At 64.2% G+C, this 57,045-nt stretch carries 52 protein-coding genes (1 of these 52 only partly in view); 21 read left to right on the top strand and 31 right to left on the bottom strand.

Annotation, left to right across the window (positions count from 1 at the left end; all coding sequences use genetic code 11):
• From ACLBKT_RS15590 to ACLBKT_RS15570, 5 genes are all read left to right on the top strand, one after another.
• Nucleotides 1-151, top strand: partial view of a division plane positioning ATPase MipZ gene (locus ACLBKT_RS15590; protein WP_410183904.1) — the end only. 716 nt of this gene lie to the left of the window's left edge; 151 of the gene's 867 nt are visible here — the last part of the coding sequence; its start codon lies beyond the left edge, outside the window; it ends in the stop codon at nt 149-151.
• Nucleotides 148-462, top strand: a complete 315-nt coding sequence (locus ACLBKT_RS15585; RefSeq protein WP_410183903.1) for a J domain-containing protein — start codon at nt 148-150, stop codon at nt 460-462. Before ACLBKT_RS15590 ends, ACLBKT_RS15585 begins: the two co-directional genes overlap by 4 nt.
• A 219-nt stretch (nt 463-681) precedes the next feature.
• Nucleotides 682-2,097 carry a phosphoglucomutase/phosphomannomutase PgmG gene (pgmG, locus tag ACLBKT_RS15580; protein WP_410183902.1) on the top strand — a complete coding sequence of 472 codons (1,416 nt, stop codon included), beginning with the start codon at nt 682-684 and terminating at the stop codon, nt 2,095-2,097.
• A 120-nt stretch (nt 2,098-2,217) separates the two neighbouring features.
• Nucleotides 2,218-3,084: a hypothetical protein gene (locus ACLBKT_RS15575; protein WP_410183901.1), complete on the top strand. Its 867-nt coding sequence runs from the start codon at nt 2,218-2,220 to the stop codon at nt 3,082-3,084.
• Nucleotides 3,047-5,566, top strand: coding sequence for a ligase-associated DNA damage response DEXH box helicase (locus ACLBKT_RS15570; RefSeq protein ID WP_410183900.1), 2,520 nt, complete (start codon nt 3,047-3,049; stop codon nt 5,564-5,566). The genes ACLBKT_RS15575 and ACLBKT_RS15570 overlap by 38 nt, the downstream gene beginning before the upstream one ends.
• Nucleotides 5,567-5,585: 19 nt before the next feature.
• Here ACLBKT_RS15570 and ACLBKT_RS15565 read toward each other — a convergent pair whose 3' ends face one another.
• The 5 genes from ACLBKT_RS15565 to ACLBKT_RS15545 all read right to left on the bottom strand — a co-directional run bounded on the left by ACLBKT_RS15565 (nt 5,586) and on the right by ACLBKT_RS15545 (nt 8,991).
• Nucleotides 5,586-6,017: an ExbD/TolR family protein gene (locus tag ACLBKT_RS15565; RefSeq protein ID WP_410183899.1), complete on the bottom strand. Its 432-nt coding sequence runs from the start codon at nt 6,015-6,017 to the stop codon at nt 5,586-5,588.
• A gap of 295 nt (nt 6,018-6,312) precedes the next feature.
• Nucleotides 6,313-6,744 (bottom strand): ExbD/TolR family protein, encoded by a 432-nt coding sequence (locus ACLBKT_RS15560; protein WP_410183898.1) that lies wholly within the window; start codon nt 6,742-6,744, stop codon nt 6,313-6,315.
• A 29-nt stretch (nt 6,745-6,773) separates the two neighbouring features.
• A complete protein-coding gene (locus tag ACLBKT_RS15555; RefSeq protein WP_410183897.1) occupies nt 6,774-7,304 on the bottom strand; it encodes an ExbD/TolR family protein in 531 nt (176 codons plus the stop codon).
• A gap of 130 nt (nt 7,305-7,434) precedes the next feature.
• Nucleotides 7,435-8,208: a MotA/TolQ/ExbB proton channel family protein gene (locus tag ACLBKT_RS15550; protein ID WP_410183896.1), complete on the bottom strand. Its 774-nt coding sequence runs from the start codon at nt 8,206-8,208 to the stop codon at nt 7,435-7,437.
• A gap of 66 nt (nt 8,209-8,274) precedes the next feature.
• Nucleotides 8,275-8,991, bottom strand: coding sequence for a TonB family protein (locus tag ACLBKT_RS15545; RefSeq protein ID WP_410183895.1), 717 nt, complete (start codon nt 8,989-8,991; stop codon nt 8,275-8,277).
• A gap of 362 nt (nt 8,992-9,353) precedes the next feature.
• On the opposite strand from ACLBKT_RS15545, the gene ACLBKT_RS15540 reads away from it, so the two are divergent.
• On the top strand, nt 9,354-10,220 hold the full coding sequence (locus ACLBKT_RS15540) for a hypothetical protein (protein WP_410183894.1): 867 nt from the start codon (nt 9,354-9,356) through the stop codon (nt 10,218-10,220).
• Between the two features lie 72 nt (nt 10,221-10,292).
• On the top strand, nt 10,293-11,639 hold the full coding sequence (locus ACLBKT_RS15535; RefSeq protein ID WP_410183893.1) for a homoserine dehydrogenase: 1,347 nt from the start codon (nt 10,293-10,295) through the stop codon (nt 11,637-11,639).
• Nucleotides 11,640-11,675: 36 nt separating this feature from the next.
• Here the strand turns inward: ACLBKT_RS15535 and ACLBKT_RS15530 are convergent, their stop codons facing one another.
• Both ACLBKT_RS15530 and ACLBKT_RS15525 read right to left on the bottom strand, forming a co-directional pair.
• Nucleotides 11,676-12,359, bottom strand: a complete 684-nt coding sequence (locus tag ACLBKT_RS15530; protein ID WP_410183892.1) for a hypothetical protein — start codon at nt 12,357-12,359, stop codon at nt 11,676-11,678.
• A gap of 11 nt (nt 12,360-12,370) precedes the next feature.
• Nucleotides 12,371-13,015 carry a hypothetical protein gene (locus ACLBKT_RS15525; protein ID WP_410183891.1) on the bottom strand — a complete coding sequence of 215 codons (645 nt, stop codon included), beginning with the start codon at nt 13,013-13,015 and terminating at the stop codon, nt 12,371-12,373.
• Nucleotides 13,016-13,091: 76 nt separating this feature from the next.
• Between ACLBKT_RS15525 and glpX the strand changes: the two genes are divergently transcribed.
• Nucleotides 13,092-14,108, top strand: coding sequence for a class II fructose-bisphosphatase (gene glpX / locus ACLBKT_RS15520; RefSeq protein WP_410183890.1), 1,017 nt, complete (start codon nt 13,092-13,094; stop codon nt 14,106-14,108).
• 7 nt (nt 14,109-14,115) lie between these two features.
• Here glpX and ACLBKT_RS15515 read toward each other — a convergent pair whose 3' ends face one another.
• The 3 genes from ACLBKT_RS15515 to groES all read right to left on the bottom strand — a co-directional run bounded on the left by ACLBKT_RS15515 (nt 14,116) and on the right by groES (nt 17,576).
• On the bottom strand, nt 14,116-15,201 hold the full coding sequence (locus ACLBKT_RS15515; RefSeq protein WP_410183889.1) for a phytanoyl-CoA dioxygenase family protein: 1,086 nt from the start codon (nt 15,199-15,201) through the stop codon (nt 14,116-14,118).
• A 324-nt stretch (nt 15,202-15,525) separates the two neighbouring features.
• Nucleotides 15,526-17,157, bottom strand: a complete 1,632-nt coding sequence (groL, locus tag ACLBKT_RS15510; protein ID WP_410183888.1) for a chaperonin GroEL — start codon at nt 17,155-17,157, stop codon at nt 15,526-15,528.
• A gap of 131 nt (nt 17,158-17,288) precedes the next feature.
• Nucleotides 17,289-17,576, bottom strand: coding sequence for a co-chaperone GroES (groES, locus tag ACLBKT_RS15505; RefSeq protein ID WP_410183887.1), 288 nt, complete (start codon nt 17,574-17,576; stop codon nt 17,289-17,291).
• Between the two features lie 245 nt (nt 17,577-17,821).
• Between groES and ACLBKT_RS15500 the strand changes: the two genes are divergently transcribed.
• The gene (locus tag ACLBKT_RS15500; protein WP_410183886.1) at nt 17,822-18,754 is read left to right on the top strand and encodes a mechanosensitive ion channel family protein; all 933 of its coding nucleotides are present in this window, start codon (nt 17,822-17,824) and stop codon (nt 18,752-18,754) included.
• On the opposite strand, the gene ACLBKT_RS15495 is transcribed toward ACLBKT_RS15500, so the two are convergent.
• The 6 genes from ACLBKT_RS15495 to ACLBKT_RS15470 all read right to left on the bottom strand — a co-directional run bounded on the left by ACLBKT_RS15495 (nt 18,693) and on the right by ACLBKT_RS15470 (nt 22,611).
• Nucleotides 18,693-20,090: an MATE family efflux transporter gene (locus tag ACLBKT_RS15495; protein ID WP_410183885.1), complete on the bottom strand. Its 1,398-nt coding sequence runs from the start codon at nt 20,088-20,090 to the stop codon at nt 18,693-18,695. The two genes, ACLBKT_RS15500 and ACLBKT_RS15495, sit on opposite strands and share 62 nt — an antisense overlap.
• Nucleotides 20,091-20,299: 209 nt before the next feature.
• On the bottom strand, nt 20,300-20,671 hold the full coding sequence (gene rplL / locus ACLBKT_RS15490) for a 50S ribosomal protein L7/L12 (protein ID WP_410183884.1): 372 nt from the start codon (nt 20,669-20,671) through the stop codon (nt 20,300-20,302).
• A gap of 83 nt (nt 20,672-20,754) precedes the next feature.
• Complete coding sequence (gene rplJ, locus ACLBKT_RS15485) at nt 20,755-21,267, bottom strand: 50S ribosomal protein L10 (RefSeq protein ID WP_410183883.1); 513 nt, start codon at nt 21,265-21,267, stop codon at nt 20,755-20,757.
• Nucleotides 21,268-21,669: 402 nt separating this feature from the next.
• Entirely contained in the window at nt 21,670-21,906 is a 237-nt protein-coding gene (locus tag ACLBKT_RS15480; protein ID WP_410183882.1) for a helix-turn-helix domain-containing protein, read from the bottom strand.
• The gene (locus ACLBKT_RS15475; RefSeq protein WP_410183881.1) at nt 21,906-22,451 is read right to left on the bottom strand and encodes a DUF2975 domain-containing protein; all 546 of its coding nucleotides are present in this window, start codon (nt 22,449-22,451) and stop codon (nt 21,906-21,908) included. Before ACLBKT_RS15475 ends, ACLBKT_RS15480 begins: the two co-directional genes overlap by 1 nt.
• Nucleotides 22,452-22,473: 22 nt before the next feature.
• Nucleotides 22,474-22,611 carry a hypothetical protein gene (locus ACLBKT_RS15470; RefSeq protein WP_410183880.1) on the bottom strand — a complete coding sequence of 46 codons (138 nt, stop codon included), beginning with the start codon at nt 22,609-22,611 and terminating at the stop codon, nt 22,474-22,476.
• 425 nt (nt 22,612-23,036) lie between these two features.
• Here ACLBKT_RS15470 and rpoB point away from each other — a divergent pair, with 425 nt between their 5' ends.
• The 10 genes from rpoB (at nt 23,037) to ACLBKT_RS15420 (ending at nt 42,489) form a co-directional block, all read left to right on the top strand.
• The gene (gene rpoB, locus ACLBKT_RS15465) at nt 23,037-27,236 is read left to right on the top strand and encodes a DNA-directed RNA polymerase subunit beta (RefSeq protein ID WP_410183879.1); all 4,200 of its coding nucleotides are present in this window, start codon (nt 23,037-23,039) and stop codon (nt 27,234-27,236) included.
• 74 nt (nt 27,237-27,310) lie between these two features.
• Nucleotides 27,311-31,615 carry a DNA-directed RNA polymerase subunit beta' gene (rpoC, locus tag ACLBKT_RS15460; RefSeq protein ID WP_410183878.1) on the top strand — a complete coding sequence of 1,435 codons (4,305 nt, stop codon included), beginning with the start codon at nt 27,311-27,313 and terminating at the stop codon, nt 31,613-31,615.
• 164 nt (nt 31,616-31,779) lie between these two features.
• Complete coding sequence (locus tag ACLBKT_RS15455) at nt 31,780-32,220, top strand: DNA-directed RNA polymerase subunit beta' (protein WP_410183877.1); 441 nt, start codon at nt 31,780-31,782, stop codon at nt 32,218-32,220.
• Between the two features lie 40 nt (nt 32,221-32,260).
• Nucleotides 32,261-33,619, top strand: coding sequence for a glutamate--tRNA ligase (gene gltX, locus ACLBKT_RS15450; protein ID WP_410183876.1), 1,359 nt, complete (start codon nt 32,261-32,263; stop codon nt 33,617-33,619).
• 269 nt (nt 33,620-33,888) lie between these two features.
• Nucleotides 33,889-37,458, top strand: coding sequence for a hydantoinase B/oxoprolinase family protein (locus ACLBKT_RS15445; protein ID WP_410183875.1), 3,570 nt, complete (start codon nt 33,889-33,891; stop codon nt 37,456-37,458).
• The gene (locus ACLBKT_RS15440; RefSeq protein ID WP_410183874.1) at nt 37,455-38,126 is read left to right on the top strand and encodes a DUF969 domain-containing protein; all 672 of its coding nucleotides are present in this window, start codon (nt 37,455-37,457) and stop codon (nt 38,124-38,126) included. The genes ACLBKT_RS15445 and ACLBKT_RS15440 overlap by 4 nt, the downstream gene beginning before the upstream one ends.
• Nucleotides 38,123-39,073: a DUF979 domain-containing protein gene (locus tag ACLBKT_RS15435; RefSeq protein ID WP_410183873.1), complete on the top strand. Its 951-nt coding sequence runs from the start codon at nt 38,123-38,125 to the stop codon at nt 39,071-39,073. The genes ACLBKT_RS15440 and ACLBKT_RS15435 overlap by 4 nt, the downstream gene beginning before the upstream one ends.
• Complete coding sequence (locus ACLBKT_RS15430) at nt 39,064-40,062, top strand: DUF2891 domain-containing protein (RefSeq protein WP_410183872.1); 999 nt, start codon at nt 39,064-39,066, stop codon at nt 40,060-40,062. Before ACLBKT_RS15435 ends, ACLBKT_RS15430 begins: the two co-directional genes overlap by 10 nt.
• A 118-nt stretch (nt 40,063-40,180) precedes the next feature.
• Nucleotides 40,181-41,656 (top strand): WS/DGAT/MGAT family O-acyltransferase, encoded by a 1,476-nt coding sequence (locus ACLBKT_RS15425; RefSeq protein WP_410183871.1) that lies wholly within the window; start codon nt 40,181-40,183, stop codon nt 41,654-41,656.
• A 35-nt stretch (nt 41,657-41,691) separates the two neighbouring features.
• On the top strand, nt 41,692-42,489 hold the full coding sequence (locus ACLBKT_RS15420; RefSeq protein WP_410183870.1) for a lipase family alpha/beta hydrolase: 798 nt from the start codon (nt 41,692-41,694) through the stop codon (nt 42,487-42,489).
• A 74-nt stretch (nt 42,490-42,563) separates the two neighbouring features.
• Here ACLBKT_RS15420 and ACLBKT_RS15415 read toward each other — a convergent pair whose 3' ends face one another.
• The 8 genes from ACLBKT_RS15415 to ACLBKT_RS15380 all read right to left on the bottom strand — a co-directional run bounded on the left by ACLBKT_RS15415 (nt 42,564) and on the right by ACLBKT_RS15380 (nt 49,766).
• Complete coding sequence (locus tag ACLBKT_RS15415) at nt 42,564-42,956, bottom strand: reverse transcriptase-like protein (RefSeq protein ID WP_410183869.1); 393 nt, start codon at nt 42,954-42,956, stop codon at nt 42,564-42,566.
• Between the two features lie 216 nt (nt 42,957-43,172).
• Complete coding sequence (locus ACLBKT_RS15410; protein WP_410183868.1) at nt 43,173-43,547, bottom strand: Rieske (2Fe-2S) protein; 375 nt, start codon at nt 43,545-43,547, stop codon at nt 43,173-43,175.
• Nucleotides 43,540-44,211, bottom strand: coding sequence for a glutathione S-transferase family protein (locus tag ACLBKT_RS15405; RefSeq protein ID WP_410183867.1), 672 nt, complete (start codon nt 44,209-44,211; stop codon nt 43,540-43,542). The genes ACLBKT_RS15410 and ACLBKT_RS15405 overlap by 8 nt, the downstream gene beginning before the upstream one ends.
• A gap of 15 nt (nt 44,212-44,226) precedes the next feature.
• Complete coding sequence (locus tag ACLBKT_RS15400; RefSeq protein WP_410183866.1) at nt 44,227-44,973, bottom strand: SDR family NAD(P)-dependent oxidoreductase; 747 nt, start codon at nt 44,971-44,973, stop codon at nt 44,227-44,229.
• Nucleotides 44,970-45,500, bottom strand: a complete 531-nt coding sequence (locus ACLBKT_RS15395; protein ID WP_410183865.1) for a VOC family protein — start codon at nt 45,498-45,500, stop codon at nt 44,970-44,972. Before ACLBKT_RS15395 ends, ACLBKT_RS15400 begins: the two co-directional genes overlap by 4 nt.
• Nucleotides 45,497-46,288 carry a ThuA domain-containing protein gene (locus tag ACLBKT_RS15390; protein WP_410183864.1) on the bottom strand — a complete coding sequence of 264 codons (792 nt, stop codon included), beginning with the start codon at nt 46,286-46,288 and terminating at the stop codon, nt 45,497-45,499. Before ACLBKT_RS15390 ends, ACLBKT_RS15395 begins: the two co-directional genes overlap by 4 nt.
• Nucleotides 46,289-46,305: 17 nt before the next feature.
• A complete protein-coding gene (locus ACLBKT_RS15385; protein ID WP_410183863.1) occupies nt 46,306-47,676 on the bottom strand; it encodes an aromatic ring-hydroxylating oxygenase subunit alpha in 1,371 nt (456 codons plus the stop codon).
• A gap of 17 nt (nt 47,677-47,693) precedes the next feature.
• Nucleotides 47,694-49,766 carry a TonB-dependent receptor gene (locus tag ACLBKT_RS15380; protein ID WP_410183862.1) on the bottom strand — a complete coding sequence of 691 codons (2,073 nt, stop codon included), beginning with the start codon at nt 49,764-49,766 and terminating at the stop codon, nt 47,694-47,696.
• A 196-nt stretch (nt 49,767-49,962) separates the two neighbouring features.
• On the opposite strand from ACLBKT_RS15380, the gene ACLBKT_RS15375 reads away from it, so the two are divergent.
• Complete coding sequence (locus ACLBKT_RS15375) at nt 49,963-50,736, top strand: TetR/AcrR family transcriptional regulator (RefSeq protein WP_410183861.1); 774 nt, start codon at nt 49,963-49,965, stop codon at nt 50,734-50,736.
• Between the two features lie 860 nt (nt 50,737-51,596).
• Nucleotides 51,597-52,199, top strand: a complete 603-nt coding sequence (locus ACLBKT_RS15370; protein WP_410183860.1) for a hypothetical protein — start codon at nt 51,597-51,599, stop codon at nt 52,197-52,199.
• Nucleotides 52,200-52,573: 374 nt separating this feature from the next.
• Here the strand turns inward: ACLBKT_RS15370 and copC are convergent, their stop codons facing one another.
• The 7 genes from copC to ACLBKT_RS15335 form a co-directional block, all read right to left on the bottom strand.
• Nucleotides 52,574-52,954: a copper homeostasis periplasmic binding protein CopC gene (gene copC, locus ACLBKT_RS15365; protein WP_410183859.1), complete on the bottom strand. Its 381-nt coding sequence runs from the start codon at nt 52,952-52,954 to the stop codon at nt 52,574-52,576.
• A 24-nt stretch (nt 52,955-52,978) separates the two neighbouring features.
• Nucleotides 52,979-53,836, bottom strand: a complete 858-nt coding sequence (locus ACLBKT_RS15360; protein WP_410183858.1) for a copper resistance protein B — start codon at nt 53,834-53,836, stop codon at nt 52,979-52,981.
• A complete protein-coding gene (locus ACLBKT_RS15355; protein ID WP_410183857.1) occupies nt 53,833-55,557 on the bottom strand; it encodes a copper resistance system multicopper oxidase in 1,725 nt (574 codons plus the stop codon). The genes ACLBKT_RS15360 and ACLBKT_RS15355 overlap by 4 nt, the downstream gene beginning before the upstream one ends.
• A gap of 5 nt (nt 55,558-55,562) precedes the next feature.
• On the bottom strand, nt 55,563-56,135 hold the full coding sequence (locus tag ACLBKT_RS15350) for an RNA polymerase sigma factor (RefSeq protein WP_410183856.1): 573 nt from the start codon (nt 56,133-56,135) through the stop codon (nt 55,563-55,565).
• The gene (locus tag ACLBKT_RS15345; protein ID WP_410183855.1) at nt 56,132-56,548 is read right to left on the bottom strand and encodes a periplasmic heavy metal sensor; all 417 of its coding nucleotides are present in this window, start codon (nt 56,546-56,548) and stop codon (nt 56,132-56,134) included. Before ACLBKT_RS15345 ends, ACLBKT_RS15350 begins: the two co-directional genes overlap by 4 nt.
• Before the next feature lie 17 nt (nt 56,549-56,565).
• Nucleotides 56,566-56,823 (bottom strand): hypothetical protein, encoded by a 258-nt coding sequence (locus ACLBKT_RS15340; protein ID WP_410183854.1) that lies wholly within the window; start codon nt 56,821-56,823, stop codon nt 56,566-56,568.
• Nucleotides 56,823-57,045, bottom strand: a 223-nt coding sequence (locus ACLBKT_RS15335) for a hypothetical protein (protein WP_410183853.1), incomplete at its 5' end; no start/stop codon positions are given. The genes ACLBKT_RS15335 and ACLBKT_RS15340, both read right to left, overlap by 1 nt.

Genomic DNA, 57,045 nt, shown 5'->3' with positions numbered 1-57,045 from the left:
GTTCCCGTCCGGCCTGACACTGCTCGACAAGGGGCATCTGGGCGAGCTCGGCACCAGCCATCTCGTCGCGCGGCAGGAGTTGCGGGCGCTGGTCAAGGCGCTGAGCCTGCCGGCCTTCGATCGTGAGCAGGGTGAGCTGGAGATGGCATGAAGTACGTTCTGCTGATTGTCGTCGCGTGCGTGTTCTGCCGCTGGGCGCTGGGCAAGTGGCCGTGGGAATTGCTGCGCGCGCCCTCCACCCGCAGTCAGGCGATCTTTCGGGCGCGCAAGCTGCTCGGAGTGGAGGCGGGGGCGGATCGGGAGGAGATCATCCTCGCGCACCGCCGCCTGACCACGCTGGTGCACCCCGACAAGGGCGGCACCAATGCGGCGATGCAGGAAGCCAATGCCGCGCGCGATCTCCTGCTTGATGAATTGCCGGACCCGCCGGCCATTTCGCCGGACGATGACCTGCCCCGCTGATCGACGGCCTGCGGATCCGGCTCAGCCGCAACCGCAGGATTGACACAAACCCGAGCCAAAGGCGTTCACGGCTTCGCAGGGGCGACGGCGGGAATATTCCTCCGGGCTAATTCGTTGATCGGACAGGAATACACGCTATCCTGAAAGCCGACGGCTTCCGATTTGCGTGGCTGCCGTCCAAAGCGGCCCTCACAAAGCGGCAATGGAGTACCCCGCGCAATGAAACACCACTTTCACCCGACTGTCCTGCGCGAATACGATATTCGCGGGATCATCGGCGAGACTCTGGGCGCGGACGATGCGCGCGCGATTGGCCGCGCGTTCGGCACCTTGCTGCGCGAAGCGGGCGGCACCACCGTGGCCGTGGGCTATGACGGGCGGGTCAGCTCGCCGATGCTTGAACACGCGCTGGTCGAGGGCCTGACCGCGAGCGGCTGCGATGTCGTGCGGATCGGCATGGGGGCGACCCCGATGCTCTATTACGCCGAAGCGTCAGATGAAGAGGTGGATGGCGGCATTCAGATAACCGGCAGCCACAATCCCCCCAATTACAATGGCTTCAAGATGGTGTTTCAGGGGCGCCCGTTCTTCGGCGCGGATATCCAGAAGCTCGGGGCATTGGCGGCAGACGGTGCCTTCGCCTGCGGCACGGGCGAGGTCATCACGAAGGACATCCTTGGCGCCTATGTCGAGCGCCTGCTCGAAGGCCTCGCCGGGATCGATCCCGCCAAGCTCGAAGGGCTGCGGGTCGGCTGGGATGCCGGAAATGGCGCGGCCGGTCCCGCGCTCGAAGCGCTGGCGGCCCGGCTGCCGGGCGAACATCATCTGCTCTATACCGACGTTGACGGACATTTTCCCAACCACCATCCTGACCCCACGGTCGAAGCCAATCTGGCCGATCTGCGCGCGCTCGTCGCAAACAAGAACCTCGATTTCGGGGTGGCTTTCGACGGTGATGGCGACCGGATCGGGGCGATCGACGGCACAGGCCGGGTGGTTTGGGGCGATCAGCTGCTGATGATCTATGCCGAGGATCTGCTCAAGACCCGCCCGCATTCCACGATTATCGCCGATGTGAAGGCCAGCCGCGCTCTGTTTGACCGGGTGGCGGAACTGGGCGGTGAGCCGCTGATGTGGAAGACCGGCCATTCGCTGATTAAGTCCAAAATGAAGGAAACTGGCGCACCGCTCGCAGGCGAGATGAGCGGCCATGTCTTTTTCGCGGACACCTATTACGGCTTTGATGACGCGCTCTACGCAGGAATACGGCTGCTCGCGGCCTCGGCCCGGCTCGGCAAATCGGTGACCGAACTGCGCGGTGCGATCCCGCCGATGCTCAACACGCCCGAATTGCGCTTCCAGGTCGATGAAGTCCGCAAATTTGCCGCCATGGCCGAAATCGCCGGGCGGCTCACCACCAGCCCCGGGCCCGAGGTCGAAAGCGTCAACACCACCGATGGCGTGCGGGTCTCCACCGCCGACGGCTGGTGGCTGCTGCGCGCATCGAACACGCAGGACGTGCTGGTCGCCCGCGCGGAGAGCGAGACGCCCGAGGGGCTCGAACGCCTGCTCGCGCAGATCGATGCGCAGCTGGCGGCATCCGGGTTGGAGCGCGGGGAATCGGTTGGGCACTGATGGGCTTTTCCAAGCCCGCTTGCGCAGTCGGACCCAGGTCGCTCAGGGGCGGTTGAGATGCCAGACTGGCGCGCGCCGCCTGAGTGCGGCAGTGATGGGTTGAGAAATGGGAGAGATTCGATGAAGCACCTGATGTTGGCCGCCGCTGCTCTGATTGCCGTGCCCGGCGCACTTGCCGCGCAGGACTCCGCGCCCGACGCATCTGTCGCCAGCGCCGCAGACAGCGATGGCATGGGCGAAGCGATGGCGAAGCTGCGCGGCATGTTCCCCGCAGAACCCCTCACCGCCGAGCAGCAGGCCCGCCTCCCTGCGGCCGAGCGTCTGATCGCGCGGATCATGCCGGAAGGCACGATGGCCGAGATGATCGACAAGATGATGGGCGGCGTGCTCGGCCCGATCATGGAGCTGGGCCCTGACGGTGCCGCCACCACCATCGCCCGGCAGATCGGCGTGGAGAGCTATGCGCTGGATCTCGACGAGGCCAAGGCGGCTGAGCTTGCCAGCCTGTTCGATCCCGCCTGGCAGGAGCGTCAGAAGCGCGAAGCGGCGCTGTTTCCCGAAATGATGCGCGACATGATGGCGACGATGGAGCCGACCATGCGCAAGGCGATGTCAGAGCTTTACGCAATCCGCTTCACCGACAGCGAACTGGCCGAGATCGACCGCTTCTTCGCCACCGCGACAGGGACCAAATATGCCCGCGAATCCTTCCTGATGGCGAGCGATCCCCGGGTTGCCTCCGCCTCGATGGAGGCGATGCCGGCCATGATGGGCATGATCGGCAGCATGGAGCAGCGCATGGCAGAGCGCACCGCCGATCTGCCTGCGGTGCGCAGCTTTGATTCGCTGTCCGCAGCGGAGCAGGCGAAGGTCGCCGAGCTGACCGGCTACAGCATCGACGAAATCAGGCAGAGCATCGCGGTGCGGCAAAGCGATGAGGCCGCGCTCGATGCCATGGCAACGGCTGCCGCACAGCCCGACGAGTGACGTGACCCTGCCCGAACCTGGGCTCGACCCCGCCGTCCCGCCGCTGCCACCTGCCATCGCGGCATGGTTTGCCGCGCGGGGCTGGCGAGTGCGGCGGCATCAGTGGGAGATGCTGACCAAGGCGCGGAGCGGGGCCCATGCGCTGCTCGTCGCCGATACCGGGGCAGGCAAGACACTGGCGGGCTTCCTGCCGACCCTGTGCGACTTTGCGGGGGACACTGCGCCGCCTGATGGCCTCCACACTCTCTACGTCTCGCCCTTGAAGGCGCTGGCGCAGGATGTGAAGCGCAACCTGCTGACGCCGATCGAGGAGATCGGCCTGCCCATCCGGGTCGAGACCCGCAGCGGCGACACGCCATCGGATCGCAAAAAGCGCCAGCGCGAACGCCCCCCGCACATCTTGCTGACGACGCCCGAAAGCCTCTCGCTGCTGCTGTCCTATCCCGAAAGCGCCGATCTGTTCGCCGGGCTGAAGCGCATCGTGATCGACGAGGTCCACGCCTTTGCCACCGACAAGCGCGGCGACTTGCTGGCGCTGTCGCTGGCGCGTCTCCATGCCCTCGCCCCGCAGGCGCAGCGGGTGGCGCTGTCGGCCACGCTCGCCAATCCGCGCGACTTTCAGGAGTGGCTTGCCCCGCAATCGGGCGCGGACGGCGAAATCGCTGCGGCCGCGCTGGTGCTGGGGGAGGAGGGGGCCGATCCCGAGGTCGAAATCCTGCTTCCTGTCGAGGAGCGGGTGCCGTGGGGCGGCCATGCCGGGCGCTGGGCGGTGCCGCAGCTCTATGAGGCGATCAAGGCGAACCGCACCACGCTGGTCTTCACCAACACGCGCTTTCTGGCCGAGTTCATCTTCCAGTGCCTGTGGGAGGAGAATGCCGATCATCTCCCCATCGGCATCCATCACGGCTCGCTCTCCACCGAGGCGCGGCGCAAGGTCGAGGAGGCGATGGCGCGCGGGGAATTGCGCGCGCTGGTGTGCACCGCGAGCCTCGATCTCGGGATCGACTGGGGGGACATTGATCTCGTCGTGCAGATGGGCGCGCCCAAGGGTTCCTCGCGCCTGCTGCAACGGATCGGACGGGCGTGGCATCGGCTCGATGTGCCAAGCCGCGCGGTGCTCGTGCCGGGCAACCGCTTCGAATTCCTTGAGGCCATCGCCGCCAAGCAGGCGGTCGACGAGGGCCAGCGCGATGGCGAGGCGTTTCGCCCGGGCAGCCTCGACGTGCTCGCCCAGCACGTCATGGCCTGCGCCTGTGCGGGGCCGTTCCACGAGGATGCGCTGCTGGCCGAGGTGCGTTCGGCGCTGGCCTATAGCTGGGTGGACGCGGCGACATTCCAGCGGGTTTTGGGCTTTGTTTCCAACGGCGGCTATGCCCTCAAGGCCTATGACCGCTTCCAGCGGATCGTGCGCGCGAAGGACGGCACCTGGCGGCTTGCTCATCCCAATCAGGCGCAGCGCCACCGGATGAATGCCGGGATTATCGTCGATAGCGAGATGCTCACCGTGCGGTTCAAGAACGGTCGCAGCCTCGGCAAGGTGGAGGAGCGGTTTGCCGCCCAGCTCTCCCCCGGCGATACCTTCTTCTTCGCGGGCATGAGCCTTGAGGTCGAGGGGGTGAAGGACATGGACGTGGTGGTGCGCGCCGCGAAGAAGAGCGCCACGATCCCGAGTTATGGCGGGCTGCGCCTGCCGCTCACCACGCACCTTTCCACCCGCGTTCAGGCCCTGCTGGCTGACCGTGCGGGGTGGGGGCGCTTTCCCGATGATGTGCGCGAATGGCTCGAGATGCAGGACTACCGCTCGCGCCTGCCCGCGCCGGGGGAACTGCTGGTCGAAAGCTTCCCGCATGGGGGCAAGCACTACACCGCCTATTACACCTTCGAAGGGTGGAACGCGAACCAATCGCTGGGGATGCTGATCACCCGGCGGATGGAGGATCGCGGATTGCTGCCCGGCGGGTTCGTGGCGAACGACTATTGCCTTGCGGTGTGGGGATTGCGCGCGGTCAGCGATCCTGCCCCGCTGCTCTCGCCCGATATCCTCACCGGCGAATTCGTCGAGTGGGTCACCGAAAGCCACCTGCTGCGCCGCGCTTTCCGCGAGGTCGCGGTGATTTCCGGCCTCGTCGAGCGCCAGCAACCGGGCGCGCGGAAGACCGGCAAGCAGGTCACCTTCTCGACCGATCTGATCTACGATGTGCTCAAGAAATACGAGCCCGATCACGTGCTGATCGAAGCCGCCTGGGCCGATGCCCGCGCGCGGATGACCGACGTTGGCCGGCTCGCGGCGCTGCTGGAACGATCCGAGCGGGAGTTGGTGCACGTCACCCTCGACCGGGTATCCCCGCTCGCGGTGCCGGTGATGACGATGATCGGCCGCGAGGCCGTGCCGCAGGGGGCGGTGGATGACGAACTGCTGCTGGAAGCCGAGGGGCTGATCGCCGCAGCAATGCGGCCGGACCTGCCGCTGGAGGGGGATTGAGGCCTCCAGCGGCTATGGTTCAGAAGTTGCGATACCGGTCATTGCCGACAAATGTGAAGCCTTGCGCGCCCTCTTCCCGGATCAGGGCAATGGTGCGCGCCGCAGTTGCGTAGCTGGCAAGGGCATCTGGCGCGAAGCGCAGCAGGGGTGGCTGCTCAAGAGCACTGGCGGCGGCGACTTGCGCCCGCAATTCCTGGACGCTGACGGTGAAGCCGTTCCACGCAAGTCGGTCGGCGGCATCGATGGTGATCGCGTTCTGGTCGCGGATGGGGAATGGCGCGATCGGCTGGCTCGGCAGATCGACCGGGGTGACGTTCACCTTTACTGGCATGGCGAGTATCATCACGATCAACAGCACCAGCAGCACGTCGATGAGGGGGGTGACGTTCAGCGCGCTGATCGGGCGGGGGCGGGGGGCGTAGAGATTGGGGCGTGTCACAGTGTGCGGCATGTTCGCTCTCCTGATGCAGAGCGAGCCTCCGGCATGGTGCATGCTCTGACGGCTCGGAGAATATCGCAAAAAGAACAGGTTGCCTTACGCGTACCGGTACGGGGTCAGCTACCCATTGATAGCGCTGATCCGATGTTCCTGAAATGTTTCACGTGAAACATTGGGCGGGAGACAGGCGCCCGCCATGCAAAAGGGGCGCTGCGAACTTGCCGCAGCGCCCCCTTTGATGTTCGTCTCACCGCCAGACCAGCGGGCGATGACTGGCCTATGACCGGTCAACCACCGGCCCAAGGCCTCACTTGCCGAAGTTGCGATACTTGTCGTTGCCGACGAAGCCGAACTTGGTCACGCCCGATGACTTGATGTCGTTCAGCACCCGGGCCGACAGCGCATAGCTGGCCAGCGGTTCCGGCTCGAACTGCAATTCGGGCTCGACCGCGAGGGTCAGGCTCCGTTGCAGCGTCGCGATCAGCTCGCCTTCGGTCAGCGGGGTGCCGTTCCACAGGATCTGGTCGTTGACCGTCAGCACCACCTTGTTCTTGACCGGATCGATCGGCGGCGGGTTGGTCGGCGGGGTCGGCGTCGGCAGGTCGATATCGACCGAGTGCGTCGCCACCGGGATGGTGATGATGAACATGATCAGCAGAACGAGCAGAACGTCGATCAGCGGCGTCATGTTCATTTCCATCATCGGCTCGCCGTCAAGCTTGCCTCCAGACATTCCCATGTCAGTTACTCCTTAAGTTCGCTGGCAGGTCAGGCGTTCGGATCGACGGGGTTCGAGATGAACCCGACGACCGGATAGCCGGCGCGCTGGATGTTGTAGATCGTGCCTGCAACGCACTGCCACGGGGCGTTGACGTCGCCGCGGATGTGAACCTGCGGAATATCCTCAGGATTGGCCATCAGCGCTTCGGCACCGCCAGCCCGCTTGACGATGGCGTCAAGCTTCTTGAACGCCTGCTCCTGCAGCTCATCGGACGTCACCGGCGTGATGTTGTTGATGTACACCCGGCATTGGCCGTTGCGCGACGCGCCAGCAAAGCCCGGTTGTCCGGCGCTGATACCGGCATCGTCCGTCGCGCTGACAGTGACGAGCAGGTTTTCAACCTTGTCCTTCGATTCCAGCGATTCGAAAACCGGGATTTCCAGCTTTTCGATGGTCTGGATCGCGACCGGAACCGCGATGAGGAAGATGATCAGGAGCACCAGCATCACGTCCACCAGCGGCGTGGTGTTGATGTCGGACATGGGGGTATCGGCCCCGCCTCCCGTAGAAATCGCCATTGTGAATTCCTAGCCTGTCAAAACATTGACTTGAAACGCCTACCCGGTTCCGCGGCCGTGGCAGGCCGGAAGCCGGGCAGTGGTGGGAGCGGCTATGAGGGACGCTCCCACCGACTGTCGGCCATGACGATCAGGACTTGTTGAGCGTCGGGTTGGCGGCCGGCTTGGCAGCGGGCTTGGCAGCCGGAGCAGCCGCAACCACCGTCGGCTTCACGGCGCCGTTCGAGTTCATGTAGGCCAGCAGATCGGTCGAGAAGGTGCTGAGCATCGCCGCGATCTTGCGGTTGCGGCCCTGCAGCCAGTTGAACGCGAACACCGCAGGCACAGCGACGAGCAGACCGATCGCGGTCATGATCAGCGCTTCACCGACCGGGCCGGCGACCTTGTCGATCGAGGCGTTACCGGCGATGCCGATGTTGATCAGTGCGCGGTAGATCCCGATCACGGTGCCGAGCAGACCGACGAACGGCGCGGTCGCACCCACGGTCGCGAGGAACGCCAGACCGCCGTTGAGCACGGCGTTGATCGAATCTTCCGAACGCTGGAGCGAACCGTGCATGTAGTCATGCGATTCGAGCGCGTCGGTCATCTTGCCGTGGTCTTCCTGGGCCTTGACCGCGTCGTCGGCGAGCTGGCGCCACGGGCCGTCCTTGTCCAACTTGGTCGCGCCTTCCTTGAGGCTGCTGGCGCGCCAGAACTGGGTCTGCACGGCGTTGTACTGCTTCATCACCTTGTTCTGTTCGAACAGCTTGGTGAACATGATGTAGAACGAGCCGACCGACATGATGACCATGATGGCGAGAATCGTCCAGGCGACCGGGCCGCCCTCACGCATGGCTTCGACGAAGCCGAACTTGCTTTCGGGCGCTGCATCAGCGGCGGCTGCGAGAAGATAGAGGTTCATTGCGAAAGTCCTTTTGAAAAATTGTCCCGTGGCGGGCGGCGCGGCGCCGCCAGCCGGATTGATCCGTCAGTTCAGCTTGTAGGTAATGCGCGTGGACCAGCTGGCGCTGATCGGGTCACCGGCGTCGTTCAGGGCCGGGTCGAACCGTCCGTAACGTTCGAGGTCCTTGCAGGCAGCAGCATCAAGGATGTCCGACCCGCTCGAAGAGGTCACCGAACAGCCGGTGGCCTTGCCATCAGGCGTCACGGTGACACGCACGCCCACGGTGCCTTCGATTTCTTCCTGCGCCGCACGGCGCGGGTAGTTATCCTGGATACGGGCGGCCCAGCTGCGCTGGTTCTTGGGCTGCACACCACGTGCCTTGGACGGCGGCCTCGCAACCGGCTCGGCAGGTCGCACAGGCTCCGGGGTCACATCAGGCCGACGGAACACCTCTTGCGGCGTTTCGCGCTGCGTGGTCGTGATCGGCGATTCCCGCGGCATTTCGATCAGCGATTCCGGCGCGTTGGGCGGCGGAGGCGAGACCGGATCGGGGGTATCAGGCTCCGGCGGCGGCGGCTCATCCGGCTCTGGCGGCGGCTCCTCTTCCTTGACTTCCACAGTGGTCACTCGTTCGATCGCCTCCTTGACGGCGTCGACGGCAAGAAAGACGACCATGCCCAGACCGACACTACCGACGATCGCGAGTGCGATGATCAGTGCGACAAGCTTGGGGCCGGTCAACCCTTGTTGTTGGCTAGCGTAGGACATCCAGCGCTTTCTCTCCAAATACTGGCCGATCACGGGGATCGGCAAACTCCCCACCCCCCAGCCATAGCGGCAGGTTGGCGGATCCCGGTCATTTCGGTCCTCCCACGCCGGGACAAGAAATACGGGCCAGCGCAATACGCATGGCCCGAAACCTTCCCCGGCTGGTACATTCTGAGCAAAACAACCCAGTCTGCAACCTGAACTGTTCCCGCGGCAATGTCCCCAGTCCCGCGCAATCAGTCACCCGGGCTTTAACGGGCATCCCCTAGCCGATCAAACCCTTTTGCGGTTCATGGACAATTCACTGCGAGCCATGTGCAACAAGCACTGCTAAACGGCGGTCGAGCGGTCGTTGATCAGGGGCTGTCGCAGGGCCATTAGTTAAGGGTAAATTAATGCCGTTTTTCAATACGCTGAAGGTGTCGATCATGGCCACCGCCGGGCTGGCGTTGGCGCCGGTTGCGACTCACGCACAGGTGCCTGCGCCACTGGCTGCACCAGCCGCGGATGGGCCGACATATGCCGATCTGGCGACCTTTTCCGACGCGGCGGAACTGGTCATCCGGGCACAGATTCGCCGCCAGACGACACTCAAACCGGATCGCGCACCCGGCCTCGCACCGGGATTCGCACGACTTTATATCGAAGCCAACACGCTTGCGTTGATCGCCGGGCGGAGCACGGTGGGCGGCACGCTGGCCTATCTGGTTGACGTTCCGCTGGATGCCAAGGGCAAGGTTCCCAAGCTGAAAAAGCGCGAAGTCCTGCTGTTCGCGCGCAATGTTCCGGGCCGGGCGGGTGAGGTGCAACTGGTCTCTCCCGGCGCGCAGTTGGCCTATACGCCGGAACTCGAAGCGCGCCTGCGCCCGATCCTGACCGAGCTTTACGCCGGGGCCAGCACGCCCCCCCGCATCACCGGGATCAGCGATGCGCTGGCGGTGCAGGGCACCTTGACCGGCGAATCGGAGACTCAGATCTTTCTGGCAACCGAAAACCGCTCGCCCGTGTCGATCACTGTGCTGCGGCGCCCGGGCCAGCGCCCGCAATGGGGCGTGTCGTGGGGTGAGATCATCGATTCGGCGGCGCGTCCGCCAAGCCCTGAGACCCTGCGCTGGTATCGCCTCGCCTGCGCGCTGCCGGCACAGCTGCCCAGCAACGCCAACCTCGCCCGCGAGCCGGAGGAGCGGCGGCTTGCGGCGGCGGATTACGCCTTCGTCCGGGAGGCGCTGGGGCCGTGTGTGCGGCGGATCACCAAAGGCTGATGCCAAGCATCCGCGCTTGACCGCCGGAATTGCACGGTTAAGCGGCGCCCTCAGTCACTGATGGAGGACCGCTTGGCCGATACCGCCGCTCAACCGCCCTGCCCGCATTCGCCCGCGAATCCGCTGCGTATTGCCATCGCCGGTCTCGGCACGGTCGGCGCGGGCGTCATCCGGTTGCTCGACACCAACCGCGCTCTGATTGCCGCGCGCGCGGGGCGCGGGATCGAGGTCGTGGCGGTGAGTGCGCGGGATCGCGGCAAGGATCGCGGCGTCGATATCGCCCGCTTTGCGTGGGAAGACGACATGACCGCGCTGGCCCGGCGCGCAGATGTGGACGTGGTGGTGGAACTGGTCGGCGGATCGGATGGCCCCGCGCTGGCGCTGTCGCGCGCGGCCTTGGGGGCGGGCAAGGGCCTCGTCACCGCCAACAAGGCGATGATCGCGCATCACGGGCTGGAGCTCGCCGAACTCGCCGAGGCGCATGACGCCGCGCTGAAGTTCGAGGCAGCGGTGGGCGGGGGCATCCCGGTGATCAAGGGGCTGCGCGAAGGCACTTCGGCCAACGCGCTCACCAAGGTTTACGGCATCCTCAACGGCACCTGCAATTATATTCTGTCCGAAATGGAAGCGACCGGCGCGGACTTTGCCAATGTGCTCGCCGATGCGCAGCGGCTGGGCTTTGCCGAGGCGGATCCGGCGTTCGACATCGAAGGCGTGGACGCGGCGCACAAGCTGGCGATCCTCGCGGCCATCGGGTTCGGCACGCGGGTCGATTTCGCGGGTGTGCGGGTCAATGGCATCACCCAGGTCCGCGCCGCCGACATTGCGCAGGCCGCCGCTCTGGGCTTTGTGATCCGCCTGATCGGTGAGGCCGATGTCGAGGAAACGCCCGAGGGGCCCCGCCTGCTCCAGCGCGTGCGCCCCTGTCTGGTCGCGCGCGGTCACCCCCTCAGCGCGGTCGACGGGCCGACCAATGCGGTTGTGGCCGAGGGCAATTTCTCCGGCCGCCTGCTGTTCCAGGGCGCGGGCGCAGGCGACGGGCCGACGGCGAGCGCGGTGGCCGCGGACCTCATCGACATCGCCCGCGACGAAGTGGGCGCACCCTTCTCTATCCCCAGCGCCCAGCTTGCGGCGCTGCCGCCGGCCGAGCCGGGCCACCGCACCGAACGCACCTATATCCGCTTCATGGTCAAGGACCGCCCCGGCGTGCTGGCCGAACTCACCGCCGCGCTGCGGGACGGGGATGTCTCGATCGAGAGCCTGATCCAGCAGGGCCGCTCACAGAGCGGGGGCGAGGTGATGGTGGCGATGGTGACGCACGAAGGGCCGGAGCGCTGCGTGACCAAGGCGCTGGCGCTGCTCGAAGGCTCGGACAGCCTGACGGGCGAGCCGCTGGTGCTGCCGATCCTGCCTTTGTAGCCCAGGGTGAGTCCCCGGCTGCGCGGGGAATCACGACTATTGCTTCGGCCCTGCCCCCTCCGGCAAACCCAACGCCGCCTCGATCCGCCCGCGCGCCTCGGCGGAGAGCGGCGCATTGTCGCCCTCGACCGGTTGCAACCCCTGCGCCACGCGCTCGGCGTCTGAGCCTTCGGGGGGCGGCGGGATCGCTTCGACGTCGATCAACAGCGCCGGGTCCTTGGGGCAGGGCGGGATGAAGCATAGTCCGCTGATGGTCGGCTCTCCGCGAAAGATACCCGGTCCCGCCACATCGGGGGGCGGAAGGGTGTTCGCGCCCTGCGTACGTTCGGCGTAGTCCCTGAGCCACGCCTCACGGCTGCCGCTGTAGAGCTGGTCGGTCGGCACTTCGAGCTCGCGGCACACCACGATCTCCCCGGCGACGACGCCCGCCTCGCGCTGGTCCTCGCATTCCTTGAGCACGGCTTCGTTGGCCGCCTCGGTCGCGGGCGGGGGGACGAGGATGTCGATCTGTTGCGGCGGCTCGCCCGTCGGCGCATCGGGACCGAGGTCGATCGGGATGCGTTCCGGCGCAGGGGCTTGCGCCGAAACGGCGGGGCGAGGCGGCAGGCGTGAGGTGCTGGGTGGCTGGCCGGGTGGCGGGCCAAGGCGGCGGTCAGCCTGGGGCTGACCCTGCGCGCCTGCGGACAGCAGCAGCGCAGCGATGACAGCATAGAGCCGCACCGCGCCGCGCCCTAACCGCCCTTCTTCTTCGGGCGCGGCGGGACGCTGGTCTTGATCCCCGCAGCTTCGCGCCGGGCCCGTTCCTCTTCCTCGGTCAGTTCCCGCTCCTCGCCCAGCGGCGGGAGCCCGCGCGCGATTCGGTCCGCATCGGACCCGGCGGGGGCGGTGGGCAGGGCGTCGAAATCGACCATGTAGGCAGGAGGCGGAACCTTGCCGATGCCCACACAGCCGAACGGATTTCCCTGATCTTTGCAGTCGGCGATGAAATCGGGCGCACGCGGCGCGCCTTTCAGCATGGTTTCCTGCGCATAGCGTTTGCGGGTTTCTTCGCGGTTGCCGGTCGTGTTGTCGCTGTCGTTGCCCACCTCGCGGCACACCACGATTTCGCCGCTGATGGTGCCCGCATCGGCATCATCGCGGCATTCCTGAAGCTGTGCCTGATTCACTTCACCGCGCGGCACCGTGACCATCAGGTTGATACGCGGGGGCGCGGGCGGTCCGGCAGGAGCGGGCGTCGGGGCCGGAGTCGGCTCGGCGGAGGGGGCATTTGTCGCCGCCGTGTCATCCTGCGCGGCCAAGGGCGCGGCGAGGATCGCGGCAAAAGCCGTCAGGCCGAAGCGAAAACGCGGACCGACAGGTGTTGCATTGCTCGACAAACCCGTCTCCATCCGCTTAAGCGCCAGGGCATTCCAAAGGTAGCTGCAACAAAAGCAATAAAGGGCTGAATTGCGCATGAACTCCGCCACCGATACCGACCTCCCCATTGCCGAGCAAGCCGCTGCGGACAATGCCATCCAGCGCGTGCTGGTGCTGGAAATGGTGCGCGTCACCGAAGCGGCTGCCATCGCGGCGGCGCAATTGATCGGACGCGGGGATGAAAAGGCGGCCGATGCGGCAGCGGTGGAAGCCATGCGCCGCGCCTTCGACAATCTCTATATGGATGGCACCGTGGTGATCGGTGAGGGCGAGCGTGACGAGGCCCCGATGCTGTTCATCGGCGAAAAGGTCGGCATGGGCAAAGGCCCCAAGATCGACATCGCGCTCGACCCGCTGGAAGGCACCACCATCACGGCGAAAGCGGGCCCCAATGCGCTTGCGGTGCTGGCCGCGGCCGAAGAGGGCTGCCTGCTCAACGCGCCCGACGTGTATATGGACAAGCTTGCCGTCGGACCCGGCTATCCCGAGGGCATCATCGACCTCGCCAAGTCGCCGACCGAAAACGTCATGGCCGTGGCCTCGGCCAAGGGCGTGAAGCCCAGCGAGATCAATGTCTGCGTGCTTGACCGTCCGCGCCACGCCGAACTGATTGCCGAGCTGCGCGCGCTGGGCTGCGGCGTGGTGCTGATCGGTGACGGCGACGTTGCCGGTGTGATCGCGGTGACGGATGAGGAAACCACCATCGACCTCTACATGGGCCAGGGCGGCGCGCCCGAAGGCGTGCTGGCGGCAGCGGCGCTGCGCTGCGTCGGCGGGCAGTTCAACGGGCGGCTGGTGTTCCGCAACGACGATGAAAAGGCCCGTGCGAGGAAGTGGGGGATCGAGGATCTCAACCGCATCTACAAGCTCGAAGACCTCGCCAAGGGCGACTGCATTTTCGCCGCCACCGGCGTGACCGATGGCTCGCTGCTGAGCGGCGTGAAGCGCCGCCGCAAGCACACCGGCGAGACGATCCTGACGACCGAAAGCGTGGTAATGCGGGCGAGTTCTGGGACCGTCAGGTGGATCCGGGGCGAACACCGGATCGGGTGATCCGGGCCTAGCCTGCCACTGCCGCGGGTCGGCGCTCGGCTGCTGCGGCGAGGGTCGGCGCGGCGAGCAAGTCGCCAAGGGTCAACGGCGCGGCGATCAGGCTCGGGTGCGGGGAATAGCCGTCGTGCCAGTATTTAGTGTCGATAATGTCGCGCGCGATACTCATCCCGAAGAACCGCCGCGGCCGGGCGGAGCGATTGTCCGGCCCTGCATGCAACAGGTCGCTGCGGTATAGGATCACCGTCCCCTTGCGCGGTGCGACCTGCACCGGGCGGAACTGCGCGTCGAGCACCGCGCGCTCGCGCCGCAGCCGCCACAGGGTGCCCGGGCTGCAATGGCGCAGGCTGAACTGCGAATTCTTGCCCAGCAGAAAGCGCAGGATGTTGGGCTGGTGCTGATCCCACAGACGCGAAAACACCCGGTCGCGGAATTCTCCCGGTGCCAGCGGCGCCTCGGATGATCCGCGCATCCGCCACAGCTTGGCAAGGTTGTGGCGGAAGATGCCCGCGTTGCAGCGCGTGCGGAACAGCTCCATGCGGCGATAGGCCCCGCCGCCCTGCTGGTAATCCGCCCCGCCATACTGGTGCGTCCCCGGCACGAACACCGTCCCCCCCTGCTCAGGCGACACATCCTCAAGCGCCGCAAACATGCTGATCACGCCCGCCGGGTCGCGGTGGATATACTGGTGCGAGGAGCCGAGATAGCTGGTGAAGGTCGCAATCTCGAGCACCGGGCGCGTCCGGCCACAATATTCGGTCAGCACCCCCGCCAGTCGCTGCGCCAGCGTGGCGGCGAACCCCTTCACGCCCTCGCTTGACGGCAACGAGCAGAAATCGCGCCGGACATAAAGATTGTCGGTCTCGCTGGCGAAGGCGCTGCGGGCACGATCGGGATCGGCGATGGTCTGGCGCACCAGTTCAAGCCCCGCATCGGCCTCGCTGTGGGACAGCAGCCCGATGATCACCACGAGACCATGCCTGTCCATCATGCCCAGCGCTTGGGCCACGCAAGCATCGGTGAGCCGTCCCGCGTCATCGAGGACAGCGGAAACTTCATAGGCCGAGGTGTCGTTCGAGATGCGCAATCCGTCCATGCTGCTGCTATGGCAGGGGAAGTTCACCATCGGGTAAATGCGGGGGAGGCAACCGATCTCGTCCATCGTCACCCCGGACTTGATCCGGGGCTTGGCTTTTCTTCCTGCCCGCCGGTTCGACAAAAGAGCCAAGCCCCGTGTCAAGCATGGTGTGACAAGGTGAATGGCATAGAAAAACCCCGGCGGAGCGGCTCCGCCGGGGTTTTCTTGTGTGGTGCCAGGGCCGACTCCGGCGGAGCCGGAGTCGTCAGACGGGGCGCGGGCGCCCCGCTGGCCGGCCTGCGGCGTGGACGGGTCAGCTTGCGCTGGCCCGCCCGCCTTAGGTCAGAACCCCATCCCGCCCATATCCGGCATCGCGGGGGCGGCCGGCTTGTCTTCCGGACGCTCAACGATTGCTGCTTCGGTGGTGATCAGCAGGCCAGCGACCGAGGCCGCATCCTGCAGCGCGGTGCGCACCACCTTGGTCGGGTCGATCACGCCGGCCTTCACCAGGTTTTCGTAGGTGTCGGTGGCGGCGTTGAAGCCTTGCGTTTCGTCATTCTCGCGCAGCAGGTTGCCCGCGACGACCGCGCCATCGTGGCCGGCGTTCTGGGCGATCTGCTTGATCGGGGCGGTGATCGCCTTGCGGATGATGTCGATGCCGCGGGTCTGGTCTTCGTTCGCGCCCTTGAGGCCTTCGAGAGCCTTGGTGGCGTAGAGCAGCGCGGTACCGCCGCCCGGAACGATGCCTTCTTCCACCGCAGCGCGGGTCGCGTGGAGGGCGTCGTCGACGCGGTCCTTGCGCTCCTTCACTTCGACTTCGGTCGCACCGCCAACCTTGATCACGGCCACACCGCCCGCGAGCTTGGCGAGACGCTCCTGGAGCTTCTCGCGGTCATAGTCGCTGGTGGTGTTGTCGATCTGGGTGCGGATCTCGGCGACGCGCGCCTTGATGTCGTCCGCCGAACCGGCGCCATCGACGATGGTGGTGTTGTCCTTGTCGATCGAGACCTTCTTGGCCTGGCCGAGCATGCCGATGGTGACGTTCTCAAGCTTGATGCCGAGGTCTTCGCTGATCATCTCGCCCTTGGTCAGGATCGCGATGTCCTGCAGCATCGCCTTGCGACGATCGCCGAAGCCCGGAGCCTTCACGGCCGCGACCTTGAGGCCGCCGCGCAGCTTGTTGACCACGAGGGTCGCCAGCGCTTCGCCTTCGATATCCTCGGCGATGATCAGCAGCGGACGGCCCGACTGCACCACGGCTTCGAGGATCGGCAGCATCGACTGGAGGTTCGACAGCTTCTTCTCGTGGATCAGGATGTAGGGGTTATCCAGTTCCACGGTCATCTTGTCGGGGTTGGTGATGAAGTAGGGCGAGAGGTAGCCGCGGTCGAACTGCATGCCTTCGACGACATCGAGTTCGAATTCGAGGCCCTTGGCTTCCTCGACGGTGATCACGCCTTCCTTGCCGACCTTTTCCATGGCCTCGGCGATCTTTTCGCCGACTTCACGGTCGCCGTTGGCCGAGATGATGCCGACCTGCGCGATTTCGCTGCTGTCCGACACGTCCTTCGAACGGGCCTTGAGGTTTTCGACCACGGCGAGCACGGCCTGATCGATGCCGCGCTTCAGATCCATCGGGTTCATGCCGGCGGCGACCGACTTCATGCCTTCGGTCACGATCGCCTGGGCGAGCACGGTGGCAGTGGTGGTGCCGTCGCCAGCAGCGTCGTTCGCCTTCGAGGCCACTTCGCGCAGCATCTGCGCGCCCATGTTCTCGTACTTGTCCTTGAGTTCGATTTCCTTGGCGACGCTCACACCGTCCTTGGTGATGCGCGGCGCGCCGAAGCTCTTGTCGATGACGACGTTGCGGCCCTTGGGGCCGAGGGTCACCTTGACAGCGTTGGCGAGGATATCGACGCCGCGCAGAATGCCTTCACGGGCTTCGCGGCCGAACTTCACGTCCTTGGCAGCCATTTTGTTTCTCCTGTTTCTCGTCATCCCGGCGAAGGCCGGGATCGTTTGCGGCCCTGTGCGGGCCATCGAATGTTCAACTGGACTTCACGAGACCCTGACGTTCGTCAGGGTGTCCGTGCTTGGCTGATGAATCAGCCAACCACTCCCATGATGTCGCTTTCCTTCATGATCAGCAGGTCTTCACCGTTGATCTTGACTTCGGTGCCCGACCACTTGCCGAACAGGACGCGGTCGCCGACCTTGACGTCGAGCGTGATGCGGTTGCCCGAATCGTCGCGTGCGCCTTCGCCAACGGCGATGACTTCACCTTCGCTCGGCTTTTCCTGAGCGCTGTCAGGAATGATGATGCCGCCAGCGGTCTTCTGGTCGGCTTCGATGCGACGGACCACAACGCGGTCGTGCAGCGGACGAAATGCCATGTGTATGACCTTTCCTTAAATGGGTGAGTTGGCTTGGCACTCTCCCTCTGAGAGTGCCAACGGGGGGCCATTTGGTCGTGGGGGACGAATGAATCAACCCCTCGACCCGCAAAAAATTTCACTCGGCGAGCGAATGGGCCGCCGGGGTGGTCAGCGCCCGCTTGCTTCGTTATCGGACCCGCATCGCCCTCTTCTTTCCCGCCGCGCCCTCTGCGCGGTCCCGTCACCTGGAGCCTGTTCGCCCGATGACTTCCCCCAAGCTTCCGCCCAAAATCGCCTCGCGGCTTGGCGATGAGATCGATATGGCCACCCGCGCCTGGCAGTGGTTCCTGGAGAGTATCCCACAGATCGCGGGCGCCATCGCCGTGCTTGTCATCGGCGTGATTCTGGCGCGGCTGCTGTCACGCGGCGCGGACCGCGCGCTGACGCGCTCGGGCCGGATCGAGCCGACGGTCGCCAAATTCCTCAGCAACATCATCAAATACGCGCTGTGGGTGGTGGTCGCGGTGACCGTGCTGACCCAGTTCGGCGTGCAGACGACCAGCATCATCGCGGCCCTTGGTGGTCTCGCGCTGGCGGTGGGCCTGGCGCTGCAAGGCACGCTGTCGAACGTGGCGGCAGGCGTGATGATCCTGATCCAGCGGCCCTTCCGGGTGGGGGAGGCGATCACGGCGGGCATCGTCACCGGCACCGTGCAGGCGATCGGGCTGTTTACGACCGAGATCCTGCAATATGACGGGCTCTACGTGATGGTCCCCAATAACGAGCTGTGGAACAAGCCGATCATCAATTTCTCGCGGATGCCGACGCGCCGGTTCGAGCTGCTGGTCGGGATCGGCTATAGCGACAGCATCGAACAGGCGCGCCGCGAAATGCTGGCGCTGGCAGACAGCGATCCGCGCGTGCTGGCCGAACCGGCTCCCGTCGTGTTCGTTTCGGCTCTGGCCGACAGTGCGGTGACGATGGGGATGCGGGTGTGGTGCAAGACCGAGGACTATCTCGGCCTGTCATGGGCCCTGACCGAGGCGGCCAAGATCCGCTTTGACGACAAGGGCATCTCGATCCCCTTCCCGCAGCAAGAGGTGCACCACATCACCGAACCGGCGAAGAAAAAGCCTAAGACGCCGGCTGCCCCCGCGTCAGACCCAAAACCTCGCGGCGGTTCCAGCGCCAGATAAGCCCGGCGGCGGCGAAGAACAGCCCGGTTGCCAGCCCGATCCACACACCGGTGCCCTCCAGCGGAGTGAAGAACCCGAGCCCCACCGACATGCCGATTCCCGGCACCCAGTAGCTGAAGATCGCGATCCACATCGGGATGCGGGTGTCCTGCAATCCCCGCAGCGCTCCGGCGGCGACGGCTTGCACCCCGTCGGCCAGCTGGAAGATCGCGGCGAGCACCAGATATTGCAGCGCAAAGGCCACCAGCGCGGCATTGGCCGGTGCGCTCGGATCGACATAGATGCGCAGCAGCAGTTCGGGAAACAGGATCATCGCGCCCGCCGTCAGCGTCATGAAGCCCGCGCCGATGGCCAGCGCGACCCAGCCCGCGCGGCCCGCACCCACACGGTCGTGCGCGCCGTAGTGATAGCCCACCCGGATCGCTGCGGCCTGTCCCACGCCAAACGGCACCTGGAACGCGAGCGCCGCCAATTGCAGGGCGACCGTATGCCCGGCCAGCTCCGCCGCGCCGAACCGCCCCATCAGGAACGCCGCCGCGCCGAAAATACCCGCCTCGGCGGTGATCGTCAGGGCAATCGGCGTGCCGATCGCGACAATCTGCCGGAACCGCGCCCAGTCGGGTGACCAGATCCGGCCCAGCACATGGTAGCGGTGCAGCCGCCGGTCGGCGCGGATCGCAGCGATGTAAGCGCCGACGGTGAAAAAGCCGGTGAGGATCGTCGCCACCGCCGCGCCGGACAAGCCCATCTCGGGCGCGCCGAATTTGCCGTAGATGAAGACATAATTGGCCCCCGCGTTGACGAAGATGCCAAGGCCGGTGATCGCGGTCGCAAAGATCGGGCGGCCCAGCGCCGAGACGAAATTGCGCAGCACGCCCGCCAGCAGCATCGGGACCATCGAGAAGATGATGACGCTGTTGTAGGCGTTCGCCAGCGCGCGGATGCCGGGTTGCTGGCCCGAAATCTGCATGATCGGATCGAGCAGCAGGCACAGGCCCATGCCCGCTGCGCCCGCAAGCACAGCCAGCCACAAGGCCATCCGTACTGATCGGCGCACCGGCCGAAGCGCTGGCGCGCGGGCGCCGACCGCTTCGGCAATCAGCGGCGCCACCGCGCCCGTCAGACCGGTCAACGCCCACAGCACCAGCCCGAACAGCGAGACCGCCAGCGCCGAGGCCGCCAGCTCCTGCTCGCCAAGCCGGGCGATGAAAATCACGTCGACGGCATAGGTCAGCATCTGCAACAGATTGGCAGCCGCCAGCGGCCCCGCGAGCCCGAGGGTCGCGCGCAGTTCCTGCCCCCAGCTGGGCGTATGAAGAGTATGGGCCTGTTGCATGATCGCTTCGTTACCCGCCGGCTGGCGGGCCGGCCCGGATAGGCGCGGCGGCGATTCGGGGGAAGTGCTAATACCGCCGCCGGGGGAAGGGTGTCAGGGCTGGGCGGGCGCTTCCGGGGCAGGCAGGCTGCAAAAAGGGCGACGCCATCGCTGGCGCCGCCCCTGTGTCTGCGAGCGTTTCAAGACACCCGCACATCTTGCGATGAAGATTACTTGAGTTCGACGGTGCCGCCGGCTTCTTCGATCTTCTTCTTGATGTCTTCGGCTTCCGCCTTGTTGACGCCTTCCTTGATGGCCTTCGGAGCCGATTCCACGAGGGTCTTGGCTTCGGTCAGGCCCAGGCCGGTGATGGCGCGGACTTCCTTGATGACCTGGATCTTCTTCCCGCCGTCGCCGGTCAGGATGACGTCGAATTCGGTCTGCTCTTCGGCAGCTTCGACCGCAGCGGCGGGGCCAGCCGCAACCGCGACAGCAGCAGCGGCGCTGACGCCCCATGCTTCTTCGAGGGCCTTGGCAAGGTCAGCCGCCTCGAGGACGGTCAGCTTCGAAAGTTCTTCAACAAGCTTGGCGATATCGGCCATGATGGTTCACTCCAAATTGTGGCGGGGCACCAGAACCGTTCCGACTGCCCCAATAGATTGTTTCGTAAAACGAAAAACGTCTCTTAGACTGCCTTGTCCGCGTAAGCGGCAAACACACGAGCGACCTTCGCGGCGGGTGCGGTAACGACCTGAGCGATCTTCGTCGCAGGCGCGTTGACCAGACCGATGAGCTTGGCGCGCAGCTCGTCGAGGCTCGGCATCGAGGCAAGTGCCTTGATCCCGGCTTCGTCGAGAACGACCGAACCCATCGAACCGCCGACGATTTCGAGCTTGTCGTTCGACTTGGCGAATTCGACAGCGGCCTTGGCAGCCGCGACCGGGTCGTTCGACCAGGCCAGCCCGACCGGGCCGGTGAGCATGTCACCAAGGCCCGTGTAGTCGGTGTCTTCGAGGGCGAGCTTGGCGAGACGGTTCTTCGCAACCTTGTAGGTCGCACCAGCATCGCGCATCTTCCCGCGCAGATCGGTGGACTGAGCCACCGTCATGCCGAGGTTGCGGGTGACAACCACCACGCCGACCTCGTTGAAGACCGCATTGAGCTGGGCAACCGCGTCGGCTTTCTGCGAACGATCCATGCCATACTCCTTCACATTTGGCCGTTCGGGATGGCTCCCGGACGACCGGCTACGTTTTGTCCATGGCGAAGCCGAGGCTCCGACACGGGCGAGTCCGTCGATAGGGAAGGAGGGTGTGCCATCAGGCACGAGCAGGGCGGACCGCGCTGAGCGGGCGCCTGCGAAATCTCGTTTCCCCGTCTAGGCTGGAGATTAAGAAGGCCGTATTGCCTTCACCAACTGTCTCGGACGGATGACCCCGAAGGGATCGCGGCGGCCAATACGGATTTGTCGCCGCGGGTCAAGCAAAAGCAGCGACGCCCCGCCATCAATGGTGTGAGCCCCCGCGCAGGCGGGGGCTCCCGTCGGAGTGGCGCAAGCCATCCAGAGGTCCCCGCCCGCGCGGGGAAGCGCAGGGCGTTACTAGTCTCTCTCGTAGGCCAGCAGGTCGCCCGGCTGGCACTCGAGCTCGCGGCAGATCGCGGCGAGGGTGGAGAAGCGGATCGCCTTGGCCTTGCCGGTCTTGAGGATCGACAGGTTGGCCAGCGTCAGATCGACCCGTTCGGCCAGTTCGGTCAGCGTCATGCGGCGGGCATAGAGCAGGTCGTCAAGCTTCACCATGATGCGGGTTCCTTCGAGATCATCGTTGATGGGGGGCATCACACGGTTCCTTCCAGGTCTTCGCGCATCGCTGCGCCGTGGCGGAACACGCGGGCGAGGATGAACAGGGTCAGGATGAGGAGCACCGGTGTCACGTTAACGTCGAAGTCGCCCTTGATCGAGGTTTCGGCGAACTGGCTGGCCCAGCGGGCGACGAATGCGGCGGCGCCGGTGGCGACAAAGGACAGCGCGTAAATGGCAATCTGGATCCACCCCATGGCGCTGAGGCGGTCGGCGTTCTCGGGGACGAAAGGGTCTCCTGATGCGACCGTATCAATGATGCCACGCAGCTTGCCGAAGAACAGGAACACCAGCACGCACAGGGCGCAAACCACCGCCAGCAGGCCGAGCACGGCGCCGAGGGGCATGGCGGTGATATCGGGGCCGAATTCGGTCTGCATCTCGGTGTGGATGGTGTCCTGCACGAAGGGGAGCGTGACTGCGACCAGCGCGACCACTCCGGCAGCGAAGGCCATGGCCCCCTGAATCAGCAGGGTCAGCGATTTTCCTGCAAGCAACAGCAGATCGTTTCCAGGGGATTTCATCGGGCAATTCCTTTCGGAGGGCTCAGGCGAGGGTGGGCAGGTCGAGCGCGACGGGGGCAGCGGCCTGGGCCGACGGGACGGTGACGATCGCGCCGATGGACGCGAGCGAGAGGACGAGAGCAGCGCAGGCGGCAAGCGCGGTATTGGCAATGCGGTTCATATCGATTTCCTTGGTTGGGCACATCGTGATTCGATAAAACCCCTCTAATCCGATTCGCGACATATCGTCAATCAATAATATTGAAAAACGATATTGCCCGTGTCGTTTTACGGTAAGCCCGGCGGAACAGCCCCGCGGCCTGCCGCGCCTGCATTGACATCGCGCAGGGGCACTCCTACATCGCCGCCTCGCGCTCGCTTCGAGCAAGACCGATTCATGCGCGGGAACCGGTCTAGGAATGGAAGCAGCGACAGCCAGTTTCGCGACGCAATGATATGCTGCTGCCAGCACCGACCAGATGGGCGGGGCTGGGCATGCAGCGTTTGTGCGTTGGAGAACGGCCAGTTTTCGCGTGGAACGACAGCGATTTTTCCCGTCCGCGCGAGCCTCTCTCGCGTGGCCCAATCAAAGAGGCCTACTCCTCCATGGCAACCAAGGCGAAGCCGCCCGTCACGCGCAGCCGCAAGGCGCAGGGCACCGCTAAGAAGCGCATCCGCAAGATCTTCGGTGACATTCACGAAGTGGTGCAGATGCCGAACCTGATCGAGGTTCAGCGCGAAAGCTACGAGCAGTTCCTGCGGTCGGACAAGTCGACCGGCTATGTCTCGGGCCTCGAAAAGACCCTGCGTTCGGTCTTCCCGATCCGCGATTTCGCCGGCACCGCCGAGCTCGATTTCGTGCACTACGAACTCGAAGAGCCCAAGTACGACACAACCGAGTGCCGTCAGCGCGGCATCACCTATGCCGCCCCGATGAAGGTCACGCTGCGCCTGATCGTGTTCGAGGTGGACAGCGAAACCGAAACCCGCTCGGTTCTCGATATCAAGGAGCAGGACGTCTACATGGGCGACATGCCCCTGATGACGGACAATGGCACCTTCATCATCAACGGCACCGAGCGCGTGATCGTCTCGCAGATGCACCGTTCGCCGGGCGTGCTGTTTGATCACGATCGCGGCAAGACCCACTCCTCGGGCAAGCTGCTGTTCGCCGCGCGCGTGATCCCCTACCGCGGCTCGTGGCTCGATTTCGAATTCGACGCCAAGGACATCGTCAACGTCCGCATCGACCGCAAGCGCAAGCTGCCGGTCACGGCGCTGCTGTATTCGCTCGGCCTCGATGCCGAGGATATCCTGCACCACTTCTACAACACCGTGACGTGGGAACGCGCCAAGGATGGCTGGAAGATTCCGTTCCAGGCCGAAGCCTGGCGAAATGCCAAGCCGACCTTCGCGCTGGTCGACGCTGCCACCGGTGAGGAAGTGTTCCCCGCCGGTCTCAAGATCTCGCCGCGCGCTGCCAACAAGGCCGCCAAGGATGGCCTGAAGGAGCTGCTGCTGCCGACCGAGGAAGTCGTGAGCCGCTACGCCGCGGGCGACATGATCGACGAGAGCACGGGCCGCATCTATATCGAAGCGGGCGATGAAGTGACGCTCGAGCACATCGAGACGCTCGACAAGGCCGGGATCGATACCCTGCCGCTGCTCGACATCGACGAAATCAACACCGGCCCGTGGATCCGCAACACGCTGAAGGCCGACAAGGCCGAGAACCGCGACGAAGGTCTCGAAGCGATCTACAAGGTCATGCGTCCGGGCGAACCGCCGACGAAGGAGACCGCTGAAGCGCTGTTCGAAGGCCTGTTCTTCGACGCCGAACGCTATGACCTTTCGGCTGTCGGCCGCGTGAAGCTCAACATGCGTCTCGGCCTCGAGTGCGAAGACACCATCACCACGCTGCGCAAGGAAGATATCCTCGCGGTGGTGAAGGAGCTGGTCGGCCTCAAGGACGGCAAGGGCGAAGTCGACGACATCGACAACCTCGGCAACCGCCGCGTGCGTTCCGTGGGCGAACTGCTGGAAAACCAGTACCGCGTCGGCCTGCTGCGCATGGAGCGCGCCGTGAAGGAGCGCATGAGCTCGGTCGACGTCTCGACCGTGATGCCGAACGACCTCATCAACGCCAAGCCCGCCGTGGCTGCGGTGCGCGAGTTCTTTGGCTCCTCGCAGCTGTCGCAGTTCATGGACCAGACCAATCCGCTTTCGGAAGTCACTCACAAGCGCCGCGTTTCGGCGCTTGGGCCGGGTGGTCTGACCCGTGAGCGCGCGGGCTTCGAAGTGCGCGACGTTCACCCGACGCACTATGGCCGCATCTGTCCGATCGAAACGCCGGAAGGCCCGAACATCGGTCTGATCAACTCGCTGGCGTCGTTCTCGCGCGTCAACAAGTACGGCTTCATCGAAACGCCATACCGCAAGGTGATCGACGGCAAGGTCACCGCCGACGTGATCTATCTGTCGGCGATGGAAGAGCAGAAGCACACCGTCGCGCAGGCCTCGGCTGAGCTGAACGCGGATGGTAGCTTCGTCGAAGAACTGGTCTCGGCGCGTCACAACGGGGACAACCTGATGGCGATGCGTGAGAACGTGACGCTGATGGACGTGTCGCCGAAGCAGCTCGTTTCGGTCGCGGCCTCGCTCATTCCGTTCCTCGAAAACGATGACGCCAACCGCGCGCTGATGGGCTCGAACATGCAGCGTCAGGCGGTGCCGCTGGTGAAGGCGGAGGCGCCGTGGGTCGGCACCGGCATGGAAGAAACCGTGGCGCGCGATTCGGGCGCGGCGATTGCGGCCAAGCGCGGCGGGATCGTCGATCAGGTCGACGCCACCCGTATCGTGATCCGCGCCATCGGCGATGTCGAACCCGGCCAGTCGGGCGTCGACATCTACACCCTGCAAAAGTTCCAGCGTTCGAACCAGAACACCTGCATCAACCAGCGTCCGCTGGTGAAGGTGGGCGACGTGATCGAACAGGGTGACATTATTGCCGATGGCCCCTCGACCGATCTGGGCGAGCTGGCGCTGGGCAAGAACAGCCTCGTCGCGTTCATGCCGTGGAATGGCTACAACTACGAAGACTCGATCCTGATCAGCGAACGCATCGTGAAGGATGACGTCTTCACCTCGATCCATATCGAGGAGTTCGAAGTCATGGCCCGCGACACCAAGCTCGGGCCGGAAGACATCACGCGCGACATCCCGAACGTCGGCGAGGAAGCCCTGCGCAACCTCGACGAGGCGGGCATCGTCTATATCGGTGCGGAAGTTCACCCCGGTGACATTCTGGTCGGCAAGATCACACCCAAGGGTGAATCGCCGATGACTCCGGAAGAAAAGCTGCTGCGCGCGATCTTCGGCGAAAAGGCGAGCGACGTGCGTGACACCTCGCTGCGTCTGCCCCCGGGCGTGGCTGGCACCATCGTCGAAGTCCGGGTGTTCAACCGCCACGGGATCGAGATCGACGACCGTACCCGTGCGATTCAGAACGAGGAAATCGAACGTCTCCGCAAGGACGCGGCGGACGAGCGCAACATCCTCAACCGTGCGACCTACAACCGCCTGCGGGACATGCTGATCGGCCAGACCGCATCGGCTGCTCCCAAGGGCGCGAAGAAAGGCGTGGAGATCACCGCCGAGATGCTCGACGAGCTTGAGCGTTTCGAATGGTTCAAGTTCGCTGTCGCGGATGATGGCCGTCAGGCGCAGATCGAAGCGGTCAAGACCCAGTACGACGAAGCCGTCGCGGTGATCGATGCCAAGTTCCATGACCGCAAGGAAAAGCTGGAACGCGGCGATGAACTCGCGCCGGGCGTGCTTAAGATGGTCAAGGTGTTCGTCGCGGTGAAGCGCAAGCTGCAGCCGGGCGACAAGATGGCCGGCCGCCACGGGAACAAGGGTGTGATCAGCCGCATCCTGCCGATCGAGGACATGCCGTTCCTCGAAGACGGGACCCCGGTCGATCTCGTGCTCAACCCGCTCGGCGTGCCGTCGCGTATGAATGTCGGTCAGATCTTCGAGACGCACCTCGGCTTTGCCGCCCGTGCCCTCGGCCATGAGATCAAGGACATGCTCGATGCCTGGCGCGCGGCGAACCCGAATGCTGCCGAAGATTACGCCGGTGTGAAGCCCCCCGAAGCGGTGGTCGATCGTCTGAAGGACATCTACGGCGACCAGTATTTCGAGGATCTCGACAGCCGCTCCACGGCCGATATCGTCGAACTGGCGGGCAACCTTGCGGCGGGCGTGCCGATGGGGACCCCGGTGTTCGATGGCGCGCGCGAGCAGGACGTGTCGGACATGCTGGTCAAGGCCGGGATCGACTCGTCGGGTCAGTCGACGCTCTATGACGGCCGCACCGGTGAGGCGTTCGACCGCAAGGTCACTGTGGGCATCATCTACATGCTCAAGCTGCACCACCTGGTCGACGACAAGATCCACGCGCGTTCGATCGGGCCTTACTCGCTCGTCACCCAGCAGCCGCTGGGCGGCAAGGCGCAGTTCGGCGGCCAGCGCTTCGGCGAAATGGAGGTCTGGGCGCTTCAGGCCTACGGCGCGGCCTACACCTTGCAGGAAATGCTGACGGTGAAGTCCGACGACGTGGTCGGCCGCACCAAGGTCTATGAAGCGATCGTCAAGGGTGACGACACCTTCGAGGCTGGCATCCCTGAGAGCTTCAACGTGCTGGTCAAGGAAATGCGCTCGCTGGGTCTGAACGTCGAGCTGAAGTCGATCCTCGACGACGAGGACGCCGACCAGGCCGACTACGGCGCGATTGCAGCGGAATAAGGCGCAGGGCCGGGGGTAAAACCTCGGCCCCGCCCCTCCGCCTGAGAGTTTCATCCCCCTAAGGGAACACAGTCATGAATGAACTGAGCAAATTCAGCAACCAGCTGGCGAAGCCCGAAACCTTTGACCAGATCCAGATCGGCATCGCCTCGCCCGAGCGTATCCGCTCGTGGTCCTATGGCGAGATCAAGAAGCCGGAAACCATCAACTACCGCACGTTCAAGCCCGAGCGTGACGGGTTGTTCTGCGCGCGCATCTTCGGTCCCGTGAAGGACTACGAGTGCCTGTGCGGCAAGTACAAGCGCATGAAGTACAAGGGCGTCGTCTGCGAAAAGTGCGGCGTTGAAGTGACCGTGACCAAGGTCCGCCGTGAGCGGATGGGCCACATCGAACTGGCCGCGCCCGTCGCGCACATCTGGTTCCTGAAGTCGCTGCCCTCGCGCATCGGCCTGCTGCTCGACATGCAGCTGAAGCAGCTTGAGCGCGTGCTCTATTTCGAAAGCTACATCGTCACCGAACCCGGTCTGACCCCGCTGGAGAAGTTCCAGCTGATGACCGAAGACGAACTGCTCGAAGCGCAGGACGAATATGGCGAGGACGCCTTCACCGCCGATATCGGCGCGGAAGCCGTGCGCACCATGCTGATGCAGCTCGACCTTGAGGCCGAGCGTGATGCCCTGATGGAGGAGCTGGCGACCACCAAGTCGGCGCTTAAGCCCAAGAAGATCATCAAGCGTCTGAAGGTTGTCGAAAGCTTCATCGATTCGGGCAACCGCCCGGAATGGATGATCCTTGAAGTGATCCCCGTGATTCCGCCCGAGCTGCGCCCGCTGGTGCCGCTCGATGGCGGTCGCTTCGCGACGTCCGATCTCAACGATCTCTATCGCCGCGTGATCAACCGCAACAACCGCCTGAAGCGCCTGATCGAACTGCGCGCGCCGGACATCATCGTGCGCAACGAAAAGCGCATGTTGCAGGAAGCCGTGGACGCGCTGTTCGACAACGGCCGCCGTGGCCGCGTCATCACGGGCGCCAACAAGCGTCCGCTCAAGTCGCTGTCCGACATGCTCAAGGGCAAGCAGGGTCGCTTCCGTCAGAACCTGCTCGGCAAGCGCGTCGACTATTCGGGCCGTTCGGTGATCGTGACCGGGCCGGAACTCAAGCTGCACCAGTGCGGGTTGCCGAAGAAGATGGCGCTCGAACTGTTCAAGCCGTTCATCTACGCCCGTCTGGATGCCAAGGGTCTCTCCATGACCCTCAAGCAGGCCAAGAAGTGGGTCGAGAAGGAGCGCAAGGAAGTCTGGGACATCCTTGACGAGGTGATCCGCGAGCACCCGGTGCTGCTGAACCGCGCGCCGACGCTGCACCGCTTGGGCATTCAGGCGTTCGAGCCCGTGCTGATCGAAGGCAAGGCGATCCAGCTGCACCCGCTGGTCTGCTCGGCCTTCAACGCCGACTTCGACGGTGACCAGATGGCGGTCCACGTGCCGCTGTCGCTGGAAGCCCAGCTCGAAGCGCGCGTGCTGATGATGTCGACCAACAACATCCTCTCGCCCGCCAACGGCAAGCCGATCATCGTGCCCTCGCAGGACATGGTGCTGGGGATCTACTACCTCTCGATGGAGCGGCAGGAGAAGCACCCGGAATACCTCGAAAACGCCGATGGCACCAAGGTCGAGCGTCTCCCGCGCTTCTCCGACATGGCCGAAGTGCACCAGGCGCTGGAAGCCAAGGCTGTCACGCTCCACACCCGCATTCTCGCCCGCGTTCCGCAGGCCGATGAAAACGGCAACGTGGTGATGAAGCGGTTCGAGACGACCCCGGGCCGGATGCTGATTGGCGAATGTCTGCCCAAGAACCACAAGGTTCCGTTCGACATCATCAACCGCCTGCTCACCAAGCGTGAAATCGGCGACGTGATCGACCAGGTCTATCGTCACACCGGTCAGAAAGACACGGTGCTGTTCGCCGACGCGATCATGAGCCTCGGTTTCCGTCATGCGTTCAAGGCGGGGATCAGCTTCGGCAAGGATGACATGATCATCCCCGATGCCAAGATCGAACTGGTCGAAAGCACCAAGGCGCTGGTGGCCGAGTACGAGCAGCAGTATCAGGACGGTCTGATCACGCAGCAGGAAAAGTACAACCGCGTGGTCGATGCCTGGTCGAAGTGCGGTGACCTTGTGGCCGACGCCATGATGGAGCGCATCAAGGCGACCCCGATCGATCCCGAGACGGGCAAGGAAGCCCAGATCAACTCGATCTACATGATGAGCCACTCGGGCGCCCGTGGTAGCCCGGCGCAGATGAAGCAGCTTGGCGGGATGCGCGGTCTGATGGCCAAGCCGTCGGGCGAAATCATCGAGACCCCGATCATCTCGAACTTCAAGGAAGGTCTGACCGTTCTTGAATACTTCAACTCGACCCACGGCGCCCGCAAGGGCCTCGCGGACACCGCGCTGAAGACCGCCAACTCGGGTTACCTGACCCGCCGTCTGGTCGACGTGTCGCAGGATTGCGTCATCGTCGAGGAAGATTGCGGCACGCAGAACGCGCTGGAAATGCGCGCGATCGTGCAGGGCGGCTCGGTCATCGCCTCGCTCGGCGAGCGTATTCTCGGCCGCACGGTCGCGGAAGACATCGTTAACGCGGCGACCGGCGAAGTCATCGTGACCGCAGGCACCCTGCTCGACGAAGCGATGGTCAAGGCGATCGAGGCGGCGGAAGTCCAGTCGGCCAAGATCCGCTCGCCGCTGATCTGCGAAGCCGAACAGGGCGTCTGCGCGACCTGCTACGGCCGCGATCTGGCCCGCGGGACCCCGGTGAACATCGGCGAAGCGGTGGGCGTCATTGCGGCGCAGTCGATCGGCGAGCCCGGCACCCAGCTGACGATGCGGACCTTCCACATCGGCGGCGCGGCGCAGCTCAACGAAACCTCGCACCTCGAGGCGATTTCGGAAGGCCGCATCGAACTGCGCGACATGCCGACCATCTCGGACAAGCAGGGCCGCATCCTCAGCCTTGCACGCAATGGCGAAATTGCCGTGATCGACGCCGAAGGGCGAGAGCGTGAAATGCACAAGGTGCCTTACGGGACCGTCATCAAGTTCAAGGATGGCGATCACGTGAAGATCGGCGACCGTATTGCCGAGTGGGATCCGTTCACGCTGCCGATCATCACCGAGCAATCGGGTGTGGTGAAGTATCAGGACCTGATCGAGGGCATCACGCTCGAAGAGCAGGTCGATGATGCGACCGGCATTGCCCAGCGCGTCGTCACGGAAAACCGTGCGACGGGCCGCAAGAAGAAGGAAGACCTGCGTCCGCGCATGACCCTTCTGGCCGAAGGCAGCGGGGAAATCGAAGCGGCGCGTTACATGCTCGCTCCGGGCACGACCCTGTCGGTATCGGATGGCGACACGGTGCAGGCGGGTGACATTCTCGCCCGTGCCAGCCGCGAAGCCGCCAAGACCCGCGACATCACCGGCGGTCTGCCGCGTGTGGCCGAACTGTTCGAGGCGCGGATGCCCAAGGACGTCTCGGTCATCGCCAAGATCTCCGGCCGGATCGAATTCGTCCGCGAATACAAGGCCAAGCGCAAGATCGCGATCATTCCCGAGGAGGGCGAACCGGTAGAATACCTGATCGCCAAGACCAAGGTGATCGACGTGCAGGAAGGCGATTACGTGAAGAAGGGTGACACCCTTGTTTCCGGCTCGCCCAACCCGCACGACATCCTCGAAGTCATGGGCGTGGAGGCGCTGGCCGAATATCTCGTTGACGAGATCCAGGAAGTCTACCGCTTGCAGGGCGTGAAGATCAACGACAAGCACATCGAGGTGATCGTTCGCCAGATGCTGCAGAAGGTCGAGATCACCGATGGCGGGGACACCACCCTGCTGCCGGGCGAGCAGGTCGATCTGGCCGAGATGCTCGAAATCAACGCCAAGCTCGCCAAGGGCAAGCAGGGCGCATCGGGCAACCCGGTGCTGCTCGGCATCACCAAGGCGTCGCTGCAAACCCGCAGTTTCATCTCGGCGGCCTCGTTCCAGGAAACCACGCGCGTGCTGACGCAGGCGGCGGTCGAAGGGAAGAAGGACACCCTGATCGGTCTGAAGGAAAACGTGATCGTCGGCCGTCTCATCCCCGCCGGTACCGGCGCGGGCATGAACCGTCTGCGCGTCACCGCCAACAGCCGCGACGCGGCGCTGAAGGCGGCGTGGAAGAAGCAGCAGGAAGCCCTTGCGGCGACCGGTCAGCGCGAAGCTGAACCGGCCCCGGACGCGGTCGGCTCGGAAGAGAAGATGAAGGCAGCGATGGCAGCCATGGCGGCTGCTGCGGCTTCCGCCCCCGACGCGGATGACGCTGGCGAGGAGTAATCCTCGCCAGCCCGCGCGGTAGAAAATCGCCCCGCCTGAGCTTCGGCTCAGGCGGGGCTTTTCTTTGGCACAGCTTCGGGATGATCGCCTAAGACGCTATTGCAAATCACTCGCATGTAACCTAAGCCTGAGTCTGTCTCCACGGCACGCACACGCGAGGTCTCATGTCCCGGCACCACCCCCCCTCCGCCACGATCCAGAATATCATCGCGTCTCTCGCCGCACCCCCTCGCCTCCAGACGCTGGGACCAATTGCCGGGCGCTTCATCCATGCTCTGCGCCTAATCGCGCTGCATGAGCGGATGGGGCGCGATCCGGTGCCGGAGTTGGCGGCGCGGCTCGGCAGTGTGGAGGTGGCGGCGCGGGCGCTGATCCTTGCCCAGACGATTTCCGCCAGCTGGCCCGAGAACATCCATGTCTCGCGCTTCTGCTGCGGGTTGCTCAGCCATGACGAGGCGACCATCGGCGCCTTTGTCGATGCGGCCGCACAGGGCGAGCGGGCGACGTTCGAAGCGGCGCTCTCCGGCCTGATCCGCACCGACCGCACACACCGCCTGTGGGAAGGCGCACTGGCGCTTGCTGCGGCGGAACTGCGCGCTGTGTGAGCGCTTGCGGGCGCGGCGCGCGCGTTCTACCGCACGCCGCATGATCACGACCCGCTTCGCCCCTTCGCCCACCGGCCGCCTCCATGTCGGCAATATCCGCACTGCGCTGCATAACTGGATGCTGGCGCGGCAAGCCGGCGGGCGCTTCATCCTGCGGATCGACGACACTGATGCCGAGCGCAGCCGCGAGGACTATGTGGATGCGATCCGCGCCGATCTGACCTGGCTGGGCCTCAGCTGGGACGCCGAGGAGCGGCAGTCCGCGCGGCTCGACCGTTACGAAGCGGCCTTTGCGGCCCTACGGGCGGCGGGGCGGATCTACCCCTGCTACGAAAGTGCGCAGGAGCTTGAGGTCAAGCGCAAGATCGCTCTGGGTCGCGGCCTCCCGCCGATCTACGACCGGGCGGCGCTCAAGCTGACCGATGCCGAGCGTGCCGCCAAGGAGGCCGAAGGCACCCCTGCGCATTGGCGCTTCATGCTCGACCATGCCGAGCCGATCCAGTGGGATGACGGCATTCGTGGTCCGCAGAAGTTCGATGCGGCGCAGCTCTCCGATCCGGTGATCCGCCGCGCCGATGGTTCATGGCTCTACATGATGCCGAGCGCGGTCGATGACATCGACATGGGCGTCACACAAGTGCTGCGCGGTGAGGATCATGTGTCCAATACTGCTGTGCAAATTCAGATCTTTACCGCACTTTTTGCTGCGGGCTTTGCTGCAGGAGAAAGTGCAGCAAAAACGCTCCCCGCCTTTGCGCATGAAGCGCTGCTGGTGGGGCGTGAGGGCAAGCTTTCGAAGCGCCTCGGCTCGCTTGGTTGCGATGCATTCCGGGAACGCGGAATCGAGCCTGAGGCGATCATCGCGCTGCTGGCACGGCTGGGCACGTCACAGCCTGTCGAGCCGATTGCTGACCGCGCCGCACTGGTTGCGAGCTTTGATCTCACCACCTTCGGCCGCGCGCCAGCAAAGTTTGACGAGGAGGATCTGGAGCGGATCAACGCCGGGATCGTCCACCAGCTACCATTTGACGCGGTCGCCGATCGCCTCCCGGACGGGATGGACGCGGCCGGGTGGCACGCGATCCGCCCGAACCTTGCCCATATCGGCGAGGCGGCGGACTGGTGGCGGCTGGTCACCGGGCCGATTGTGCAGCCCGCATTCAGCGCTGAGGACAAGGCCTTTCTGGCCGAGGCCGGACGGCTGCTGGCGTGGGGCGATAATCCGTGGGGCGCGCTGACCACGGCGCTCAAGGAGGCCACCGGTCGCAAAGGCAAGGGATTGTTCCTGCCGCTGCGCCAAGCGCTCACCGGCATGGATCACGGCCCAGACATGGGCGAGCTTCTGCCGCTGATCGGCGAGGAAGAAGCCCGTGCGAGGCTGGATCAAGCCGCGGCCTAGCCCGCTGTGACCGCCAGGTAACGGCGCGCGACCCAGCCGGACGGGCAGACCCCGTCAGAGGTCGGGGTCGGGCCTTCCGCGCTTTGCGACAGGCCGCAGTCGTCGGCAATCCGTCCCATTCACGGTCAGCCCGCCAACACGGGTCTCCGTGGACTAGGACGACTTGTCGCTCCCGGCCTGGCGCATCGCGTCGATCACCTGATCGAGCGAGACCTCAGAATCCGTCGCCGCAGTTGCTTTGTCGTGAGCGCTGGACAACACAGCGATGCATGAAGCTGGCACAAACCCCCGCATGGCGCTTTGCTGTCGATCGTGGCGGCACGTTTACCGATGTCGTGGCCACGACGCCGGACGGGCGGCTGGTGACCGAGAAGCTGCTGTCGGAGAACCCCGGCCACTATGCCGACGCCGCCAGCGAGGCGGTGCGACGGTTGATGGCGCGTCATGGGGAGGGCCCGATTGCCGAGCTCCGCATCGGCACCACGGTCGCCACCAACGCGCTGCTCGAACGCAAGGGGGAGCGGCTGGCGCTGGCGATCACGCGCGGCTTTGCCGATGCGCTGCGGATCGGCAACCAGGCCCGGCCTCACATCTTCGCGCGGCATATCGTGCTGCCCGAGCAACTGCCTGCGACTGTCATCGAGATCGACGAGCGCGTGGCGGTGGATGGCACCGTGCTGCGCCCGCTCGACGAGGACGCGGCCCGCGCCGCCTTTACGCAGCTTCGCGCGGCGGGCTTCGATGCGCTCGCCATCGTGCTGATGCACGGGTGGCAGCACCGCGCCAACGAGGCGCGGCTGGCGGAGATGGCGCGCGCGCTCGGCTTTGCGCAGGTCAGCGTCAGCCACGAGGTCGCCCCGCTGATCCGGCTGATCCCGCGCGGGGATACGACGGTGGTCGACGCCTACCTCTCCCCCGTGCTGCGCCGCTACACCGATGCGCTGGCGGCGAGCCTGCCTGCGGCCGGGGCGCTCCGGTTCATGCAATCGAACGGAGGCCTCGCCGAGGTCGGCGCGTTCCGGGGGAAGGACGCGATCCTCTCCGGCCCGGCGGGCGGCGTGGTGGGAATGGTCGCGGCCTGCGAACCGCTCGGCCACACGCGGCTGATCGGGTTCGACATGGGCGGCACCAGCACCGATGTCGCGCATTATGCGGGCGAGGTGGAACTGACGGGCGACAGCGTGGTGGCGGGCGTCAGGGTGGCCGCGCCGATGATGCAGATCCACACCGTGGCGGCAGGTGGTGGCTCGATCTGCCGCTTCGATGGGTCGCGCTTCCGCGTCGGCCCCGAGAGCGCGGGGGCTGACCCCGGTCCGGCCTGCTATCGCAAGGGCGGGCCGCTGACGGTGACCGATTGCAACCTGTTCCTCGGGAGGATCGACCCGGCGTTCTTCCCCGCCGTGTTCGGCCCCAGCGGCGATGAACCGCTTGACCCCGAGGCCGCCCGCAACCGGCTGGAAGAGGTCGCCGCCGCGCTTCCCGAACCCACCGCGCTGGAGGCTATTGCCGAGGGTTTCCTCGCCATCGCGGTGCACAACATGGCCGGCGCGATCCGCAAGATCTCGGTCGCGCGCGGGCATGATGTGACGACCTATGCGCTTGCCTGCTTCGGCGGGGCGGGCGGGCAGCATGCCTGCCGGGTGGCTGACGCGCTGGGGATGGAGACGGTGCTCATCCACCCGCTCGCCGGAATGCTCTCGGCCTATGGCATCGGCCTTGCCCCGGTAAAGGCGATCCGCGAAGTCAGCCTGATGCGGCCGCTGGAGGAGAGCTTTGCGCGGGAGCTGGCCGCGCTCGAAGCAGACGCACGACAGTCGCTGCGAGATCAGGGCATTGCCGAGGACGCGATTGTGACGGAGCCCCGCGCGCGCCTGCGCTTTGCCGGGAGCGACAGCCTGCTTGCGATCCCTTGCGAGGCCCCGGCGCAGATGGATGCAGCCTTCCGCCAGCTGCATCGCCAGCGCTTCGGCTATTCCGACGCGGAGGGCGCGATCATCGTCGAGGCGCTGAGCGTCGAGGCGCTGGGGCAGGCGGGCGGGTTGGCCGCCGCTTCCGGCATCCCCGAAATAGGTGCCGCCACGGCGCCGTTGCTGCCCGGGGATTGGCCGGTCATGGCCCGCACCGCCTTGGCCACCGGCGAGATCGCCCACGGCCCGCTGCTGATCATCGACCCCGGCTCGACCACCGTGGTGGAGGAAGGCTGGCAGGCGCGTTTGGACCACGAAGGCAGCCTGATCCTGACCCGCGCCGTCCCGCTCACCCGCACCCGAGCCGCCGGGACGGCGGCCGATCCCGTCCGGCTCGAAATCTTCAACAACCTCTTCATGGCCATCGCCGAGGAGATGGGCGTGGTGCTGCAATCGACCGCAACCTCGGTGAATATCAAGGAACGGCTCGATTTCTCCTGCGCGCTGTTCGACCGGGAGGGGGCGCTGATCGCCAATGCGCCGCATATCCCGGTGCATCTGGGGAGCATGGGCGATTCCATCGCGCGGGTGATTGAGGCCCGAGGCGGAGTGCGCGATGGTCGCGGGTTCCGGCGCGGGGATGCCTATGTGCTCAACGATCCCTATCGCGGCGGGACGCACCTGCCTGACATCACGGTGATCGCGCCGGTGTTCTACGGCGAGGACGGCAAAGAGCCCGACGCCTTCGTCGCGGCAAGGGGCCACCATGCTGACATCGGCGGGATCGCGCCCGGCTCCATGCCGCCCGAAAGCCGCACCATCGCCGAAGAGGGCGTGCTGCTCGACAATGTGCTGTTGGTGGACGCGAGCCGCTTTCGGGAGGCCGAAATCCGCGCGGCGCTGGCGGCGGGCCCCTATCCGGCGCGCAACCCCGACCGGAACCTTTCCGACCTGCGCGCGCAGTTGGCCGCCTGCACGCGCGGCGCGGAATTGCTGGCGGCCACGGCGCGCGAGCATGGTCCCGAAGTGCTTGCCGCCTACATGAACCACGTCCTCGCCAATGCCGAGGAAAGCGTGCGCCGCTTGCTCGGCGGGCTGGCGGACGGGGCGTTCGCCTATCCGATGGACAACGGCGCGGTGGTTGAGGTGGCGATCCGCGTCGACCGCGAGAGGCGCTCGGCCGTGTTCGACTTCACCGGGACGAGCGGTCAACTGCCCGATAACTTCAACGCCCCCCGCTCCATCACCCGCGCCGCCGCGCTCTATGTGCTGCGCACGCTGATCGACGATGCAATTCCGATGAACGACGGGTGCCTGCGCCCGGTGACGCTGATCGTGCCCGAAGGGTCGATGCTGAACCCAAGGCCCGGCGCGGCGGTGGTGGCGGGCAATGTCGAGACCTCGCAGGTCGTCACCGACGCGTTGTTCGCCGCGACGGGCCGCCTTGCGCCGAGCCAAGGGACGATGAACAACTTCACCTTCGGCAACGAAGCCCACCAGTATTACGAGACGATCTGCGGCGGATCGGGCGCGGGGCCGGATCATCCGGGGACCAGTGCGGTGCAGACCCACATGACCAATTCGCGCCTGACCGATCCCGAGATCCTTGAAACGCGCCTGCCGGTGCGTCTGGAGGAATTCGCAATCCGGCGCGGCTCGGGCGGGGCGGGGCGGCAGCGCGGCGGGGACGGCGTGGTGCGGCGCGTGACCTTCCTCGAGCCGATGCGCGCCAACATGCTCGCCAACCGCCGCAAGGTCGCGCCGCGCGGGCTGGCGGGCGGCGGGGACGCGCTTGCCGGACAGAACTGGGTCGAGCGCGCCGACGGCAGCATTGAAAGCCTCGGCGCCACTGGCTTGGCGGACATGCAGCCCGGCGACAGTTTCGTGATCCTGACGCCTGGTGGCGGGGGTTTTGGAGGGGCAGAGGGATGAACTACTGGCCACTGGCGGGCATCGCCATCGTCGTTCTGGGCTTTGCCCTGCGGTTCAACCCGCTGCTGGTGGTGGTCAGCGCTGCGCTCGCAACCGGCGTATTGGCAGGACTTGATCCTGTTGCGGTGATCGAGGCGCTGGGCAAGGCGTTCAATGACAACCGCTATATTTCGGTGACGTGGATCATCCTGCCGGTGATCGGCCTCTTGGAGCGCTACGGCCTTCAGCAGCGCGCCCGCACAGTGATCGAGGGGATGCGCGGCGCAACGATGGGCAAGCTGCTCGTCGCCTACCTCGCCTTCCGCCAGCTCGCCTCGGCACTGGGCATGAAGGACATTGGCGGGCACCCGCAGGCGGTCCGCCCGCTGGTCGCCCCGATGGCCGAGGCGGCGGCGGTCAAGACCCACGGCGATCTCACCGAAGAGGCCCGCGACGAGGTAAAAGCGATGGCCGCCGCGACCGACAATGTCGGGCTGTTCTTCGGTGAGGACATCTTCTTCGCCATCGCTTCGATCCTGCTGATCCAAGGGGTGTTTGAGGCTGCGGGCTATCCGCTGACGCCCTTGCAACTGTCGGTCTGGGCGATCCCCACTGCAATCTGTGCCTTCGTGATCCACGCGGGCCGCATCCTTGCCTTTGATCGGCGGCTGGGGAGGGCACCCCGGTGATTACCTATGAATGGCTCTATGTGCTGGCAGGCGCGGCCTTTGCGCTTTGGGCGGCGCTCTCCGCAAAGGACGGACGCTTGGGGAATGCCGCATTCTGGGCGCTGCTGGCGGCGAGCTTCCTGCTCGGCAGCCACCTCTCCGATCTTGCCAACGGCGTGCTGGTGCTGGCGCTGGTGGGCATAGCCGGGCTCGGCGGCCTCAAACGCAGCGATCCGCCAACCACCTCGCCGCGGGAGCGCGAGGACCATGCCGTGCGGCTTGGCAACCGGCTGTTCGTCCCCGCGCTGGTGGTGCCGCTGACGGCGGTGGTGGGAACCTTGCTCTACAATTACACCCCATTGGGCGAGACCGGGCTGTTCGAGGCGCGGCGCGAGACGCTGATCCTGTTCGGCATCGGCACTGTCGCGGCATTGGTCGGGGCGATGGTGTGGCTGCGCCCACCGGTGATGGCCCCGGCTCAGGAGGGGCGGCGGCTGATCGATTCCATCGGCTGGGCGGCGATCCTGCCGCAGATGCTGGCAGCTCTTGGCGCGGTGTTTGCGCTCGCCGGGGTGGGCGAGATCATCGGCGGGATCGCGGGCAGCATCATTCCAGAGGGCAGCGTGTTCCTGACCGTGGCGGTCTTTGCGATCGGCATGGCGGGCTTTACCATGATCATGGGCAATGCCTTTGCCGCCTTTCCGGTGATGGCCGCGGCGATCGGCATTCCGCTGCTGATCGGACAATATGGCGGTAACCCGGCGGTGGTCGGTGCGGTAGGGATGCTGGCCGGGTTTTGCGGCACGCTGCTCACCCCGATGGCGGCGAACTTCAACATCGTGCCCGCCGCGCTCCTGGAGCTGAAGGACCAGAACGCGGTGATCCGCCAGCAGGTGGGCACGGCGGTGCCGCTGCTGGTGTGCAATATCGTGATTATCTATGTGGGGGCGTTCTGGCTGTGGAACTGACCGAGGACACCGCCCGTCGGTTCGCCCGCGTGGCGCTGGGGCATGTGGCGCGGCCCTTCCCCTACAAGGACGATCACGTCTTCACCGGGGAGGGTGACCTGCGCCTGCCGCAAGACGCGCATCCGGTGTTCTTCGGCAGTTTCGACTGGCATTCCTGCGTCCACGGCTGGTGGACCTTGTTGACGGTGCGGCGCCTCTTTCCCGAGATGCCCGAGGCTACTGCCATCGAGGATTTGGCAGATGCAACCTTCACCGAGGAGAAACTGGTGGTGGAGCAGGCCTACCTCGACCGTCCGGCAGCACGGGGGTTCGAGCGGCCCTATGGCTGGGCGTGGCTGATGTACTTGCACCACGAAGCCGCGCGGCATGAGGGGCACGCATGGGGCGCGCGGCTTGAGCCCTTGGCGCGCGCCTTCGCCGCGCGGTTTCGCGATTATCTCGCCATCCTCACCTATCCGATCACCGTCGGCACGCACTTCAACACCGCTTTCGCCCTGGTGCTGGCGCGGCGCTGGGCCCTCGGGCGCGACCTCGACCTCGTTATGCTGATCGACGAATGGGCAGAGCGCGCCTTCGGCCACCGCCGCGATTATGCGGGGTGGGAGCCGGGCGGGGACGAGTTCCTCTCCCCCGTCCTCACCGCTGCGCTGCTGATGGCAGAAGTCCGTCCGCATCTCGCCTTTGCGCCGTGGTTCGAGGCGCTGGTGGAGGCCAATGGCTGGCTTTCGCGCGAATGCCGCCCCGTGACCGTCTCCGACCGCAGCGACGGCAAGATCGCCCATCTCGACGGGCTCAACCTCAGTCGCGCCTGGTGCTTGCGCGACATTGCCCGCGCGCTTGGCCGCACCGCGCCGGACGATCCCTTGCAGCGGCTTGCCGACCAGCACCTCGCTGCGGCGCTGCCCCATGTCGAGGGCGACTACATGGGCGAACACTGGCTCGCGAGCTTCGCCTTGCTCGCGCTGCTGCCGCATAGCCGACGCCCGTAGCGGAAGGGCTTAACGGGGGCGGCAAGTTGACCGCCGCCCCGCGTCTGTTAGCCTCACGCTCACAAGCCTCGCCAAAAAGGGGCAACAGGGGGAGAGGGCCTTGCGACAATTGCAGGGAATGGATGCGTCCTTCGTCGCGCTGGAAACGCGCAATTCGCCGATGCATATCGGCTCGATCCTGGTCTACAACCCGGAAACTGCGCCCGGCAGCTTCGTCCGTTTCAAGGACATTTTGCAATTCATCGGCGCGCGGGCGCAGCTCAGCCGCACGATGCGACAGCGGCTGGTGCGGGTGCCGTTCGATCTCGATTATCCCTATTGGGTCGAGGACCCGGACTTCGATCTCGAATATCACGTCCGCCACGTGGCCCTGCCGCGCCCGGGCGACTGGCGACAGCTGTGCATTCAGGCAGCGCGGATCTTCGCCCGGCCGCTCGATCTCGACCGTCCGCCATGGGAGTTCACCGTTGTCGAGGGGCTCGACAACATCCCCGGCGTCACCCCGGGCAGCTTTGCGATGGTCACCAAGGTGCACCACGCTGCGATTGACGGGATGAGCGGGATCGACCTGATGGAGGCGCTCCACACGCTGCGCCCCGGCGATCCGCCCCCCAACCAGCCCGACACCTGGAAGCCCGAGCGCATCCCGAACCCCATCGAACTGCTTGGCAAAAGCTACTTCAACGCCGTCACCAATCCGTGGAAGCAGCTGGAGGTCGCCGCCAAGGCTGCGCCGGGTTTGGCCAAGGCGATCAAGGGCCTGGTGGTCGAGGACTTCACCGTCAGCGCCGACATGCTGGCGCCCAAATCGCGGTTCAACCGCAAGATCAGCCCCCACCGCGTGGTCGAGGGGCGCAGCTTCAAGCTGGCCGACATCAAGGCGATCCGCCTGCTTGTCGAGGGCGCGAAGGTCAATGACGTGTTCCTCGCGATCATCGGCGGGGCGATGCGCAAATATCTGCTCGCCAAGGACGATCTGCCGAAGAAGACCCTGACCGCAATGGCCCCGATCTCGGTGCGCGCCGGCGCCGAGAAGGGCGACATGGGCAACCAGGTTGCCGCCATGATCGCGCCCCTCGGCACGCATATCGAGGATCCGACGGAAAGGCTCGCTTTCGTCTTCTCGCAAACCGCCAACTCCAAGGCGATGTCCGACGCGATCGGCGCGCGCAACATGACCGAGATGAGCAAGGTCTCGCCTGCACTATTCATGGCGCTGGGCGCGCAGCTCTATACCCGCCTCGGCCTCGCCAATCGCGGCGTGGCGCCGCCGTTCACGACCGTGGTGACCAACGTCCCCGGCCCGCCGGTCCCGATCCACTTCACCGGCGCGCGGCTCGAAAGCATGATGGGGCTCTTGTGTCTTACCGACGGCCTCGGTCTCGGCCATGTGGTGCAGTCCTATTGCGACGAGGCGACCATCGCCTTCACCGCCGACCGCGAGCTGCTGCCCGATCCCGATTTCTACGTGAAATGCATCGAGGATAGTTTTGCCGAGCTGCTGGCTGCTACACAGCAAGCGCAAGCCGCTCCGACAGCGGAAGAAGCCCCCGCCAAGCGCAAGCGCGCCGCAGGCAAAGCCAAGCGGGCATGACTGGCCGAAAGCCCCGAACAGCGAAGGAAAACATGATGACAGCATCAGCATCGGCCGCCGCACAATTCGCCCCTCCGCCGCGCCCGCCGAGTCGGGTCTGGACCTTTATCGAAGGGCGTGCCGTGTTCGAACTGGGCGCCTTCTACATGACCCGCCCGCTCCTGTCGCACCTGCCCAAGGGGGATGGGCATGCTGTGCAGGTTCTGCCCGGCTTCATGGCGTCCAATTCCTCGACCGTGCCGATGCGGCGCTTGCTCAAGGGGCTAGGCTATGACGCCCACGGCTGGGACAGCGGGCGCAACATCCGGGTCGACAATGCGCTGATCGCGCGGCTGGAGAACCAGCTCAAGCGGTTGAATGACGACAGCGGCCGCAAGGTGTCTCTGGTCGGGTGGAGCCTTGGCGGGGTGCTGGCGCGTGAGCTTGCCAAGCTGCACCCGGATCGCGTGCGGCTGGTGATCAGCCTCGGCAGTCCGATCTCGGACGACCGCAACCACACCAGTGCGGCACGGTTGTTCGAGCTCTTGAACGGCAAGGACCCCGAACCGATGCGCGGGGGGCGTTTTCGCCGCCTTGATGAGGCGCCGCCCGTACCGACCACGTCGATCCTGACCAAGACCGACGGGATCGTCCACTGGCGCGGGTCGGTCCAGAAACCGTCTCGCACGCCGAGCGAGAATATCGAAGTTCATGCCAGCCATTGCGGGCTGGGGGTCAATCCCAGCGTGATGATCGCAATCGCCGATCGCCTCGCGCAGCCCGAAAACGCCTGGACCCCATTCGCGCCTTCGCTGGCGGTCCAATGGATGTTTCCAAAAACCAGTCTGGATTAGGAGTTCCCGGCTGCCTCAAGGTTGCCCGTGGCAGACATCTGCCTGCGGAGCCCGTAATCGTGGCCTCAAAAGCCTCAGCGAAGGGCATTGCGTTTGGCGAGGGCAATGCCTGCCAGATTTTGCTGACGCGGTGTCCAGACAAGACGCCTTGGCCGCCCTGACGCCGCGCATTCCTCATATTGAGCGAGGTGTTCCGCGGCTGCCATCGAACGACAACGGAATGAACCGCTCGCCTGCCGGATGACTTCCAAGGAGTCGCCAACCAGATCAAATTCGGGCTCGCCCAGAGATTGCGCCACTTGCAGCGCAAGCCGGAGGGCGATCCATTCGGCGTCACTGCTCGTGCCGTATCCCAAGTCGTCGAAAAAGTGGGTTACGCCGCGCGCGACAACGGCCGCCTCCAAAGCGCCGGGATTGGGGCGGCAGCCGCCGTCGAAGTAGACTTTAAGCGATCTGCGCTGTGACACGCGACGTTACCTTGTGAGGCCTCACAGAGAAGGCTTGATTGGCCGAATGCCTGCCAGTCCGACCGGCATCCTTGCCGCGCGGCGACAAAGGGCAGACTGCGCCATCGGTAGACCCATAAACAAGACAAAAAGAGGGATCTGATTGACCAGATCCCTCGAGGTATTCCGCGAATTGCGGGAGAGATGTCGCGGAAATATCAGGAAAGGCTTTGCGTATCAGGCGTCTTTCGGGATTTCATCCGGTGCAGGCGATCGTTGCGGCGGGGCCACCTCAATAATGCCATTGCGCTCGCGGATCGGCATTCTGAGCAGCGGCGCATAGCCTGCCCCCACACATCGACCTGAGCCGATGTCGAAGCGGGCCCCGTGAAGCGGGCACATAATGGCACCCCGCCTTAGCCGCCCCGTCGATAGCCGCGCCGATTGGTGCGGGCAGCAGTCATTGAATGCACTGAGCCCATCGCCCGATCTCACCATGAGAATCTGCCATTCGCCGACGCGGGCTGTCAGCATCTCTTCATCGCCAAGTTCCGCCGACGCGCAAATGGCGGCCCAATCCTGATCCTCGGTCTGGATCACCGGGTCAGCCATCCAAACTACCGGGTACGCCGACCCAAGCTGTCGGCCTTGCTTTCACCCTGTCGAAGAATCGCCGGAGCGCAGGTGCCTCCGGGGGGATGGGCTGATTATGGTTTTCACCAAATTGCAGGAAGCAATAGAGGTAGATGTCGGCGAGCGTGAAACGCGATCCACAAACCCAGCCATCATCCGCAAACAGGCGGTCGAACCAGATCATTTTCTCGTGCGCGCGCTGCTTGAGCACGGCCGCGGCTTCCAGCGGTAGAACTGTCTTGGTGAAGACCCCCTCCAGGGAGTGGTCCTTTTCGAAGAATTCGCGCCCCTCTTCGGCAGAAAAGCCTTCGCCCATTGGCTCGGCAATCTTCTGTTCGATCCTGCGGACCCACATTCGTGTCTGGGCGCGTTCGACCGGCGTGGTGCCGATAAGCGGGGGGCTGGGGTGGAGCTCTTCGATGTACTCGCAGATCGGCGTAATCTCGGTAATCGCCGTGCCGTCCTCGATCACGATAGCGGGAAGCTCACCGAAGGGGTTTACCTGCGATAGGAACGGCTCACGCCGGTTTTCGCGGCTGAACAGATCGACAATGCGTCGTTCCATTGTGACGCCCTTCTCTTGCGCAAAGATCCAGACGATCCACGGGCTCGGAGCGAACAGGTCGAAATCATAGAAAATCATGAAGGCTCCTCAGGATCAGGCGGCGGTGAAGCCGTTGTCGATCACGAATTCACTGCCGTTTACGAACGCAGCCGCGTCAGACAGCAGGAAAACGATCCCATCGACGACGGCTTCAACGGGAATGAAGGCGCCCGATGGCTGGAGGCTCCGCATCTGATCTTCGATTTCTGCGGCACCGCCCAGCTGCTGGACGATGTCCTGAACCATCGGCGTTTCGGTCATTGCCGGATGGACCGAATTGACGCGCACAGACGAAGGGTAAGCAATGGCTTCGAGTGCAGCGGACTTCGTCAGCATCCTGACTGCCCCCTTGCTGGCGCAATAGGCACCGGCCCCGGCAGCGCCTGCTATCCCCGCTGTCGATGAGATATTGACGATCGAACCCCTGCCGGCATCCAGCATGACGGGCATGACATGCTTGAGGCCGAGGAAGGTCCCTTCGACATTGACCCGCATCACGAGTTGGAAATCTGCGAGGGACATGCCGGTGATCGGCCCCATCCTGATAACGCCGGCGCAGTTGATCAGTCCGTCGATCCTGCCAAATGCCTGCAACACCTGTTCCACGGCATCGCGCCACCCATCCTCACTTGTCACGTCGAAGGAAAGCGCGAGACTTGCCGGGGCGCTCACGGGGCTGCGGTCAATTGCGACGACCTGCGCACCATGATCGTTGAGCCGGGTCAATGTGGCCGCGCCGATCCCTGAGGCTGCGCCCGTGACCAGATAGACTCTGCCGCTGTGCTCCGAACCCGCCATCATCCCGTGACCTCCTCGAACCGGCGCACCGGCGCGCTGGTCCCGTCCCAGGATCGGGCCAGGCGTTCCGAAAGCTCGAAGAAAGCTTGTACGGATGGCGTGTCGGAAATCAGCTCAAGGCGCACGCCAAAGCGCTCTCGGCAATCGAAGTAGCGAAGCTGGGACGCCGCATCGATCTGCGCGGTCGTCACAAGCGGCGCATCAAGGGCCGCACTGGCTGCCTCGATATCGGCTACCAATAGCCCGAAGTGATGCAGCACACATGTCTCGGTGGGTGGTGCATCACCATAGACATTGGGCCACGGGCCTTGGGCCTCGATCAACTCGATCATCATCGGTCCCGCCTGGGCAAAGGCGATCTCAAGGATCTGATCCTGAGGCTCACCGAGATAGGTCCACCCGTCGAAGCGCTGGCCGCGCATTACAACGAAGGGCCCCGCACTGGTGTGCGCCAGCCACTGCGCGACCGCCTCATCAAGGTCACGCACAATGAAGCCCAGTTGGCGAATATTGCCCGGTGCGTTGATCATGGCCGGGCGCTCTGCCGGGGGGCATCGCACAGCCATGCGATGCTTCGCTGCAGAATGCCGAGATAGGCCTCGTCTTCCCACGGGCCGGTCACCTTCGGCGCTTCGTCCATGAGCGGCACCATGTCATATTTGCCGCAGGCATGACCCAGCGGAGAATAGAGCACAGCGCCCTTGCCGTGATCCTTCACATAGAGCTGCGGGCGCGGTGGATCATCCGCGACAAACTCCGTGACGTAACCCGGCGTCGGGCCTTTGTAGCGGGCTGAGAGAAGGGTTCGGATTTCGCCGATGGGCACTGCCACGTAGGGTTCGTCCGTGATGACGAAGTCCTTCATCCCGCACGTGACAGGATGATCGTCGTCCTCGACATGGACATGGATCTCTTGCGCCGCGAGATGCGTGACAAACCGGCTCCCCAAAAGCGCCATGAAGGTCGGCGCGACGTGTTCCGGGGTCGATTTGACCAAGCCAGGAATCCGCACACCGCTGGTCACGATTTCAGGACCATCGGTGAATTCGAGGTGGGCGTTGACCGCGTGAAGCGCCAACAGCCGCCCGCCATTTCTAACGAAGGCGTCAAGCGCCTGCGCCTGCTCTTCTGACGGCATCAAGTCACAGGTGTACAGGATCACACCGCAGCATTCATCGAGCCTTTCAAGCCCGCTGAAGTCCTCGGCGCAGCTCGCCCGGATGCGCTCGTCCTGCATCATGAGCTGCAAGAGCGTGAACCTGGCCAGATCAAAATCGTGATACTTGCCACCGGTGATGACGTGAATGCGGCGTCGCATACTGGGTCGCCCTTCGCTCATCGGTCGCCGTGGCGCGGGAAATTGCCCATCAGGTACCGATCGATGGTCTGGTGAAAGTGCCGGATCCTCACCTCTTGGTCACCCAGGATCATGCCTCGGAAGCCGCGCGAAGCCGTGCCTTGCTGCATTGTCGGCATATTGGTCCCATCCTGCTGCAGCACATTGGCAAGCACCGGATCGAAAGTGCCGTCAAAGGCATCAGCATAGCGGGGCAACTCGTCGTGCCGGTACAGTCGATACTCGTAATCAGGCCGCGGCTCACCGGGCGGATCATGCCGCGTGATCAGGAAATCATAGTAGCAATAGGTGGGGTCGGTTTCGTGTGGCCGGTACCGGAACACAATCGACATTTCCGGGGTCGACGTGATCGTGGTGCCCGGGAAAAAGGTGTAGTGATACTGATGCGCCAGCTGTTCGTCATTGAGCGCCTCGTATGGGATATGGGATTTTCCCTCGAGCGCGCGCTTTTCCGCAATCACCGCAAGATGCGCTTGATGAGCGGGGCCCTCATATCCCTCTGGCAAGCCCAGCATGGCCTTGCGGATCGGTGTGATTTCGTCGCGCTCGTGCCGCAGTTCGCTGACCGTGTGGTTGAAGTTCAGCATCCGGCTGTGGATGCCGAGCAGCTCGATCGGCACGTCGAAGCCTTCGGCAAAATCCAGAAATTCGGGATGCAGGGCTTCGAAGTGGTAGCTTTCGTTGAAAGCATCGTGCGCGTGCTTCCAGTTTCCGGCCCATTCAAAGCTCTTGTAGTCGATCAGATTGTAGCGCTCGAGCTGGAAGCTTTCGAGATGCCGCCCCGCTTCCCCCAGAAAGTCGCGCAGGGGGGCCGCGTTCTCGTCCATATTGAACCAGACCCAGCCACCCCAGGTATCAACCTTGAGCTGTGGGAGCGCGAGCTCTTCAACAGGAATGCCATCGCGGAATTGCGCAAACAGGTGGGGGTGCATGACCTGTTTCAGGCTTCCGTCGAGGTTCCATTCCCATCCATGGAACGGGCACTTGAAGCGATCGACAAAGCCTTCCCGCGTCTGGCACAGAATGTTGCCGCGGTGCTGGCAAACATTGAAAAAGCCCCGGATGACCTCGTCCTGGCCCATCACAAAGAGCAGCGACTCCTTGCCTAGCGAATGCACGCGAAAGTCACCCGGCTCTTCGAGTTCGCTCACGTGGCAGCCGATGTTCCACGTGCGCGTCCAGATCATGTCCCATTCGCGCTGCATGAACTCGCGCGAGTGGAAGCGTTCGCCGTCGATGCGTTGCTGTCCGATGTCGGCAATCGGCTTGCGCGGAAGAAAAGGGGTCGCCTTCCATTCCCGAGCTTCGGCGGTGGACGCGTTGGTGAGGTCGTTTTCAATCTTTGCCATTTTCGCTTCCCGAAGGTTCAGAACCGCTTCTCGACAGAGATTCCGATGGTGCGCGGATAGGGAACCTGGTTTTGCCCGCCGGGCCGGGTGATCGGTCGCTGTGCGTTTCCGATGTTGTCGGAGAAGATCCCGATCTCGAGCCCGTTCTTTTCGACCGCGATGCGAGCGAAGCCGAGACCGAACCATGGGGCGAAAACGCCGTTGAACACGCTTTGCTGTTGAGAGCGATAGGAATAGCGCCCGCTCAGCATCAGGTCCCAGCCATCACCGATTGTTCCGGCATAATTGCCCGAGAAGGTGAAGGTATGCTTCGACGTGCCCGGCAGCTGATTGCCTTCCGATAGCCACGGCAGGGCCGTACCAACCTCGGGGATCACGTCGCGGATCTTGGTCGAGTTGATATTGCCGGAAGCCTGAAGCGAAAGGCCGGGAAGGGGCGTGCGCCAGGCCAGTTCGGCATCGATCCCCTTGCCGCGCACATCGCCAACCGGCACCACAATCGACTGGAGCGTGGGTGACAATTCGATCTGGGCATCGTTCCAGTCGAAGATGTAGGCCGAGACCGCGACGTCGACATCGCCCAGCCCCCACTTGATGCCGCCTTCATAGTTCCACAGGGTGTCCGGCGGCGAGCTGTTCTCGAAGTTGGTGCCGAGCGCGCCGTTCGCGCCCGCGATGATCGAACTCGAGGTGATCGCCCCTGACCGGAAGCCCTTGGCCACTTCGCCGTAGATCATCAGATCGTCGTTGGGTTTGATCGAGACGTTGAACCGCGGATTGAAGGTGTTGTTCTTGGCGCGGTCAATGCCGACCGTGGGAATGGTCACATTGCCCTCGATAAAGGTGATCGAGCTGTTCTCGGTGAAGGTTCGCTCTTCCTCGAAATAGCGTCCCCCTGCGGTAAGGTCGATGACGCCGTCGGCGAGGCTGTAGGTGAATTCTCCGTAGACAGCCCAAGCCTCGCTTTCGAGGAGGTTGTCATTGAAGGTCGCAAGCCCGGTCTGCCCGGCCACCGGGAAATCGTCGAGATTGACGCTCTGCCCGCCCTTGGTTTCGCCGTTCTGGTAGAACAGGCCTACGATCCAGGTCAGCGGCCCGGAGCCGTTGGATGAAAGGCGCAGGTCCTCGTTGAAATTTTTGGTCCGCAGCGGCCAGAAACTGGCGAAATCGCCGATCCCCGGGATAAAGCCGCCATTGTTGACGATGACATTATTGTCGATCCAGCCGGTGGTCGACAACAGGGTCGCAAAGTCGAGATCATAGGCGATGTCGGCAGTGAGCAGCGTGTAGCGCGAATCCGCAATGCCGAATGTCTGGTCGAGGATAGGCGGATCAGCCGTGGTGATCCGGTTGGAAAAGTCCTGCTTGGAGCGATTGTGCCAGGCTGCAAGCTGGACCATCAGGCGTTCCGTCGGCTCCATCCGCAGCTTGACGCGCCCATTGAAGGAACTGGCACCGTTCGCATCGTCTTCGCCGGTTGCGACATTGTCGGCAAAACCACCGATCTCGCGATAGGACACGACGGCGCGGAGGGCGACTTTGCCTTCCGATATCGGGACATTGATCATGGCATCGCCGCTTCCACCGGGATCCCCGCCGTCGGTGATGTTGCCTGTCAGGCGCGCCGCGCCTTCGACGGCATAAAGTTCGGGATCGTTGGTCAGAACCTTGATTGTGCCGCCAAGTGAGCCAAGGCCGTAGAGGGTGCCTGAAGGTCCGCGCAGCACTTCGACACGCTGAAGGTCGTAGAAATCGGCCGCTGGCGCGTAGGGCCGGCCCGGCAGTGAGAAGGCGAAGTTATCGAGATAGAAGCCGATGGTGGGATCACCGTCCGTCTCGGCTGCAGCAACGCCGCGGATCTGGAACACGTTTGAGCCGACGGAGATTGTCGAGCCGATCGTGGCGCTGGGAACGAGAGCGATGACGTCGTCGATCTGTTCGATCCCGAGGGCTTGAAGCCGCCCGCCGCTGATGGCCTGAACGGCTTGCGGGACGTCGCTGATCGCTTGCTCTCGGCGCTGCGCTGTGACCACGATCGCCCCCGCGTCCTCCGGCTGCGCTTGATCATCCGTCGCTGTCTCCTGAGCCAAGGCTGGAGTAGCGGACAGAACCACGGCGGATGCGAGTGAGGTCGCGGCACACAGACGCGCAAAGCGTTGCATTGAAGACATCATGAATTTTCCTCCCCAGTGGCCACTTTTAAGCAGCTCTGCTTTTTTGTCTGCCTGGTCTGGCGAAGTGTCAAGCAGCGTTGCTTTATTTTAGCGCTTTTGACAGGATTCGCCGGTGGGGCTTGCAATCGCCGACAAGATCGTTGCGATCCGCTTGAGCCCGATCAGTTTTGCAAAGTACAAGAGCGCGATGAGCAACTCGATGACTATCGATCCGACCCCCGTGCGCAAAGCGCGCTCGGGACGGGGTGTTCGCGGAAGCAGCGAAAGGCAGGCCGAGAAGGGTGAGCTTTTGCGCAAGGCTGCCTTAAACTCCGCGATCGAATGTCTGGCCGCCATGCCCTACTCCGAGGTCTCGACCACGCTCATCGCTGAGCGGGCGAACATTTCTCGCGGCGGCATGCAGTATTATTTCCCGACACGACTCGACCTCTTGCGCTCGGTCGTGGCGCATCTGCATGCGCGCCGCCTCGAGATTTTCCGAAAAGACTTGTTGGCCATCCGTGACCATAGCGACCTTATCGGGACGATGATCGACCTGCACTGGCAGCATCTCAACGAACTGGAGTTCAAGGCCTATCAGGAACTTGTTCTGGCAGCGCGGTCAGAGCCCCAGCTGGCGGACCTGCTGATGTCTAGCTACCGCAGCTTCCTCGAGGAATGGCACAGTATCGCGCGTGAGCTGATCGGTTGGGATGCTGAAAACCCTGCCGCAGCGCGGGCGGGGAACGTGGCGCATTACCTCCTCGAAGGGATGGCCTACGGACGACTTGGTGGACAGCTTCGCGACGACGAGATCGACGAGATAAAGGAATTTGCCAAGCAGACCATGAGGGCCGCGTCTCGCGACACCGACACTGCCGGACCCGTCAACGATAGCGACAGGTAGCAAGAGGCATATCCAGCAGCTCGCCCAGATTTTCCGTCTCAAGGATCGCGTCAAAGCAGGGTCTTTGCCCGTAGTAATACGCAGCCTGAGTTCGTCGCGCTCGAGCCGGGCCGCCTGAAGACTAACTTCAGACCAGACCCAGAAGCGATCCGCTTTTCTTTGTCGCCGAGGTGATGCTTCAACCGCCCGAGCTTGGAGGCGTTTGGGGGCGATTTCGCGCTATACGCCACGCTGGTGGTAGGTAGCACCGGGCAGCCAAGCTCGGATGCGCAAGGTTGTGAATGGAATTTGAGGACACGGCCTGGAACAGCGCAAAACGCGCGGCATCAAAACCTGCCCAAAAATGGCAGATTCCTAGGGTTTTTCAATGCTTTTGATGCCACTCCCGCAGGAGTTTTGGTGCCAGAAGAGGAACTGCATCACACCACTAAGTGACGACAATATATAAATATTTGAGCGGCCAAAATAGGCATGACCCCCACTTTGACCCCCAAGGGTATTCGGGGGCTCAGATTAGGCTCGGTCGGCTAGATTTGCGCGGAAGTATTTAAACGCTTCGGCCGCTTTAACGACGATCGCGCAATGCTGGGCTGCGGCACACCTAGCTCACTGGAAACCTGAAATGAGCCTTGCTTTCCAAGCGACAGGCAATGGATCTGCTCGTATTTAGGAAATTGGTGGCGCACATTTAGAGCCGTAGATTGACCAACAAGCAAGAAGCGCCGACGCCCACATGAGGCAATTATGTCTGGCACCTCTGCCAAACCCAGTTTGGGCTTTGACGGCATAATGATGGAGAGGAGAACCTAGTGAATCCCGGATCTGACATGCTAAACGAGTTTGGGCTTCGATCATTTGAGATGCCCGATTTGAACACAAAGCAGGATGACAGCTTTTGGCGGATTCATGTCACTTTCCGTCCGAACGGGCGCAGTTATCCGGTCAACGGTCATCCAACCTCGGTAGGAACTGAGGTATTAGTAAAAATGGAGAGCAGCGGGGCACTCATTAGAGCCACTGTTGCGAGGATTGAAAGAGCTTCTAAGCCATGCAAAAACTCGATTGTGTGCTACGGGGAAATGATAGCCCGGTATGGCCGGGGGCCGGTAGATGTTGTTGATTCTTGCACTCTTGCAACGTTTCTTTCCTCTTTACGCTGGAAAATCGTTTCTACTAGTCCAAGCACACAATTTCATGCTGAGAAAGATCTCAATGTTGAAGCTTCAAACATTTGGCAAAAGGCTTGGGTTTTAGAAAATAACGGCCCTGATCGACTCAGTTTCCCTCTGAGAAAGACTTTGCTTTTTTCAGAAAACAAAAAATCTCCGTTGGCAAAGTATCGAATCGGGTGGCAAAAATTGAATTCCGGTATCCTTGAATTAAATAATAGATCTATCGACCGTTCATCGTTCACGGATGAGCGAAATCCTTGGAAAGCAGCGGCGGAATGGGCTGAGGATTGACCGGTTCTCCCAGATTAGATGAAGAAAGGCCCTGGGCCCTAGAACTCGCTAACACACGTTCCGAGAACAAATCTCAAGTTAGCCAGCGGTGGATGGCTCAAAGCAGGAAGGACCGCCGGATAGGCAGCACCAGAGTCGAGAACCCTGGCAGGGTCTAGGACTTCTTCTATTTACAGCGCAGCGACTATGTTATCGTGACGTGCTCTTCGCTCAGCGCTCGATAGACGCTCGCTCGTGCGATCCCCAAAAGCGCCACGGCGGCTTTGCTCCCACTTCTGGAAAATTCCTGCCATTCAGGAAGCGACCCCGAAACCGTCATTGGCAGAGCGGTTTGAGATTGTTCGAAATGAACAGTTTCGGGGTGGTGGCTGCTCTCACGTCACGTTGAAGGTCACACTCCCGTTCATGGTATGCCCGTCCGCAGCGGCGGCCTGCCAGCGCACCTCGTAGGTGCCGGTAGGCAGCGGCTTCTTGAGCGTCAGGGTCATGGTCTTGCCCTCATCCGACCAGCTTGCGGTGAAGTTGCGGATCGGCATTTCGCCATGGTTCGCCATCTCCGGCATTGCGGTCATGACGATGCTGGCCGCGGCCGAGGACGGATCAACGGGCTGGCTGAAGGTCAGGGTTATGGCCTTGGGCGCCTTGGCTTCAGCGCCCGCAGCGGGCGTGGATGTCGTCAGTTGGACATGGGCCAGCAAGGAGGCGGGCACGAGCGCCGAGAGGGCAAGGGCAGCGAAAAAGGCTGGAATGCGCATGAGTGATCTATCCCTTCAATGTGATCAAAACCAGAAACGGATGCCGGCTAGAAAGCTGGTCGCGGATGGGTCTTTGCCGCGAACGCGGGCGAGAGCGGCGCTGCGTCCAGTGCGCCAGGACTGTTCGATGCCGACATAGGGGGCGAATTCGCGGCGAATTTCGTAGCGCAGCCGCGCGCCGACCTCGATCTGATCGAGTCCGGCACCGATGCCCAGTTGGGGAATGGTTTGCGCCGAAAGGTTCGCCTCGATACGAGGCTGAAGGATCAGGCGCTGAGTGATGCGCTGGTCAATTTCGGCCTCAATCCGAGCGGTCACATCGCCGCGGTGCGACAGAAACAGCGCGGCATCCACCTCGAACATATAGGGCGCAAGGCCCTGCAAGCCGATCACCGCATGTGTGGTGTCTGGCCCGGCGATGTCGTGCCGCACGCCTGCCTGCACGTCCCAGAAGGGCGCGAAGGCTTTGGCATAGAGCACCTGCAGCTCGGCATCTTCGGGATTTTCGCCGAATGCACCTTCGCCTTCGCTCTTGAACCATAGCCGCTCGGTCGGGCCGCCGTAATAGCCTTGAATGTCCCACAGGTAGATGTCCGCGCCATCGCGCATCTGCGCCTCCACCCGGTCGCCCTGGAACCAGAACACCGGGAAATCGCCATGGGTGCGGCGCAGATCCTCGCGTGAGGCTTGCATGGCATCGGCGCCCCAGATCGCATCGGCGGCGCGCGGAGCGCCGCTGCCAGCGACGGCAGGGGGCGGGGTTTCCATGACCGGGCCGGGGGAAGCTGGCTTCCTCTCCGCATCGCCATGACCGTGGTGCTGCTGCTGGCCAGCAGCAGGCACCGCGCCGAGCAGTGCCATCAGGACGAGGCCGTGTTTCACGCGCCCCGCTCCGGCCCCATCACCGTCACGGTCTGCATCATCCCGCCGTGCATATGATACAGCAGGTGGCAGTGAAACGCCCAGTCGCCCGGTTCATTGGCGGTGAGATCGAACTGCGCGCTCGCCCCGGGCTGGACGATGACGATGTTCTTCCTCGGTTGGTGGGCGGCATCCTCGCCATTGACCAGCGTGAAGAACATCCCATGCAGGTGGATCGGGTGCGCCATCATGGTGTTGTTGACGAGCTTCACCCGCACCCGCTCGTTCCACGCGAAGCGGATCGGCTTGTCGCGAACGGTGGAATACATCTCCCCGTCGAACGACCACATGTAGCGCTCCATATTGCCGGTAAGGTGCAATTCGAGCAGGCGGGAGGGCGTGCGCGTATCGCGGTTCGGTTCCAGCGCCGAGAGCATCCGGTAGGTGAGCACGCGGTGCCCCACATCGCGCAGGCCAAGCCCCGGATCGCCCAGCTTGTCGACTGGGGTCATGGAGACCATGTCGATGCCCGGGCCGATCTTGACGTCGGGGGGCAGCAGCAGCGTATCGCGCATTTTCATGCCCTTCATGCTGTGCCCCGCGCCCGTGTCGCCGTGGTTCATGCCCATATCGCCCATGTCGAGCAGGGGCGGCTTCCTCGGCGGCGGAATGGGCGCGCGCGCGCCGGGGCGGCTTGCGAGGGTCGCGAGCGCCATGCCGGACCGGTCCATGCTCTCCGCGACTATAGTGTAGGCTTCGCCGCGCGGCTCCACGATCACGTCGTAGGTTTCCGCCGTGCCGATCTGGAACTCATCCACCTCGACCGGTTTCACGTTCTGGCCATCAGCGGCGATCACTGTCATGGCGAGGCCGGGGATGCGCAGGTTGAAGAAGGTCATCGCCGAACCGTTGATGACGCGCAGCCGCACCTGCTCGCCGGGGTTGAAGAGATATTCCAGTCCCTCCTTCGGCCCGCGCCCGTTGGCGAGGTAGGTGTAGGTCGACCCGGTCACATCGGCGATATCGGTCGCTGGCATGCGCATTTCGGCCCACATCCGGCGATCCTCGGCGGAGAGCGGGTAATCATCGGTCCAGGCGGTCTGCTGGTAGTTGAAATAGCCTTCGCCCTTCCGCAGCCGGTCCATGATCTTGTGGGGGTGGAGCGGGGTGAACTCGCTCAGGAGGAGAATATAATCGCGGTCGTATGCCGCCGGCTCCGCGCCTGCCGGATCGATGATCAGCGGGCCATAATGCCCCTGCTGCTCCTGAAGGCCTGAATGCGAATGATACCAGTAGGTGCCCGCCTGCCGCACCGGGAATTCGTAGGTGAAGGTCTGGCCCGGCCTGATCCCCGGAAAGCTGATCCCGGGCACGCCGTCCATGTGGAACGGCACCAACAGTCCGTGCCAGTGGATCGAGGTGTCCTCGGCGAGATGGTTGGTGACGTTGAGGCGAACGGTCTGCCCCTCTTTCAGACGGATCAGCGGGCCCGGAACGCTCCCGTTGACTGCAATGCCGTGCCCCTTGCGCCCCTGCACCACGCGCGGGCCGTGGCCCACCGCTAGGTCGATCGCCATGCCCGACACCTCATCAAAGCCGACGCGGATCGGCGCGCCGCCTTGCATGCTGTGCCCCGAACCGCCCAAGGTATGCCCCTGTGCCCAGGCAGGCAGCGCGGCAAAGGCCGAAGCGGCCCCCGCTCCGGCAAGCAGGCGGCGACGGGTAACAGGTGGAGTGGTCATGCCCCCTATACGCGGGGGCGCGGGTCACCCCTCACCAGCTGCGACAATTTCTGCCGCGCCCGATAGAGGCGGGTCTCCACCGCCTTGGCGCTGATCCCCAGTGCCTCGGCGGTCTCCTGCTGATTGAGGCCTTCGATCGTGCGCAGGATCAGCACGTCCTTCAACGAGGAAGGCAGCTCGGCAATGGCGCGAGCGGTGGCCGCCAGTTCATCCCTGCTCGCGACCTGCGTTTCGGGAGAGGGTGCATCATCGGCAATCCAGTCGGCGGCAAGCTCGGGCAAGGTCAGGCCGAGGAACCGACGCACCGCCCGTCGCCGCGCCCGGTCGCGGCACTTGTTCAGCGTGATCGCGGCGATCCACCCGCGAAACGGCCGCGCCGGATCGTAGCGCGAAAGCGCGCCGAAGGCTGCAACAAAGGCCTCCTGGGTGATGTCGAACGCCTCGTCAGCATCGCCCGTCGCACTGCGTGCAAGCCGATAGACCGCCTCGCGGTGGCGCTCTGCAAGGGCACGCGCTGCCTGCGCCTCGCCCGCCAGGACCCCGCGAACCAGCGCCGCATCCGGATTGTCGCTGCTCACTGGCCCGTTTGCGCAAGGCTTTCGGCAACCGCCGCATCGAACTTCGCCTGCTGGTCGGCACGCAGGATCGCCCGCATCGCAAAGATGTGTTCGAGCGTCGCCTTCTGAAGTTCGCCCATAGCCACATGGGTCGCATCGACCGCTGCCGAGACGCGCGGGCCATACTGGTGCTCGGCTGCAATCGCTTCTGCCAGCTGGGCATTATCGGCCTTGAGCCGTGTCTCTAGCGCTGCGCGTCTGGCGGCGAAATCCCGCTCCAGCGCCTCAAGCGCGCGTTCCTGTGCCGGGTCAAGATCAAGCCCCTCATGCATCAGCGCGTGGAGCTCTGCCCCGCTCTGATGCGCTTGGGGCTGCATCATGCGTCCGATCCAGACCCCGACCAGAGCCAGTGCGACCACCGCAACAGCAGCCATCACAAGGGCGCGCAGGCTCATGGCTGCCCCAGCGCGATCAGCGGCGTCAACGATGGCGCGGGGCCAAAGGCAACCAGCGGAGTTTCCGCCCGTGTCTCTCCGGACAGCCCGCTGACCACCCCGATGCCAAGCGCAGCAAGCATGGCTACACCCAGCGTGGTGCGCGCCCGCAGTGCCTCAACCCGCGCCTGCGTCGCCAGCGCAGCGCCGTCGATTGCAGCGAGGCCGGGCACCGGGACCGCAGCCAGCCGCGCGAGATTGTCGTCGAGATCCATCACTTTTCTCCTGCGAGGTGTAATACGCAAGACGGCAGGAAATCCCTCACCACTTCTGCTGCACAAAGCAATGGTTCGAGCGGATGATGGCATGCGAAGCCCCAGAACCGGCCATTCGCCTCCCCACTTAGTTGCGGAAATGAGCGCCGCCGATCTGTGATCCCGAAACCGGTCGGGCGGCTTTGCCTCAATTCTGGAAAATTCCTGCCCTTCAGGTTCCGC

It is taken from the genome of Erythrobacter sp. W302b (assembly GCF_046452395.1).
Taxonomy (GTDB): Bacteria; Pseudomonadota; Alphaproteobacteria; order Sphingomonadales; family Sphingomonadaceae; genus Erythrobacter.
Note: the sequence above shows the minus strand (reverse complement) of the source record. Positions and strands in the feature narration are given on the sequence as shown.

Excerpts from the sequence above, each read along its gene's own strand:
- ACLBKT_RS15425 (WP_410183871.1), top strand. The coding sequence starts at position 40,181 with ATGGATGCGTCCTTCGTCGCGCTGGAAACGCGCAATTCGCCGATGCAT.
- copC (WP_410183859.1), bottom strand. The coding sequence starts at position 52,954 with ATGCGCATTCCAGCCTTTTTCGCTGCCCTTGCCCTCTCGGCGCTCGTG.
- gltX (WP_410183876.1), top strand. The coding sequence starts at position 32,261 with ATGATCACGACCCGCTTCGCCCCTTCGCCCACCGGCCGCCTCCATGTC.
- ACLBKT_RS15585 (WP_410183903.1), top strand. The coding sequence starts at position 148 with ATGAAGTACGTTCTGCTGATTGTCGTCGCGTGCGTGTTCTGCCGCTGG.
- ACLBKT_RS15445 (WP_410183875.1), top strand. The coding sequence starts at position 33,889 with ATGAAGCTGGCACAAACCCCCGCATGGCGCTTTGCTGTCGATCGTGGC.
- rplJ (WP_410183883.1), bottom strand. The coding sequence starts at position 21,267 with ATGGATCGTTCGCAGAAAGCCGACGCGGTTGCCCAGCTCAATGCGGTC.
- ACLBKT_RS15395 (WP_410183865.1), bottom strand. The coding sequence starts at position 45,500 with ATGATCAACGCACCGGGCAATATTCGCCAACTGGGCTTCATTGTGCGT.
- ACLBKT_RS15495 (WP_410183885.1), bottom strand. The coding sequence starts at position 20,090 with ATGCAACAGGCCCATACTCTTCATACGCCCAGCTGGGGGCAGGAACTG.
- ACLBKT_RS15410 (WP_410183868.1), bottom strand. The coding sequence starts at position 43,547 with ATGGCTGACCCGGTGATCCAGACCGAGGATCAGGATTGGGCCGCCATT.
- rplL (WP_410183884.1), bottom strand. The coding sequence starts at position 20,671 with ATGGCCGATATCGCCAAGCTTGTTGAAGAACTTTCGAAGCTGACCGTC.
- ACLBKT_RS15370 (WP_410183860.1), top strand. The coding sequence starts at position 51,597 with ATGCCCGATTTGAACACAAAGCAGGATGACAGCTTTTGGCGGATTCAT.
- ACLBKT_RS15470 (WP_410183880.1), bottom strand. The coding sequence starts at position 22,611 with ATGAACCGCATTGCCAATACCGCGCTTGCCGCCTGCGCTGCTCTCGTC.
- rpoC (WP_410183878.1), top strand. The coding sequence starts at position 27,311 with ATGAATGAACTGAGCAAATTCAGCAACCAGCTGGCGAAGCCCGAAACC.
- ACLBKT_RS15575 (WP_410183901.1), top strand. The coding sequence starts at position 2,218 with ATGAAGCACCTGATGTTGGCCGCCGCTGCTCTGATTGCCGTGCCCGGC.
- ACLBKT_RS15500 (WP_410183886.1), top strand. The coding sequence starts at position 17,822 with ATGACTTCCCCCAAGCTTCCGCCCAAAATCGCCTCGCGGCTTGGCGAT.
- ACLBKT_RS15390 (WP_410183864.1), bottom strand. The coding sequence starts at position 46,288 with ATGCGACGCCGCATTCACGTCATCACCGGTGGCAAGTATCACGATTTT.
- glpX (WP_410183890.1), top strand. The coding sequence starts at position 13,092 with ATGAACTCCGCCACCGATACCGACCTCCCCATTGCCGAGCAAGCCGCT.
- ACLBKT_RS15400 (WP_410183866.1), bottom strand. The coding sequence starts at position 44,973 with ATGATGGCGGGTTCGGAGCACAGCGGCAGAGTCTATCTGGTCACGGGC.
- ACLBKT_RS15540 (WP_410183894.1), top strand. The coding sequence starts at position 9,354 with ATGCCGTTTTTCAATACGCTGAAGGTGTCGATCATGGCCACCGCCGGG.
- ACLBKT_RS15555 (WP_410183897.1), bottom strand. The coding sequence starts at position 7,304 with ATGGCGATTTCTACGGGAGGCGGGGCCGATACCCCCATGTCCGACATC.
- ACLBKT_RS15515 (WP_410183889.1), bottom strand. The coding sequence starts at position 15,201 with ATGGACGGATTGCGCATCTCGAACGACACCTCGGCCTATGAAGTTTCC.
- ACLBKT_RS15345 (WP_410183855.1), bottom strand. The coding sequence starts at position 56,548 with ATGGCTGCTGTTGCGGTGGTCGCACTGGCTCTGGTCGGGGTCTGGATC.
- ACLBKT_RS15455 (WP_410183877.1), top strand. The coding sequence starts at position 31,780 with ATGTCCCGGCACCACCCCCCCTCCGCCACGATCCAGAATATCATCGCG.
- ACLBKT_RS15355 (WP_410183857.1), bottom strand. The coding sequence starts at position 55,557 with ATGACCACTCCACCTGTTACCCGTCGCCGCCTGCTTGCCGGAGCGGGG.
- rpoB (WP_410183879.1), top strand. The coding sequence starts at position 23,037 with ATGGCAACCAAGGCGAAGCCGCCCGTCACGCGCAGCCGCAAGGCGCAG.
- ACLBKT_RS15405 (WP_410183867.1), bottom strand. The coding sequence starts at position 44,211 with ATGATTTTCTATGATTTCGACCTGTTCGCTCCGAGCCCGTGGATCGTC.
- ACLBKT_RS15340 (WP_410183854.1), bottom strand. The coding sequence starts at position 56,823 with ATGGATCTCGACGACAATCTCGCGCGGCTGGCTGCGGTCCCGGTGCCC.
- ACLBKT_RS15480 (WP_410183882.1), bottom strand. The coding sequence starts at position 21,906 with ATGCCCCCCATCAACGATGATCTCGAAGGAACCCGCATCATGGTGAAG.
- ACLBKT_RS15570 (WP_410183900.1), top strand. The coding sequence starts at position 3,047 with ATGCCATGGCAACGGCTGCCGCACAGCCCGACGAGTGACGTGACCCTG.
- ACLBKT_RS15385 (WP_410183863.1), bottom strand. The coding sequence starts at position 47,676 with ATGGCAAAGATTGAAAACGACCTCACCAACGCGTCCACCGCCGAAGCT.
- ACLBKT_RS15440 (WP_410183874.1), top strand. The coding sequence starts at position 37,455 with ATGAACTACTGGCCACTGGCGGGCATCGCCATCGTCGTTCTGGGCTTT.
- ACLBKT_RS15475 (WP_410183881.1), bottom strand. The coding sequence starts at position 22,451 with ATGAAATCCCCTGGAAACGATCTGCTGTTGCTTGCAGGAAAATCGCTG.
- ACLBKT_RS15565 (WP_410183899.1), bottom strand. The coding sequence starts at position 6,017 with ATGCCGCACACTGTGACACGCCCCAATCTCTACGCCCCCCGCCCCCGC.
- groL (WP_410183888.1), bottom strand. The coding sequence starts at position 17,157 with ATGGCTGCCAAGGACGTGAAGTTCGGCCGCGAAGCCCGTGAAGGCATT.
- ACLBKT_RS15420 (WP_410183870.1), top strand. The coding sequence starts at position 41,692 with ATGACAGCATCAGCATCGGCCGCCGCACAATTCGCCCCTCCGCCGCGC.
- ACLBKT_RS15560 (WP_410183898.1), bottom strand. The coding sequence starts at position 6,744 with ATGGGAATGTCTGGAGGCAAGCTTGACGGCGAGCCGATGATGGAAATG.
- ACLBKT_RS15550 (WP_410183896.1), bottom strand. The coding sequence starts at position 8,208 with ATGAACCTCTATCTTCTCGCAGCCGCCGCTGATGCAGCGCCCGAAAGC.
- groES (WP_410183887.1), bottom strand. The coding sequence starts at position 17,576 with ATGGCATTTCGTCCGCTGCACGACCGCGTTGTGGTCCGTCGCATCGAA.
- pgmG (WP_410183902.1), top strand. The coding sequence starts at position 682 with ATGAAACACCACTTTCACCCGACTGTCCTGCGCGAATACGATATTCGC.